The organism is Flexivirga caeni, assembly GCF_003724155.1.
Taxonomy (GTDB): domain Bacteria; phylum Actinomycetota; class Actinomycetes; order Actinomycetales; family Dermatophilaceae; genus Flexivirga; species Flexivirga caeni.
In genome coordinates, this window is sequence record NZ_RJJQ01000003.1 from 1 (window position 1) to 57170 (window position 57170).

At 66.5% G+C, this 57170-nt stretch carries 55 protein-coding genes and 1 pseudogene (1 of these 56 running past the window's edge); 28 read left to right on the forward strand and 28 right to left on the reverse strand.

Annotation, left to right across the window (positions count from 1 at the left end; translation table 11 throughout):
* A partial coding sequence (locus EFY87_RS04320; RefSeq protein WP_148043250.1) for an HNH endonuclease occupies positions 1–279 on the forward strand: 279 nt, incomplete at its 5' end.
* A gap of 16 nt (positions 280–295) precedes the next feature.
* Here the strand turns inward: EFY87_RS04320 and EFY87_RS04325 are convergent.
* A complete protein-coding gene (locus EFY87_RS04325; RefSeq protein ID WP_123270254.1) occupies positions 296–934 on the reverse strand; it encodes a helix-turn-helix domain-containing protein in 639 nt (212 codons plus the stop codon).
* A 33-nt stretch (positions 935–967) separates the two neighbouring features.
* Between EFY87_RS04325 and EFY87_RS04330 the strand changes: the two genes are divergently transcribed.
* A complete protein-coding gene (locus tag EFY87_RS04330) occupies positions 968–1600 on the forward strand; it encodes a LuxR C-terminal-related transcriptional regulator (protein ID WP_123270255.1) in 633 nt (210 codons plus the stop codon).
* 208 nt (positions 1601–1808) lie between these two features.
* Positions 1809–2312, forward strand: coding sequence for a hypothetical protein (locus tag EFY87_RS04335; protein ID WP_148043251.1), 504 nt, complete (start codon positions 1809–1811; stop codon positions 2310–2312).
* A 29-nt stretch (positions 2313–2341) separates the two neighbouring features.
* On the opposite strand, the gene EFY87_RS04340 is transcribed toward EFY87_RS04335, so the two are convergent.
* Entirely contained in the window at positions 2342–3346 is a 1005-nt protein-coding gene (locus EFY87_RS04340) for a TlpA family protein disulfide reductase (protein ID WP_123270256.1), read from the reverse strand.
* A 328-nt stretch (positions 3347–3674) separates the two neighbouring features.
* On the opposite strand from EFY87_RS04340, the gene ftsZ reads away from it, so the two are divergent.
* From ftsZ to EFY87_RS04410, 14 genes are all read left to right on the forward strand, one after another.
* A complete protein-coding gene (ftsZ, locus tag EFY87_RS04345; RefSeq protein WP_123270257.1) occupies positions 3675–4907 on the forward strand; it encodes a cell division protein FtsZ in 1233 nt (410 codons plus the stop codon).
* Positions 4908–4925: 18 nt separating this feature from the next.
* On the forward strand, positions 4926–5666 hold the full coding sequence (gene pgeF, locus EFY87_RS04350; RefSeq protein WP_123270258.1) for a peptidoglycan editing factor PgeF: 741 nt from the start codon (positions 4926–4928) through the stop codon (positions 5664–5666).
* A complete protein-coding gene (locus EFY87_RS04355) occupies positions 5659–6369 on the forward strand; it encodes a YggS family pyridoxal phosphate-dependent enzyme (protein ID WP_123270259.1) in 711 nt (236 codons plus the stop codon). The genes pgeF and EFY87_RS04355 overlap by 8 nt, the downstream gene beginning before the upstream one ends.
* Positions 6370–6436: 67 nt before the next feature.
* Positions 6437–6940 (forward strand): cell division protein SepF, encoded by a 504-nt coding sequence (locus EFY87_RS04360; protein WP_123270484.1) that lies wholly within the window; start codon positions 6437–6439, stop codon positions 6938–6940.
* A gap of 72 nt (positions 6941–7012) precedes the next feature.
* Positions 7013–7291, forward strand: coding sequence for a YggT family protein (locus EFY87_RS04365; protein WP_123270260.1), 279 nt, complete (start codon positions 7013–7015; stop codon positions 7289–7291).
* An 82-nt stretch (positions 7292–7373) separates the two neighbouring features.
* A complete protein-coding gene (locus EFY87_RS04370; RefSeq protein WP_123270261.1) occupies positions 7374–8552 on the forward strand; it encodes a DivIVA domain-containing protein in 1179 nt (392 codons plus the stop codon).
* 225 nt (positions 8553–8777) lie between these two features.
* Complete coding sequence (locus EFY87_RS04375) at positions 8778–9668, forward strand: TraR/DksA family transcriptional regulator (RefSeq protein WP_123270485.1); 891 nt, start codon at positions 8778–8780, stop codon at positions 9666–9668.
* On the forward strand, positions 9632–10243 hold the full coding sequence (gene lspA / locus EFY87_RS04380) for a signal peptidase II (protein WP_245988423.1): 612 nt from the start codon (positions 9632–9634) through the stop codon (positions 10241–10243). Before EFY87_RS04375 ends, lspA begins: the two co-directional genes overlap by 37 nt.
* On the forward strand, positions 10236–11168 hold the full coding sequence (locus EFY87_RS04385; protein WP_123270262.1) for an RluA family pseudouridine synthase: 933 nt from the start codon (positions 10236–10238) through the stop codon (positions 11166–11168). Before lspA ends, EFY87_RS04385 begins: the two co-directional genes overlap by 8 nt.
* 337 nt (positions 11169–11505) lie before the next feature.
* Positions 11506–15069 carry a DNA polymerase III subunit alpha gene (gene dnaE / locus EFY87_RS04390; protein ID WP_123270263.1) on the forward strand — a complete coding sequence of 1188 codons (3564 nt, stop codon included), beginning with the start codon at positions 11506–11508 and terminating at the stop codon, positions 15067–15069.
* 106 nt (positions 15070–15175) lie between these two features.
* Complete coding sequence (locus EFY87_RS04395; protein WP_123270264.1) at positions 15176–16483, forward strand: ABC transporter substrate-binding protein; 1308 nt, start codon at positions 15176–15178, stop codon at positions 16481–16483.
* The gene (locus EFY87_RS04400) at positions 16476–17432 is read left to right on the forward strand and encodes a carbohydrate ABC transporter permease (RefSeq protein WP_123270265.1); all 957 of its coding nucleotides are present in this window, start codon (positions 16476–16478) and stop codon (positions 17430–17432) included. Before EFY87_RS04395 ends, EFY87_RS04400 begins: the two co-directional genes overlap by 8 nt.
* Complete coding sequence (locus EFY87_RS04405) at positions 17429–18262, forward strand: carbohydrate ABC transporter permease (protein WP_123270266.1); 834 nt, start codon at positions 17429–17431, stop codon at positions 18260–18262. The genes EFY87_RS04400 and EFY87_RS04405 overlap by 4 nt, the downstream gene beginning before the upstream one ends.
* Positions 18263–18318: 56 nt before the next feature.
* The gene (locus EFY87_RS04410; protein ID WP_123270267.1) at positions 18319–20421 is read left to right on the forward strand and encodes a S9 family peptidase; all 2103 of its coding nucleotides are present in this window, start codon (positions 18319–18321) and stop codon (positions 20419–20421) included.
* 88 nt (positions 20422–20509) lie between these two features.
* On the opposite strand, the gene EFY87_RS04415 is transcribed toward EFY87_RS04410, so the two are convergent.
* The 5 genes from EFY87_RS04415 to EFY87_RS04435 form a co-directional block, all read right to left on the reverse strand.
* Complete coding sequence (locus EFY87_RS04415; protein ID WP_158607504.1) at positions 20510–21370, reverse strand: universal stress protein; 861 nt, start codon at positions 21368–21370, stop codon at positions 20510–20512.
* A 131-nt stretch (positions 21371–21501) separates the two neighbouring features.
* Positions 21502–21918 carry an HIT family protein gene (locus tag EFY87_RS04420; RefSeq protein WP_123270487.1) on the reverse strand — a complete coding sequence of 139 codons (417 nt, stop codon included), beginning with the start codon at positions 21916–21918 and terminating at the stop codon, positions 21502–21504.
* Positions 21919–21935: 17 nt separating this feature from the next.
* Positions 21936–22406 carry an SRPBCC family protein gene (locus EFY87_RS04425; RefSeq protein WP_220093504.1) on the reverse strand — a complete coding sequence of 157 codons (471 nt, stop codon included), beginning with the start codon at positions 22404–22406 and terminating at the stop codon, positions 21936–21938.
* 54 nt (positions 22407–22460) lie between these two features.
* Entirely contained in the window at positions 22461–22727 is a 267-nt protein-coding gene (locus EFY87_RS04430; RefSeq protein WP_123270269.1) for a DUF4031 domain-containing protein, read from the reverse strand.
* Entirely contained in the window at positions 22724–23335 is a 612-nt protein-coding gene (locus tag EFY87_RS04435) for a TetR/AcrR family transcriptional regulator (RefSeq protein WP_220093505.1), read from the reverse strand. The genes EFY87_RS04430 and EFY87_RS04435 overlap by 4 nt, the downstream gene beginning before the upstream one ends.
* A 35-nt stretch (positions 23336–23370) precedes the next feature.
* Between EFY87_RS04435 and EFY87_RS04440 the strand changes: the two genes are divergently transcribed.
* From EFY87_RS04440 to EFY87_RS04470, 7 genes are all read left to right on the forward strand, one after another.
* Entirely contained in the window at positions 23371–24828 is a 1458-nt protein-coding gene (locus tag EFY87_RS04440; RefSeq protein WP_123270270.1) for an MDR family MFS transporter, read from the forward strand.
* Positions 24829–24921: 93 nt separating this feature from the next.
* Entirely contained in the window at positions 24922–27705 is a 2784-nt protein-coding gene (gene ppc / locus EFY87_RS04445) for a phosphoenolpyruvate carboxylase (RefSeq protein ID WP_245988425.1), read from the forward strand.
* Positions 27706–28114: 409 nt separating this feature from the next.
* Positions 28115–28756 (forward strand): ABC transporter permease, encoded by a 642-nt coding sequence (locus EFY87_RS04450; RefSeq protein WP_123270272.1) that lies wholly within the window; start codon positions 28115–28117, stop codon positions 28754–28756.
* Positions 28756–30018 carry an ABC transporter ATP-binding protein gene (locus EFY87_RS04455; RefSeq protein WP_220093506.1) on the forward strand — a complete coding sequence of 421 codons (1263 nt, stop codon included), beginning with the start codon at positions 28756–28758 and terminating at the stop codon, positions 30016–30018. The genes EFY87_RS04450 and EFY87_RS04455 overlap by 1 nt, the downstream gene beginning before the upstream one ends.
* Positions 30015–30821, forward strand: a complete 807-nt coding sequence (locus EFY87_RS04460; RefSeq protein ID WP_425459350.1) for an ABC transporter permease — start codon at positions 30015–30017, stop codon at positions 30819–30821. Before EFY87_RS04455 ends, EFY87_RS04460 begins: the two co-directional genes overlap by 4 nt.
* Positions 30821–31828 carry a glycine betaine ABC transporter substrate-binding protein gene (locus tag EFY87_RS04465; protein ID WP_123270273.1) on the forward strand — a complete coding sequence of 336 codons (1008 nt, stop codon included), beginning with the start codon at positions 30821–30823 and terminating at the stop codon, positions 31826–31828. The genes EFY87_RS04460 and EFY87_RS04465 overlap by 1 nt, the downstream gene beginning before the upstream one ends.
* 34 nt (positions 31829–31862) lie before the next feature.
* On the forward strand, positions 31863–32270 hold the full coding sequence (locus EFY87_RS04470) for a type II toxin-antitoxin system VapC family toxin (RefSeq protein ID WP_123270274.1): 408 nt from the start codon (positions 31863–31865) through the stop codon (positions 32268–32270).
* 125 nt (positions 32271–32395) lie between these two features.
* Here the strand turns inward: EFY87_RS04470 and gad are convergent, their stop codons facing one another.
* A complete protein-coding gene (gene gad / locus EFY87_RS04475) occupies positions 32396–33766 on the reverse strand; it encodes a glutamate decarboxylase (protein WP_123270275.1) in 1371 nt (456 codons plus the stop codon).
* A gap of 63 nt (positions 33767–33829) precedes the next feature.
* Here gad and EFY87_RS04480 point away from each other — a divergent pair, with 63 nt between their 5' ends.
* The gene (locus EFY87_RS04480) at positions 33830–35539 is read left to right on the forward strand and encodes a hypothetical protein (protein ID WP_148043252.1); all 1710 of its coding nucleotides are present in this window, start codon (positions 33830–33832) and stop codon (positions 35537–35539) included.
* 21 nt (positions 35540–35560) lie between these two features.
* Here the strand turns inward: EFY87_RS04480 and EFY87_RS04485 are convergent, their stop codons facing one another.
* From EFY87_RS04485 to EFY87_RS04495, 3 genes are all read right to left on the reverse strand, one after another.
* Positions 35561–36541 carry an NYN domain-containing protein gene (locus EFY87_RS04485; RefSeq protein ID WP_123270277.1) on the reverse strand — a complete coding sequence of 327 codons (981 nt, stop codon included), beginning with the start codon at positions 36539–36541 and terminating at the stop codon, positions 35561–35563.
* A gap of 445 nt (positions 36542–36986) precedes the next feature.
* Positions 36987–38045: a phosphotriesterase family protein gene (locus EFY87_RS04490; RefSeq protein ID WP_123270278.1), complete on the reverse strand. Its 1059-nt coding sequence runs from the start codon at positions 38043–38045 to the stop codon at positions 36987–36989.
* Positions 38046–38054: 9 nt separating this feature from the next.
* Entirely contained in the window at positions 38055–38732 is a 678-nt protein-coding gene (locus EFY87_RS04495) for a thiaminase II/PqqC family protein (protein WP_123270279.1), read from the reverse strand.
* Positions 38733–38788: 56 nt separating this feature from the next.
* On the opposite strand from EFY87_RS04495, the gene EFY87_RS04500 reads away from it, so the two are divergent.
* The gene (locus EFY87_RS04500) at positions 38789–39934 is read left to right on the forward strand and encodes a M20 family metallopeptidase (protein WP_281276166.1); all 1146 of its coding nucleotides are present in this window, start codon (positions 38789–38791) and stop codon (positions 39932–39934) included.
* Positions 39935–39945: 11 nt separating this feature from the next.
* Here the strand turns inward: EFY87_RS04500 and EFY87_RS04505 are convergent, their stop codons facing one another.
* The 16 genes and pseudogenes from EFY87_RS04505 to EFY87_RS04580 form a co-directional block, all read right to left on the reverse strand.
* Positions 39946–40845: a ribokinase gene (locus EFY87_RS04505; RefSeq protein ID WP_123270281.1), complete on the reverse strand. Its 900-nt coding sequence runs from the start codon at positions 40843–40845 to the stop codon at positions 39946–39948.
* A 12-nt stretch (positions 40846–40857) separates the two neighbouring features.
* Entirely contained in the window at positions 40858–41613 is a 756-nt protein-coding gene (locus tag EFY87_RS04510; RefSeq protein WP_123270282.1) for a glutamine amidotransferase, read from the reverse strand.
* A 64-nt stretch (positions 41614–41677) separates the two neighbouring features.
* Positions 41678–42739, reverse strand: coding sequence for an ABC transporter permease (locus tag EFY87_RS04515; RefSeq protein WP_123270283.1), 1062 nt, complete (start codon positions 42737–42739; stop codon positions 41678–41680).
* A gap of 3 nt (positions 42740–42742) precedes the next feature.
* Positions 42743–43498 (reverse strand): ATP-binding cassette domain-containing protein, encoded by a 756-nt coding sequence (locus EFY87_RS04520; protein ID WP_123270284.1) that lies wholly within the window; start codon positions 43496–43498, stop codon positions 42743–42745.
* 33 nt (positions 43499–43531) lie between these two features.
* The gene (locus EFY87_RS04525) at positions 43532–44545 is read right to left on the reverse strand and encodes a substrate-binding domain-containing protein (protein ID WP_123270285.1); all 1014 of its coding nucleotides are present in this window, start codon (positions 44543–44545) and stop codon (positions 43532–43534) included.
* Positions 44538–45686: a M28 family metallopeptidase gene (locus EFY87_RS04530; RefSeq protein WP_148043253.1), complete on the reverse strand. Its 1149-nt coding sequence runs from the start codon at positions 45684–45686 to the stop codon at positions 44538–44540. Before EFY87_RS04530 ends, EFY87_RS04525 begins: the two co-directional genes overlap by 8 nt.
* Complete coding sequence (locus EFY87_RS04535; RefSeq protein ID WP_123270287.1) at positions 45686–46747, reverse strand: LacI family DNA-binding transcriptional regulator; 1062 nt, start codon at positions 46745–46747, stop codon at positions 45686–45688. Before EFY87_RS04535 ends, EFY87_RS04530 begins: the two co-directional genes overlap by 1 nt.
* A 456-nt stretch (positions 46748–47203) precedes the next feature.
* Entirely contained in the window at positions 47204–48352 is a 1149-nt protein-coding gene (locus EFY87_RS20790) for a hypothetical protein (protein ID WP_123270288.1), read from the reverse strand.
* 529 nt (positions 48353–48881) lie between these two features.
* Positions 48882–49535 (reverse strand): annotated as a pseudogene (locus EFY87_RS21290) (2OG-Fe(II) oxygenase family protein); the annotation flags it as partial.
* Positions 49477–51057, reverse strand: a complete 1581-nt coding sequence (locus EFY87_RS04550; protein ID WP_123270289.1) for a plasmid pRiA4b ORF-3 family protein — start codon at positions 51055–51057, stop codon at positions 49477–49479. The pseudogene EFY87_RS21290 and the gene EFY87_RS04550, both read right to left, overlap by 59 nt.
* A gap of 99 nt (positions 51058–51156) precedes the next feature.
* Entirely contained in the window at positions 51157–51579 is a 423-nt protein-coding gene (locus tag EFY87_RS04555; protein WP_123270290.1) for a PIN domain nuclease, read from the reverse strand.
* Entirely contained in the window at positions 51579–51803 is a 225-nt protein-coding gene (vapB, locus tag EFY87_RS04560) for a type II toxin-antitoxin system VapB family antitoxin (RefSeq protein ID WP_123270291.1), read from the reverse strand. Before vapB ends, EFY87_RS04555 begins: the two co-directional genes overlap by 1 nt.
* A gap of 79 nt (positions 51804–51882) precedes the next feature.
* Positions 51883–52341: a hypothetical protein gene (locus EFY87_RS04565; protein WP_220093508.1), complete on the reverse strand. Its 459-nt coding sequence runs from the start codon at positions 52339–52341 to the stop codon at positions 51883–51885.
* 141 nt (positions 52342–52482) lie between these two features.
* Entirely contained in the window at positions 52483–52839 is a 357-nt protein-coding gene (locus EFY87_RS04570; RefSeq protein ID WP_425459353.1) for a T3SS (YopN, CesT) and YbjN peptide-binding chaperone 1, read from the reverse strand.
* 252 nt (positions 52840–53091) lie between these two features.
* Positions 53092–53349: a protein-tyrosine phosphatase family protein gene (locus EFY87_RS20800; protein ID WP_123270294.1), complete on the reverse strand. Its 258-nt coding sequence runs from the start codon at positions 53347–53349 to the stop codon at positions 53092–53094.
* A 78-nt stretch (positions 53350–53427) separates the two neighbouring features.
* The gene (locus EFY87_RS04580; protein WP_123270295.1) at positions 53428–54657 is read right to left on the reverse strand and encodes an ADP-ribosylglycohydrolase family protein; all 1230 of its coding nucleotides are present in this window, start codon (positions 54655–54657) and stop codon (positions 53428–53430) included.
* Between the two features lie 81 nt (positions 54658–54738).
* Here EFY87_RS04580 and EFY87_RS04585 point away from each other — a divergent pair, with 81 nt between their 5' ends.
* A complete protein-coding gene (locus EFY87_RS04585; RefSeq protein ID WP_123270296.1) occupies positions 54739–55425 on the forward strand; it encodes an NUDIX hydrolase in 687 nt (228 codons plus the stop codon).
* A gap of 374 nt (positions 55426–55799) precedes the next feature.
* On the opposite strand, the gene EFY87_RS04590 is transcribed toward EFY87_RS04585, so the two are convergent.
* Positions 55800–56995 (reverse strand): IS3 family transposase gene (locus EFY87_RS04590; RefSeq protein ID WP_123270492.1). Its coding sequence is split into 2 segments (ribosomal slippage): positions 55800–56740 and positions 56740–56995, totalling 1197 coding nucleotides; the frame shifts between segments, so codons are not numbered across the junction.
* 161 nt (positions 56996–57156) lie between these two features.
* On the opposite strand from EFY87_RS04590, the gene EFY87_RS04595 reads away from it, so the two are divergent.
* Positions 57157–57170 carry the beginning of a hypothetical protein gene (locus EFY87_RS04595; RefSeq protein WP_123270297.1) on the forward strand. The gene runs 199 nt beyond the window's last position, so only the first 14 of its 213 coding nucleotides appear in the window; it begins with the start codon at positions 57157–57159; the stop codon falls past the right edge of the window.

Consider the following 57170-nt stretch of genomic DNA (forward strand, 5'->3'; position numbering starts at 1 on the left):
ACGATCCGGCACATCGACCACATCCGCCCCCACGCCACCGGCGGCGCCACCACCGAACGCGACGGCCAAGGACTCTGCGAACGCTGCAACTACGTCAAAGAACACCCCGACTACACGGTCACCGGCCACGCCGGACAAACCACCACCACGACCGGCAGCCTCGTCGCGACCAGCCACCCGCCCAGTCCGCCCGGGTTACCACCACCGACCCCGTCATACTCCGAACGCACGCTTATGGACTTCATCTGGTTCAAGGACCCCCACCGACGGGCCAGCTGACCGTCAACGGCGGAGATCACCAGCGGGCGAGCGCCGACCATCGGTCGATGTCGACGATGTATCCGTCGGCGATCATGGCCTGCTGCAGCCGTGCTCGCGAGCCGACGTCAATCCCGGCGTTCTCATACTTGCGTCGCCCCGAACGCAGGTGGCTGCGCGCGGTGTCGATGCTGATGCCGAAACTCCGGGCGAGCGACTTCGCGGTCGGGGCGCGCCTGCTGGTGTATGCGGCCATGATCTGCAGCTCGCGGTCGGTCAGGTGCGGTTCGGCGCGTTCCGGCCTCGCGGCGCGCTCACCACTGGCGACGGCCACGATCTCGGCGGCGACGGCGTCCGGTTCGCTTGCCGGGGTCAGCCAGCGCTGGCCCCCCTCGATCATGGTGCGACGCCACAAGCGCTCGTCGAGTTCACCGATGACGACCGCCGAGCTGCCCACGTCATACAAGGCCCGCACCTTCAGCGACAGGGGCACGTGGTCGTCCAGGTAGGCGTCGAAAACGACCACGGCGGCCGAGAAGTCCCACCGGCTGACGAACTGGACCCAGGAATATGCGATATGGCTGACCGACCGCCCCGCAGCGCGCAGGGAATCCTCGATGGCATGCGCGACGACCGGGCTACTGTGCACGATGTAGATCTCGCGTCCTCGCGCCATGCTGTGATGTCCCGTTCGTGAAGGAGGTTCGCGGTGAATGATCGCAAAGCTCCTGTCCTGGCGAAAGGACCCGGTACGCCGCGGCCCGCCTTCCGCGCGGACATCGTCGGGCCGCTCGCGTTGCACCGCCGCGCGCTTGCCCGGGCCCTGGTGCGATCCGGAGCGTTCGCCACGGTCGAGGAACACGTGGCTGTCGAATCCGGGTCGGCCGGGACGGGGTATGACGTGACGGTGGTCGACCTTCCTGCGCTGGGGGTGGCCGCAGTGCAGCAGATCTGTGCGGGCCGAGCGACGCTTGCGTGGGGTGGCTACCTGCATTCCGGCGCCGTGGCTGCGCTCGTGGAGACGGGGTTGCGCGGCTACGTCTCGGTCATTGCCTTGGAGCGCGAGCTCGCGCTGGCCGCAATGCGAGTCGCGGCGGGCGTGGCCGCATTGCCGAGCCTGGACACGACGTCAGTGCGGCTCACTCCCGCGGAGCTGCGCGCCTGCCAGGCGTATCTGGTGGACGGCGCCGACGCCCCCCGCGCGTTGGTTGCGGCGGAGCTCGGCATCAGCGAACGCACTCTCAAAGTGCACCTGGCGAACGTTCGTGCAAAGGTCGGCAGCACGGCCGCGAACCGGGTGGAGCTCGCCCGGGAGCTGCGCGCTCGCGGCATCTTGCGGTGAACGCGTCGGACCAGGGCAGAGATTGCACGACCCGACTCCGGCACGCCGCGGGATCTAGCTGTCTCTAGTCCTTTCTGATTAGTCCGGACAGGGGATGACGCTTCTGCCCCTAGTGTCGTGCTCCGTAAGGGAGGAGTTGCCGCACGTCGATGTGGTGACCGACTCGAAGTTTCACCAGATTGACCAGATGCGCGAAAGGCACTCACACATGACCAATCAGCAGACGCCCGGCTCCAAGATTTCCCGTCGAACAGTGGCCAAGGGTGCCGCCTGGTCGGTCCCGGTCATCGCCACCGCGGCCGCCGCCCCGTCGGCATCGGCGAGCACGACCGATCTCGGAGCGTTACAACTCGACGGAACGTGCGGCACACTCGGCGTGCTCGGTCCCGGCTTCACCTTGACCGCGAGTTCGAAAGCGGCGATCCCGGCCGGCACGGTCATCAACATCACCGGATCCGGCGTGGCGAACATCGGCGTCTTCTCGATCACCGGTGGTACCGCAAGTGTCAGTGTCCTGAGCTCCACCAGCCGCTCGATCACCCTCGCGGCCGCACTACCTGCGGGAGCGACCTTGGCGGCGCGCACCACACTGTCCATCTCGGTGGCGTTCACGCTCAGCGCGAGTCTGACGCTGCCCGACGACTACACGGCGACCGGCGGCAAGCAGTCAGGCTCCGTCAATTCCACACTCGTGCTCTGCAGCGCGACCTGAGATCTGCTTGAGCGGAGAGTCGAGCGCGCTCAACTGAATTCGCGATCGTTATCGGCGGGCGAGGACTTGTCCTCGTCCGCCGATACTGCTGCTTGTGCCAGGAGCGTCCATCCGTCGCACAGGACGAGGTCGCGGACGGCGAAGTGCCCCGCGGCCTTTTCGCCACCCAGGGGGTGTTCGGCGTCGATCAGAACGGCACCGGGCAGTCCGGTGAGCTGCATTGCCGAGGCGACCTCCGAGCCGGCATACCAGGCGTACGGGACCAATGGCGCGAAAACCTCCTCACGGCCGAATTGCTCCGGGGTGCCGAGCAGAACCGGTTGCAGGTCGTATCCCTCCCGCAGCAGGTTGGGCCACCAGCGGAATTGCTCCACGAGGCTCTGGCACCCACCGCAACCGGATGAGAAGAACACCAGGAACGTCGGCGGATCCTGGAACTCGGTGATCGGAAGCTCGTTGCCGCCGACATCCCGAACAGTCAGCGTGCGGATCAGGCGGGCGGTCCGGCGGCGTTGCCGCACTGCGCGCCAGAGCACGAGCAGTCCGGCGCCGGCGATCGCGCACGCCGCGGGCAGCGGGTAGGCCCAGCCACCGGTCCGGTCCGCTGCGACCGATGCGGGGCAGCGCTCCGTGGCGACGGCCAGCACGCCGATGACGACGAGCGCGACGTTGCGCACGATCGTCGACCGGCCGACGGTGTCGTCGCCAAGGCCACCGAAACAGTTGCAGGTTACGGTTCCAGGAACTCTGAAGATGCGAACCACGAGCACCAGAAGCGCCAGCAACAGCGCGAGTGCGCCGTACGCGAACGCCCTGCCCCACGGGTCCGGCGCGGCCACGACGCCAAGCCCGAGCAGCATCTCGATCCAGGGAAAGAGCCGCGCGAATCCTGTGCCGGCCCACGTCCAGGTCGGCAGCCGGAACTGCGTGAGCGTCGACTGAAACTGTATGGCGGTGCCGAGTTTGAGCACTCCGCTGGCTACCAGCACGGCACCCACTACCCAGCTGAACAACGCGCCGATCCAGTCGGTCATCGTCGGGCTCCTCGTGCACGCATGACCCAACTCCTAGTGAGCCGGTCACTACAGTAGCCGCGATAGGCGCGGCGCGGCCGGTTGGGCCGCCAGCTGCCTCACCGTCAACTACAGGTCGATACTCGCGAGGGCGGGCCGGCGCCGCGTAGCATGCCGTAGATGCCGCTGGTGTGAGGTGCCCACCCGGCGCGGCACGGTGTGTCGGCTAGGGGAGCGTCGCCATCAACGTCATGATCATGGTGACTGTCGTGGTGCCCGCGTTCGGCGCGGCATGGCCCGGTCGGCATACTGCTTGTTCACAACGTCTAGCGCTGGAAGGCCCTCCCTCGTGGCAACTCCGCAGAACTACCTGGCCGTCATCAAGGTCGTCGGCATCGGCGGCGGCGGTGTGAACGCCATCAACCGGATGATCGAGGTCGGTCTGAAGGGAGTGGAGTTCATCGCCATCAACACCGACGCGCAGGCGCTGTTGATGTGTGACGCTGACGTGAAACTTGAGGTCGGCCGCGAGCTGACCCGTGGGCTCGGCGCCGGCGCCGACCCCGAGGTCGGCAAGAAGGCCGCCGAGGACCACGCAGAAGATATCGAGGAAGTCCTCAAGGGCGCCGACATGGTGTTCGTGACCGCCGGCGAGGGCGGCGGCACCGGCACCGGTGGCGCGCCCGTCGTCGCCAAGATCGCCAAGAGCCTCGGTGCGCTGACGATCGGTGTCGTGACCCGGCCGTTCACCTTCGAGGGCCGTCGCCGCGCCGGCCAGGCCGACCTCGGCATCAACGCGCTGCGCGAAGAGGTCGACACCCTCATCGTCATCCCCAACGACCGGCTGCTGTCGATCAGCGACCGCAACGTCTCCATGCTCGACGCCTTCCACAGCGCCGACCAGGTGCTCCTCTCCGGTGTCCAGGGCATCACCGACCTGATCACCACCCCCGGCTTGATCAACCTGGACTTCGCCGACGTCAAGTCCGTCATGCAGGGTGCGGGCTCCGCACTGATGGGCATCGGCTCCGCGCGCGGCGAGGACCGGGCCGTGCAGGCCGCCGAGTTCGCCATCTCCTCACCGCTGCTCGAAGCCAGCATCGACGGCGCGCAGGGCGTGCTGCTGTCCGTGCAAGGCGGCAGCGACCTCGGCCTCTTCGAGATCAACGAGGCGGCCCGCCTCGTCCAGGAGGCCGCGCACCCCGAGGCCAACATCATCTTCGGTGCCGTCATTGACGACGCCCTCGGTGACGAGGTGCGGGTCACCGTCATCGCCGCCGGGTTCGAGGGGGGATCGCCCAACAAGCGCACCGACGAGCGTGCCCTCGGCCAGATCCAGGGTGCACCCACCCCCCGTCAGCAGCCGGTCGCGCCCCCGGCCGCCGCTCCCCAGCAGCAGCCCGCGCAGCAGGCTGCGCCGCAAGGTGCCCCCCAACAGCCTGCACAGCAGCAGCCGCCCGCCGAAGCGCCGGCTCAGCCGACCAACCCTGGCGCCGTCCAGCAGACCCCTGCGCCCCGCCCGCCGCGTGAGGTCACCTTCGACGACGGCCAGGACCTCGACGTCCCTGACTTCCTCAAGTGACCGCGTAGCGGCACCGCGATGTGGTGGTGGCGTGACACGCTGACCGGCCCCGGCGGACGCACCGTCGACGTCGGCTTCACCGATACCGAGGGTGGCGTCAGCGGCGGTGCGCTCGCGTCGCTCAACCTCGGCGGCCGGGTCGGCGACGATCCGAGCAATGTGGCACGCAACCGCGCCACCGTCGCGGCTGCCGTCGGAGTCGGCGCGAACGACTTGGTCTTCATGCGCCAGACGCACAGCGCCGACGTGCTCTCGATCGAGGCAGCCGGCGACCGCGAACCCGCCTCCGACGGTGTCGTCACCGCCGACAACGGCTTGGCGCTCGCTGTGCTCGTCGCCGACTGCACCCCGGTGCTGCTCGCCGACCTCGCGGCCGGCGTCATCGGCGCCGTACACGCCGGTCGGCCCGGCATGATGGCCCGCATCGTCGACAACGCCCTCGATCGCATGCGCGACCTCGGAGCCGCCAATCCCGTTGCCATCGTGGGCCCTTCGGTGTGCGGACGCTGCTACGAGGTTCCCCTGGCGATGCGCGAAGAGGCCGCCGCCGTGACCCCCGAGAGCCGCACGGTCAGCTGGACCGGCACGCCCGCGATCGACGTCGCGGCCGGCGTCGTGGCGCAGCTGCACGCCCGCGGCATACCGACCACCTGGGTGCCCGGCTGCACGCGCGAGAACGACCGGCTCTTCTCCTATCGCCGCGACCACGCCACCGGCCGCTTCGCCGGAGTCATCGTCCAGCGAGCCGCCCATGTATGACGCAGCCCGCCGCGCCGGGCTCGCCGCCAATCTCGACGCGGTCCACCAGCGCATCGAGCGCGCGTGCGCTCTCGTCGGACGCGACCCTTCCGCGGTGACGCTGATCGCAGTCACGAAATACTTCCCCGGCTCCGACGTGGAGCACCTGGCCGCGCTCGGGGTGCGGCACATCGGGGAGAACCGTGACCAGGAAGCGGGGGAGAAGGTCGCTGCGCTTCCACCCGACGTGCGTGACCGGCTGACGGTGCACTTCATCGGCCAGTTGCAGTCCAACAAGGCGGGTCACGCCGCGACATACGTCGACGTCGTGCAATCGGTCGACCGGCCAAAGATCGCGACGGTGCTGGACCGCGCCGCACACGCCCGAAACCGCACGCTCGACGTGCTGGTCCAGGTCGACCTCGCCGGCACCGCAGGCAGGGGCGGCATCGCCCCCGACGACGCGCCCGCGCTCGCCGGCCGCGTGGCGCAATGTGCCGCCCTGCGGTTGCGCGGCGTGATGGCCGTGGCACCGCTCGGCGCGGACCCGGCGGCAGCGTTCGCGCGGCTCGCGGAGGTGGCGGGCGCCATACGAGCCGATCACCCGGACGCCGATTGGCTGTCCGCAGGCATGAGCGGAGATCTGGAGCAAGCGGTCGCCGCGGGCGCGACACACCTGCGTGTCGGCAGCGCAATCCTGGGATCCCGTCCTCTCGCCCGGTAGCGTCGATCGCGACCGACCGACCGACCCTCGGGACAGCCAGATTCCGTGGGAATAAGGAGTGCAATTCATGGCTGGGAAGCTGCGCGCCACAATGGAATACCTCGGTTTGGCCGAGGCCGACCCGCGCTACCGCGACGGCGACTATGCCGGCGAGTGGTCCGAGGACCAGTACGACGAGGCGCAGGACAGCGGCTACCCCGTCGAAGAGCCGCACCGTGAGCCGGCACCCGTCACCCATCTGCACAGTGCACCGGCTGTCCCGGCACCCCATCAGGAGGTCGGCGAGATGAGCCGCATCAACACCATCCACCCGCGCACCTACAACGAGGCCAAGGAGATCGGGGAGAGCTTCCGCAGCGGAGTGCCGGTCATCATGAACCTCTCCGACATGGACGACACCGACGCCAAGCGGCTCGTCGACTTCGCCGCCGGTCTGGTCTTCGGGCTGCACGGCACCATCGAGCGCGTCACCAGCAAGGTCTTCCTGCTCTCACCGCACGGCATCGAGGTGTCGACGAGCGGCCCGGAGGCCGGCCGCCCTGCCGGGCGCGGTCTGTTCAACCAGAGCTGAGCCCCGTCCCGGGCGGACGCACGCGGTGGGCTGATGGTCGGTCGCAGCCCGCTGATAGCGCAGAATGGAAGCATGTCAGCAGTCCTCGCAGTCGTCTCCCTGCTGCTCTATATCTTCTTCATCCTGCTGCTCGGGCGACTCGTCTTCGACTGGGTGCAGGTCTTTGCCCGCAACTGGCGCCCGCGCGGGCCGATTCTGGTGGTCGCGGAGGGCGTCTACACCACGACGGATCCGCCGCTGAAGGCGCTGCGTAAGATCGTTCCGCCGCTGCGGCTGGGCCAGGTGAGCGTGGACCTTGCGTTCCTGATCCTGATCCTGGGTGTCTCTTTGCTGCTCGGTGTCCTACAGTGAGCACGATATTTATCCGATCGACAGCAGTGGTTTGCGCGCGCGGGGGCGTGATGCGACCGCTGCCGAATATTGAGGTGGACTAATGGCGTTGACGCCAGAAGACGTGGTGAAGAAGGAGTTCACCAAGCCGAAGGGCTTCGGTCGTAGCGGTTACGACGAGATCCAGGTGGATGACTTCCTTGACGAGATCGTCGTCGAGCTGCGCCGGCTGAACGCCGAGAACGAAGACCTGACAGGCAAACTCGAGGATTGCCGTCGGTCCAAGGGCGTTCCCGGTCGCAGTGACTCCGATGCTGACAAAGCTGCCGGCTCCCCGGCGGCCGCCGTGCCGGCACTGACCCCGGTCGGTGGCAACGACCCCGACAAGACTCAGGCCGTCCCGAGCCTGAAGGACGTCGAGGTCGCCAAGGCCGCCTCGGTCAACCTGCAGAAGGCGCAAGGCGACCTGGCCTCCACCCAGGACCAGCTGCGCGCCGCCCAGGGCGAGCTCCGCTCGACCCAGGAGCAGGTGAAGGCTGCCCAGGGCGAGCTGAAGAGCACCCAGGAGCAGCTGACGCGGGTCAAGGCCGAGCTCGACCAGGCGCAGAGCGCGCTCGCGGCTGCCCAGCAGGACAAGGCCCGGCTGCAGAGCCAGGCGGCCGCGAACGGTGTGGCCGACCCGGCGCAGAACACCAAGTCGGCGGCAGCGCCGGCCGACGTGGCGACGATCGCGTCCACCGAGGGAGCAGCCGGTGTCATCGCGCTGGCGCAGCGCGTGCACGACGAGCACGTGCGTGACGGCGAGATCAAACGCGACAGCCTGATCAGCGAGGCGCAGGCACACCACGACCGGGTCATCCGCGAGGCGAACACCAAGCGCGACGAACTTGTCGGGGCCGCTCACCTCAAGCACGACGAACTCATCAGCGCCGCGCAGGCACGGCACGACGAGCTCATCCAGACCGCGCAGAGCCGGCACGACGAACTGCTCTCCACTGGCCAGAGCAAGTATGACGAGCTGCTGTCAACCGGCCAGGCCAAGCACGACGAGCTGGTCCGCAGCGGCACCGACCAGTCCGCACAGATGGTTCGGGAGGCCGAGGAGCGCCGCAACGCGGTCATCGCCGACCTCAACAGCCAGCGCGACCAGATCAGCGGCCGCATCGACCAGCTGCGTTCCTTCGAGGGCGACTACCGCACGAAGCTGCGCGGCTACATCGAGGACCACCTCAGCCGTCTCGACCAGGCGCCGTCCGCAGGCGACGACGCAAAGTCCGACTGACCAGAGGCTGAAACGCCGGCCGACAGGCCGCCGGGCACGGCGCCGATCCGTTAAGGTGAGGCGCTCGCGCCCGGCGGCCAACGTCTGTCGGGCGCCATACGGCGGCAACGTCGCTGCCCGTCGTTGTATGGCGTGAGCGAGTCGCTTATCCTGCCCGCAGCCAGATCGGGGGCAGTCCGCCCGTGCGCGCATGCGTGCGGACCGCTGCGAAAAGGAAGGGATCCGATGCCAGCAAAGAAGACGGCCACCGGCACCTCCACGGCGAGTCGCTCGCGGGTGACGACGGCACTGCGCAAGGCAACCGACGTGGTCGCCAAGACAACGGGCGCGAAGAAGGCACCGGCGAAACCCGCCGCGAAACCGGCTGCCAAACCCGCGAAGAACGGCACTGCGCCGGCGAAGAAGACCGCGGCGAAGAAGACGGCGGTAGTCAAGAAGACGGCTGCTGCGAAGAAGACGACGGCGACCAAGGCTGCGGCTGCGAAGAAGACAGCCCCTGCGAAGAAGACGATGGCGACCAAGGCTACGGCCGCCACGAAGTCGGCTGCGAAGCGACCACCGGCCAAGGCCGCTCCGGCCAAGGCCACTCCGGCCAAGAAGACCGCTCCCACCAAGAAGACGGCGTCCGCCAAGAAGGCTGCGCCGGGCACCAAGACCACGACGACGAAGAAAGCAGCGACCACCAAGGTGACCACCACGACCCGGCCGGAACAGCAGCAGGCTCGCACGCTCAAGGTACGCGAGGACGAATCCCCGTGGACCGCAAAGGAACTCGCCGATGTTCGAGCTGAGCTGACCGCCGACGTAGAGCGCCTCACCGCGGAGATCAACGGCTTCGAGGACGACATCGCTGGCTTGATCAAGGACAGCGGCGACGGGGCCGGCGACGACCAGGCGGACACCGGCGCCAAGACCTTCGAGCGGGAGCACGAGGCCTCCCTCGCGCAGAACTCCCGGGACCTGCTGGAACAATCGGTCCATGCGCTGGAACGCATTGACGACGGCACCTACGGAGTTTGCGAAAATTGTGGCAACGCGATCGGCAAGCTCCGGCTCCAGGCATTCCCGCGGGCGACGCTGTGCCTGAGCTGCAAGGCGAAGCAGGAGCGGCGCTGACCCCCGAAGAACCCCCCGCCACGGCGCCCAAGGAACGCAGCCGGCCATCCGGTCGACTGCTCGCCTTGCTGGTCGTGGTGGCGGTGTGCTGCTACACGCTTGATCAGGTCACCAAGGCACTCGCGTCGGCCAAACTCGACCCGATGCGGCCGAAGCATGTCATCGGCAGCCTGCTGCAGTTGCACCTCACGAACAACCCAGGTGCCGCGTTCTCGATCGCGACCAACGCCACCTGGGTGCTGACGATCATCGCCTCCGTTGTCATCCTCGCGACGATCTTCATCGCGCGTCGCTTGCGCAGCAAGCCGTGGGCGTGTGCGCTCGGCCTGCTCATCGGAGGAGCCCTCGGCAACCTCACCGACCGCTTCGTGCGGCCGCCGGGCGGTGGCCGCGGGCACGTGGTCGACTTCCTGGAGCTGCCGCACTGGCCGATCTTCAACGTCGCCGACTGCTGCGTCGTGACCGCCGCCTGCCTGATCGCGCTGCTGGCCTTCCTCGGCATCGGCATCGACGGCCGTCGCGCCGCCGACAGGACCGGCTCCGGCACACCCACGGCCGGTGGCGACAGTGAGTGAGGTGAAGGCCCTCGGCATACCGGACGGGCTGGAAGGTGAGCGTGTCGACGCCGCGCTCGCCCGGCTCCTCGGTTTCTCGCGGACACAGGCGGCGCAGCTCGCCGCCGACGGCGAGGTGACGCTCGACGGCAAAGTCGTCGGCAAGTCCGACCGAGTCAGTGCGGAGCAGTGGCTCGAAGTCCGTATGCCGGAGCGCGTCGGCCCGCGTGTCGCCGAGGTCCGGCCGCAACTCGTCGAGGGCCTGCGGATCGTGCACGACGACAGCGAGATCGTCGTGGTCGACAAGCCTGCGGGAGTCGCGGCACACCCCAGCGTCGGGTGGGACGGCCCGGATGTCGTGAGCGGTCTCGCCGCGGCGGGATACCGCATCTCCACGTCGGGCGCGCCCGAGCGGCAGGGCATCGTGCAACGGTTGGACGTCGGCACCAGCGGACTGATGGTCGTGGCGAAGAGCGAGCGGGCCTATACGGTGCTCAAGCAGGCGTTCCGCGATCGCGCGGTGGACAAGACCTATCACGCGCTCGTGCAGGGTCTGCCCGACCCCGTCGTCGGCACCATCGAGGCGCCGATCGGCCGGCATCCCGGGCACGACTACAAGTTCGCGGTCATGCAGTCCGGCCGGCCGAGCGTGACGCACTACGAGCTGCTCGAGGCGTTCCGGTCGATGAGCCTGCTGACCATTCACCTGGAGACCGGCCGCACCCACCAGATCCGGGTCCACTTTGCCGCGCTGCACCGACCGCTCGTGGGCGACCCGCTCTACGGTTCGGACCCGACCGTCGCGAAACGGCTCGGCCTCGACCGCCAGTGGCTGCACGCCACCGAGCTCGGCTTCACGCACCCCGGATCGGGGGAGTGGGTGACGTTCGAGAGCCCCTACCCGGCAGACCTCGCGCGCGCCCTGGAGATTGCCCGCGCCGGCTGAGCTCGCGGGAGCGGGGTTGGCGTCCCGAAGTCGCGACGGTCGCGAGAACGGGACGCGGGAGCCCAGGAATCCTGTCCCGAAGTCTCGACGGTCGAGGTTTCGGGACGCGACGCGCCGGCGACCCCCGTCCCGAAGTCTCGACGGTCGCGAGAACGGGACGCGGGAGCCGGAGAACCCTGTCCCGAAGTCTCGACGGTCGAGGTTTCGGGACGCGACGCGCCGCGACCCCCGCCCCCGCGCCGGTATGACGAGACCCACCGCCATACCACCCGCCTCATCCGTCACACATCCGCGTGCCCCGACGCGGCTGTCGGACCCCGGATCTACACTCATCGCGATGTCAGATCCAGCCGCCTCCGCCGACTTCGTGCACCTGCATGTGCACACCGAATACTCCATGCTCGACGGGGCCGCCAAGGTCAAACCGATGTTTGCGGAGGTGGCGCGGCTCGGCATGCCGGCGATCGCGATGAGCGACCACGGCAACATGTTCGGCGCCTACGAATTCTTCGCTGCCGCAAAGGGTTCCGGCATCAAGCCGATCATCGGCATCGAGGCCTACGTCGCGCCGAGCAGCCGGTTCTCCCGCAAGCAGGAGTTCTGGGCGCCGGGTGGCAAGCGCGACACCAACACCGACGGCGAGGGCGGCAAGGACGTCTCCGGCGGCGGCCGTTACACCCACATGACGATGTGGGCCAAGGACGCCCAGGGCGTGCGCAACCTGTTCCGGCTCAGCTCGCTGGCCAGCTTCGAGGGCTACTACATGAAGCCCCGCATGGACCGCGAGCTGATCGCCGAGCACTCCGCCGGCATCATCGCGACCACCGGTTGCCCGTCCGGTGAGGTGCAGACCCGGCTGCGGCTCGGACAGTTCGACGAGGCGCTCGCGGCGGCGGCGGCATACCAGGACATCTTCGGCAAGGAAAACTACTTCCTGGAGCTGATGGACCACGGCCTCGACATCGAGCGTTCGGTCCGCTCGGGCCTGCTCGACATCGCGAAGCGTCTCGACATACCGCTGCTGGCGACCAACGACAGCCACTACGTCACTGCCGACCAGGCCGACAGCCACGACGACCTGCTCTGCGTCGGCGTCGGCAAGAACAAGGACGACCCGGGCCGGTTCAAGTTCAACGGCGACGGCTACTACCTGAAGTCGGCGCAGGAGATGCGCCAGTTGTTCCGCGAGCTGCCGCAGGCGTGCGACAACACGCTGACGGTCGCGGAGATGGTGGGCGACTACAGCGAGGTCTTCGCCGAGGTCGACCGGATGCCGAAGTTCGACGTGCCCGAGGGGCACACCCCGGAGAGCTTCCTGCGCGCCAAGATCGAGGAGGGCCTGCAGCTGCGCTACGACGGCGAGCCGAGCCCGGAAGTCATGCAGCGCATCGAGACCGAGATGGCGGTCATCGAGCCGATGGGCTTCTCGTCATACTTCCTCGTCGTCGCCGACATCTGCCAGCACGCCCGCGACATCGGCGTGCCCGTCGGCCCCGGCCGAGGCTCGGCCACCGGGTCGATCGTCGCCTACCTCACCCGCATCACCGAGCTCGACCCGATCGAGCATCAGCTGCTCTTCGAGCGCTTCCTCAACCCCGAGCGAATCAGCCCGCCCGACATCGACCTCGACTTCGATGACCGCCAGCGCGACAAGATCATCGACTACGTCACCGACAAGTACGGCGAGGCCTACACCTCGCAGGTCAACACGTTCGGCACCATCAAGGCCAAGGCGGCGGTGAAGGACGCCAACCGCATCCTCGGCTTCCCGTTCAGCCTCGGCGACAAGATCAGCAAGGCGATGCCGCCGGACGTGCAGGGCAAGGGCGTGCCGCTGAAGGACCTGTTCAACCCCGAGCACGAGCGCTACAGCGAGGGAGCCGACTTCCGCGCCCTCTACGAGCAGGATCCCGAGGTCAAGAAGGTCGTCGACACCGGCCGCGGCCTGGAGGGCATGATCCGCGGCACCGGCGTGCACGCGTGCGCCTTCATCCTGTCATCCGAGCCGCTGCTCGACGTGCTGCCGATGCACCGTCGCGACAAGGACGGCATGATCATCGCCGGCTTCGCCTACCCGCAGTGCGAGGCGATGGGCCTGATCAAGATGGACTTCCTGGGGCTGCGCAACCTGGGCATCCTCGATCACGCGATCAAGATCATCAAGGCCAACCGCGGCATCGACATCTCCACCGAGACGATCCCGCTGGACGATCCGAAGACCTACGAGCTGATGGCGCGCGGCGACACGCTCGGTGTCTTCCAGCTCGACGGCGGCGCGATGCGCAACCTGCTGAAGCTGATGCGGCCGACCCGCTTCGAGGACGTCGCCGCCGTGCTCGCGCTCTACCGGCCCGGTCCGATGGCGGCCAATGCGCACACCGACTACGCCGAGCGCAAGAACGGCCGGCAGCCGATCACGCCCATCCACCCAGAACTGAAGGAAGCCCTCGACCCGATCCTAGGGGAGACCTACCACCTGCTGGTCTACCAGGAGCAGACGATGGCGATCGCCCGCCAGCTGGCGGGCTTCACCCTTGGGGGCGCGGACACCCTGCGCAAGGCCATGGGCAAGAAGAAGAAGGAGATCCTGGACGAGCTGGAGCCGGCCTTCAAGGAGGGTATGGCGAAGAACGGCTTCTCCCAGGGTGCTGCCGACAAGATGTGGGAGACGATGCTCCCCTTCGGCCAGTACGCCTTCAACAAGTCGCACACCGCCGGCTACGGCCTGGTGTCGGTCTGGACGGCATACCTCAAGGCCAACTTTCCGGCGGAGTATGCCGCGGCGCTGCTCACCTCGGTGCAGGACTCCAAGGACAAGATGGCGATCTACCTCGCCGACACCCGCAAGCTCGGGGTCCGGGTGCTGCCACCGGACGTGAACGAGTCCGTGGCCGAGTTCAGCGCCGTCGGCGAGGACATCCGCTTCGGGCTGACCGCGATCCGCAACGTCGGGTCCAACGTGGTCGACGACATCGTGCGAGCGCGCGAGGAGAAGGGCAAGTTCAGCTCGTTCGAAGACTTCCTGCGCAAGTGCGGCTCCGCGGTCTGCAACAAGCGCACCATCGAATCCCTCATCAAGGCAGGGGCTTTCGACGAGCTGGGGCATCCGCGGCAGGGTCTGGTGCAGGTGCACGAGCCCTATGTCGACGCCATGTCCGAGGAGGCCAAGAAGCGCGAGCAGGGTCAGGAGTCGCTCTTCGGCGGGTTCGGCGACGAGCCGGCCATCGAGCTCGCGGCACTGCCGGTGATCCCCGACATCGAGTGGGACAAGCAGACCAAACTCGCCTTCGAGCGGGACATGCTCGGCCTCTACGTCTCTGACCATCCGCTCTTCGGCATCGAGCACATGCTCGCGCAGCACGCCGACATCTCGATCGCGAAACTGCACGGTGACGACGGCCCCAAGGAGGGCTCGATGGTCACCGTCGCCGGGCTGATCACCGGGCTGCAGCTCAAGCGCAACAAGCGCGGCGAGCTGTGGGCGATCGCCACCGTCGAAGACCTCGAAGGCAGCGTCGAGGTGCTGTTCTTCGCCAAGCAGTACATGACGGTGTCCACCATGCTCAGCCCCGACACGGTGTGCGTCATCAAGGGCCGGGTGCTCGACCGCGACGACACGGTTTCGCTGTCCGCGCAGGAGCTGACGCTGCCCGAGCTCAAGGGCGACGTGCGCGGCCCGGTCGTGCTCACCATGCCGCTGGTGCGGGCCAACAACGGCCTGGCGCACCGGCTCAAGGGCGTGCTCGGCGAGCATCCCGGCGCCACCGAGGTGCACCTGAAGCTCACCCAGCCGGGTCGTTCGGTCACGGTCAAACTCTCCGACGGGTTGCGGGTGACCGCCTCGCCGGCGCTGTTCGGCGACCTGAAGGCCCTGCTCGGGCCGGCGTGTCTGGTCGGCTGATCTCGCGGGTGATCCGAACGCTCGGCTGTCATCGGCCATTCGGGAGCACAGTGACAGTAGGCTCAAGTGGCCAGCATCATTGCGTCAGAAAGTTATACTTCCGATTATGAGTAGTTATCTGTCTGGGTCTGCGCCGTCACGGCGTCAACTGCTGGCCGCCGGTGGCGGGGTGCTTGCTGCGGGGGCGCTCGCCGCGTGCGGCGGCAACACCGGTCGCTCCTCGGGCGGCGGCGGGGGAGGCACCAGCGGCGGTTCCGGCGGTGGCGGCACGATCTCGCAGTGGTACCACCAGTACGGCGAGGCCGGCACCGAGCAGGCGGTCAAGAGGTATGCCGCGGCATACACGAAGGCCAAGGTCCAGGTGCAGTGGATCCCCGGCAATTACGACCAGAAGTCGGCGGCGGCGCTGCTGACCAGCTCCGGGCCCGACGTCTTCGAATACGGCAACGGCCCCACGATCGACATGATCACCGGCAACCAGGTGGTCGACCTGACCGACGTGTATGGCGCGGCCAAGTCCGATTTCACGCCGTCGCTGCTGGATCGGATGACCTGGAAGGGCAAGATCTACGGCGTCCCGCAGGTCGTCGACATGCAGCTGTTCGTCTACCGCAAGTCGATGCTGCGCAAGGCCGGTGTGCAGCCACCGACCACGCTCGACGAATTGATCAGCGCTGCAGCGAAACTCACCACCGGCAAGGTGAAGGGCCTCTTCCTCGGCAACGACGGCGGCGCCGGCATCCTCGCCGGCCCGGTGCTGTGGAGCAGCGGCCACGACTACCTCACCGCGGACAACAAGCCCGACTTCGCGAACGCCGACGTGGCGAACGCACTGGGCCAGTTCCACGACCTGTTCACCTCCGGACATCTGCTGCTGGGCGCCCCGACCGACTGGTCCGACCCGGGCGCGATCAGTGACGGCCTCACCGCGATCCAGTGGACCGGCCTGTGGAACTTCCCGATGCTCAAGGACAAGCTGGGCGACGACTTCGGCGTGCTGCCATTCCCGGCGATCGGCACGTCCGGCAAACAGTCGGTGCCGGTCGGCGCCTACGCGTCCTGCGTCAGCGCGAAGGCCAAGGACGTCGAGGCCGCGAAGGCGTTCGTCAAGTGGCTGTGGGTCGACCAGACCGCCGACCAGCTCGACTTCGCGCAGAGCTACGGCTTCCACATCCCGTCCCGCGCGAGCCTGATCGCCAAGGCCACGAAACTGCAGACGGGAGAAGCGAAGACAGCCGCCGGCTACCTCAAGACCTTCGGCCACCCGCAGACGCCGCTGCTCTGGTCTCCGAAGTCGGCGACCGCGATGACCGACGCCGTCGACAAGATCGTGCGGTCCGGCGCGAACCCGACGTCGAGCCTGGCATCCGTGCAGCAGGTGGTCAACGCGGAGCTGAAGCGAATCGGTGTCTGAACAGGCGCTGGAGCGCGCCACGGCAGCGGGACCGGCGAGCCCGCGGCGCAAGTGGACCGACAGCCCGCACCTGTGGTTCTGGATCTTCGTCGGACCGTTCGTCGCGGGGCTGCTGGTCTTTGTCGTCATACCCATCCTGTGGAGCGTATGGCTGAGTTTCTACGACGCCCGGAACACCGTCACCCCCACGCATTTCGTCGGTTTCGCGAACTACAGCAGGATGCTGGAGGACCCCAGCTTCCGGTCCAGCCTGGTCACCTTCGTGCTCTTCGCGGCGTTCATCGTGCCGACGACGTTCGTGCTGTCGCTCGCCCTGGCGGTGCTGGTGGGTGGCGCACGGCACGCCCAGGCCTTCTTCCGGTCGGTCTTCTTCCTGCCCACGGCGTGCAGTTATGTCGTCGCGGCGATGATCTGGCGGCACTCGCTCTTCGGCGGCACGGCAGCCGGCATGCTCAACACGGTGATCGGCTGGTTCGGTGCGGCACCGATCGCGTGGCTGTCCATCGTGCACCCGCCGTGGTACTGGCTGGTGCTCGTCACCGTGCGGCTCTGGCTGCAGGTCGGCTTCTTCATGGTGCTCTTCCTTGCCGCGCTGCAGCGGGTGCCGAAGCACCTCTACGAAGCGGCCGCGCTCGATGGCGCGACCGGGTGGAAGGCGTTCCGCTACATCACCTTGCCGCAGCTGCGAGCCACGTCCACGGCGGTGCTGATGTTGTTGCTGGTCAACGCGTTTCAGGCCTTCGACGAGTTCTACAACGTGCTCTCGACAACGGGCGGCTACCCGCCCTACGCCCGGCCGCCGCTCGTCTATCTCTTCAACATCGCGCTCGGCAATGGCCAGGACTTCGGCGACGGCAGCGCCGGCGCCGTCATCCTCACCCTGATCATCGCGATCTTCGCGGTGCTGCAGGGCCGCCTCACCGGCATCGGGCGACGAGGTGACACATGAGGGCGGCTGTCGGCGTGCGCACCGCGCGCTACCTCGTGCTGTCCGTTGCGGCACTGATCTTTCTGGTGCCGTTCTACCTGCTGCTGCGCGGCGCTCTGTCCACCGAGCAGCAACTGGTCGGCATCGACCACTGGACCTGGTTCCCGTCCCATCCGCAGTGGTCGAATTTTGCTGACACCTTTCGCAATTCGACGGTGCCGCTCGGTCGCAGCATGATCAACTCGCTGGTCATCGCGGTCACCCAGACCGTGCTGGTGCTGGTGATCTCCGGTATGGCGGGCTACGGTCTGGCGCGCTCGACCGTGCGCTATGCCAACGCGGTGTTCTACCTGATCGTGGCAACGCTGCTGATCCCGGCGGCGGTGACGTTCGTGCCGTCCTTCGTGATGGTGTCGTCGCTCGGCTGGGTGTCGACGCTGCGCGGGCTGATCATTCCCGGGCTCTTCCAGTCGCTGGCAACCTTCCTCTTCCGGCAATACTTCCTCGGCTTTCCCAAGGAGCTGGAGGAAGCGGCGCGGATCGACGGCGCGGGCCCACTGCGCACGTTCCTATTCATCGTCATACCCAACTCGTGGGGCTTCACCGCGGCGATCGCGACCATCACCTTCATCGGCAGCTGGAACGCCTTCCTCTGGCCGCTCGTCATCGGGCAGGACCAGTCGGCGTGGACCGTGCAGGTGTCGCTGTCGACCTACATCACCGCCCAATCGGTCGACCTGAGTGGAATGTTCAGCGCCGCGCTCGTCTCGATGGTGCCGCTGCTGCTGATGTTCCTCTTCCTGCAGCGCTGGATCGTGGCCGGTGTCGAGCAGACCGGCATCAACGAGTAGCACTGGGGCGGCGGGGTCGCCGCGGGGCGGCAGCCGCTCGCTCGTAGGGTGAGCGGGTGACTGCACCGACACCGCCCCGGGCCCGCCGCGAGCCGACTGAACGCACCTTCCACGGCGACACCGTCATCGACGACTACGAGTGGCTGCGCGACCGGGAGTCGCCGGAGGTGATCGCGCACCTGGAAGCGGAGAACGCCTACACCGATGCGATGACCGGGCAGCTGAAACCGTTGGCAGACACCATTTTCGGCGAAATCAAGGCGCACACGAAAGAGACCGACCTGTCCGTGCCGGTCCGCATGGGTGCCTGGTGGTATTTCACCCGCACCATCGAAGGCGAGCAGTATGCCGTGCACGCCCGCTCGCCATACCGGCACGGCGACGTGCGGCCCGACCCGCAGCCGGGTGCCGAGCTGCCCGGTGAGCAGGTGCTGCTCGACGGCAACGCGGAATCCGCCGGGCACGACTTCTTCGAGCTCGGCGACCTGTCGGTCAGTCACGATGGCGCCATGCTCGCCGTGTCGCTGGACCTCGCCGGCGACGAGATCTACGACGTGTCGATCCGAGAGGCCGCAACCGGGCAGGTGATCGACGCAGCGGTCCGCGAAGTCGGCGCCGGCATCGTCTGGTCGGCCGACGGACGGTACGTCTTCTACACCCGGCGCGACGACGCCTGGCGTCCGCACGAGGTATGGCGCCACGAAGTCGGCACGCCGGCCGAGCAGGACGTGCTGATCGTCCGCGAGGACGACGAGGAGTTCGCGCTCGGCATCGGCGAATCCCGCGACGAACGCTGGCTGCTCGTCATGATCGGGTCCAGCACCACGACCGAAGCGCACCTGCTCGACCTCACCGACCCGACCGGCGCGCTGCGCGTGGTGCAGCCGCGCATCGCAGGTCTCGACTACGACGTCGAAGTCGACGGTGACCGGATCCTGGTGGTGCACAACGCATCTCGCGTGGACTTCGACCTGGCGCAGGCGCCGCTGGCGACTCCGGGTCGAGAGCACTGGACACCGGTGATGAGCGGCGCGGACGGCGACCGGATCCTCGGCGCCGACGCTTTCGCGGACTTCGTCGTCGTCACGATGCGCCACGCAGGTCTGCGCACGTTGCGGTGGCTGCCCAAGGCCAATGACGGCGCGCTCGGGGAGCCTCGCGACATACCCGTCGAGCCGGAGCTGCACACCCTCGCGCTTGGTGCCAACCCTGAATATGACCTGGACACAGTGCAATTGGTGCTCACCTCGTGGCTGACGCCGAGCAGCGTCTACGATTTCACCCCGGCGACGGGCGAGCTCACGCTGCTGAAGCAGCGGGAGGTGCCGGGCTACGACCAGGCGGCATACGTCGAGGAACGGCTCTGGGTCACCGCGGACGACGGCACGCAGGTCCCGGTCTCTTTCCTCCACCGGCGTGACGTCACCGCCGACGGCAGCAACCCCGGCCTGATCTACGGCTACGGCTCCTACGAGATCTCGATGGATCCGTCGTTCGCCGTCTCGCGACTGTCACTGCTCGACCGCGGCGTCGTCTACGCGATCGCCCACGTGCGCGGTGGTGGCGAGCTCGGCCGCCGCTGGTATGACGAGGGCAAACTCCTCGCCAAGCGCAACACGTTCACCGACTTTGTCGCGGCGTCCCGCGCCATGATCGACCTGGGCTGGGTGCGCCCTGATCGCCTTGCCGCACAGGGAGGTTCGGCCGGCGGATTGCTGATGGGTGCGATCACCAACCTCGCGCCGGAGCTGTATGCCGCGATCCACGCGGACGTGCCCTTCGTGGATGCGCTGACGACCATCCTCGACCCGTCGCTGCCGCTCACCGCGGGGGAGTGGCAGGAGTGGGGCAATCCGATCGCGGACCCAGACGTCTACGCCTACATGAAGAGCTACACGCCCTACGAGAACATCCGCGCGACCCGCTACCCGGCGATTCTGGCGACCACGAGCCTGCACGACACGCGGGTCTTCTACGTCGAGCCGGCCAAGTGGGTGCAGCGGCTGCGGGCGACCGTCGCGGCCGACGATGCGCGGCCGGTCCTGTTGCGCACCGAGATCGCCGCTGGGCACGGCGGGCGCAGCGGACGGTATGACGGCTGGCGGCAGACGGCGTTCGAGCTGGCGTTCGTGCTGGACTGCATCGGGGCCGCGGAGTAGCCCTGAGTAGCGGGCGAGCGATGCCCTGAGTAGCGGAGGAGCGCAGCGGGGGAGCGTATCGAAGGGCGCAGCGAGCGCGAGCCTGGGCTCAGTGCACGGCGACGACGGACGACGGCGCGTGCCCGAGCACCTCGCCGGCGACCCGGCCGAGAGCGAGGCTCTCGAATCCTCCGTGTCCTCGGGCGCCGACGACCACCAGGTCGCTGCTGTGAGCCAGTTCGATCAGGCGACGGACCGGCTTGCCGTCCGCGATCTCGGTCAGCACCTTCACCGATGGGTGCCTCGACTGCTGGTCGGCGACCGAGGCCCCGATGTCCGAACGACACTGGGTGGTGTATTCCTCCCAGCTGGCGACGCCTAGCGCTGGGTCCTCCGCGTCACGCGGCTGCCACGCGTGCAGCACGAGCAACTCGCGACCGGTCTGCTCTGCCCGGGTGAACGCCCAGTCGAGCGCCTTGTGGCTGCCATCGGAACGATCCACGCCCACGGTGATCCGGCCGTAGTCGCTGCCGGAACTCGGCCGGATCACCGCGACTGGGCACTGGCTGTGCGCGGCGACCTGGTGGGCCGTCTCACCGAGCGGCGACAGGCGCGACAGGCTGTCACCGAGGGCGCCGACGACGACGATGCGGGCGTTCCGGCTGGCACGCACCAGCGCAGCAGCTGGGTAACCGCCGGATCGCGCAATGGTGATGTGAATATCGTTGTCTTGCAGGCGGATCCGGTCGATCGCGTGCTCGATCACCTCGTCGCCGACGGCGCGCAGATCTTCCGCGCCGGTCCCCATGTTGAAGGCGAGGTCCGGATGGTCATGACTGAACGCGTGCACCAGGTGGATCGCAGACTGCGTCTCGTGGGCGAAAGCGATTGCCCAATCGAGGGCGGTCAGTGAGGAGGTCGAAGTGTCAACTCCGACCACAACGCTTTCGGGCTGGACGGAGCCTTCCATGGTGACCTCCATATGTACCTGTGCGATCGGGCGCTGAGTGCGCCCCGATGTCGCGGGTTGTCCCCGCGTCTTCAAGCTAAGCATCGAGTCTGAGCGGCCGCTGACAATTTGCCGGGACTGGTCCCGCCGTCTCAGGATGCGTCCAGTGCCTGCCGCAATCGCCGCGCGTAGTCGTCCTGCTCGCCCGCGGCATACCGAACGCGCGGCCAGAAGAAGCCGCGCAGCCCGTCGCCCTTGGTCCGCGGCACCACGTGACAGTGCAGGTGCGGAACGCTCTGCGAGACTTCGTTATTCATCGCAACGAAGGTGCCCTGTGCACCCAGCGCCGACGGTATGACGCCCGCGACGCGCTGCACCTGCGCGAAAAACGGTGTGATCCGCTCGGCCGGCAGGTCGGGCAGCGTCACGACATGCTCGGTGGGGATCACCAGCACGTGGCCCTTGAACACCGGCCGGTTGTCCAGGAATGCCGTCGTGTGCTCGGTGCGCGCCACCACGTGCGCCTCGGCAGCGCCGGCGGCGATCGCGCAGAAGACGCAGTCGCTCATCGGCGGATCACCCTGCGTCACGAGGCGGATTCGGCGGCGCGCCGGATCCGCTGGAGGGTCTGGCGCATGCCGATGGCGAGGTCCTGCTCGAAAGCGGTCTCGCCGCTCATGAACTTGTCGATGAGGGTCTTCGAGAGCTTGGTGGTGTCGCCGGAGACGTCTCGGCGTTCGATGAGTTTGGTGCGCGTGCCGTCGTCCATCGACTCCAGCTCGAAGCTCCAGATCGCGTGATTCTCCCTGATTTTCCACGCGATTCGCTGCTCCGGCTCGAACGCCACCACCTTGCTTCGGGTGGGCCAGACCTTGATGCCGGAGCGATTGAGGTTGATCATCAGGCTGCCTTCGCCGATCGGGCCGCCGCGAATGATCGTCTTGCGGGTCTGCGGGCTCCATTCCGGCATCCGTGTCAGGTCGGACGCGATCGCCCACACGGCAGCGGGCGAGGCATCGATCTCGATGAACTCTTCAAGGTTCTTGGGCACGAACACGCCGATCTGTGAGGAGATCCCCCGAATCTACCAATACTCGCGGGTCGGGCGCGGTTAGGGACGATCGCGTTCGGGCACGCGCAGACCGCTGGCGATGAGCCGCCGGATGAGCGTCCGGCCGGCCACCTCGGTAGCTCCGGCGGCGACGGCGTCGGCATACCGTTCCTGCGGCAGGTCGTAGTGATCATGATCGAACAGACGTGGTGGTATGCCGAGACGCGTTGCAAAATCGTGCAGTTCGTCATACGACACATCACTGACGACGTGCGACCACAGGGTGCCGTGCGCGGGCCAGGATGGCGGATCGATGAGCACGGTCATGACGTCGAGTCTCGCTGCGGGGCGACGAGGGGGAGGAAGACCTGGTCGACGATCGCCTCGACATACGCGCGGGACACCGGCTGCAGGGTCAGCATCAACCGTTGCCGGACGAGGTCGCCGGGGACGGAGAGCACTAGGTCCGTGACCCGGTCCGGGTCGGCCTCGCCACGTGCGATCGCGCGGTCCATCACGGTGCGCATGCGTTGCGGCTGTTCGCCGAGAAACAGGTCACGCACCTCGGCGGGCGTCAGGTGCTCGGGTGAATCCGCGATCTCCAGATGTGCGGTGATCAGTCGCGCGAACTGCGTCATGCTCTGATTCATGCCGGTCAGGATGTGCACCAGGTCCGCCCGCAGTGAGCCGGTGTCAGGCGTGGTGCGCCGCACCTTGGTGCCGCCGTGCGCGATGGCGGCCTTGAGCAACTGCCCACGCTGCGGCCAGCGGCGGTAGATGACCGGCCGGCTGGTGTTGGCGCGCGCGGCGACCGCCTCATAGGTGAAATCGCTTGCGCCCCCTGCCATCAACTGGTCCCAGGCGGCATCGAGGATCGCCGCCTCCAGCGCGGCGCCGCGCCGGCGGGTCGGCTTCGAGTGCTCGGTAAGACTCACTTGCGCATCTTATCGCATTGGCTCATATTAGATACATGACTGAATCTAAGATCTCCCTTGCGACTGACCGGGCTCCCGCCGGCCAGCCGTCCGCGACGCCCGCCGCGAGCCCACCTGGTGGCGAACGGCTCGACCGGCAGACCCGGCTCACGCTGGCCGTGCTCGTCATCGGCGGCCTGGCCGCCGTGCTGGACACGACGATCGTGACCATCGCGCTGCACGACCTGGTGATCGATCTGCACAGCACTGTCGTGACCATGCAGTGGGTGACCACGGCATACCTGCTGGCACTCACCGCTGTCATCCCCGTGGTCGGCTGGGCCGAGGCGCGGCTCGGCGGCAAGCGGCTCTGGATCACGGCGCTGGCCACGTTCCTGGTCGGCTCGACGCTCTGTGCGCTGGCGTGGAATCCGCTCAGTCTCATCGTGTTCCGCGTGCTCCAGGGGTGCGGAGCCGGCGTGCTGATGACGTTGATGATGACGCTTGCCATGCGGGCAGCGCACGGCCGGGCAACTGCCCGCATCACCGCCTCGATCAGCCTGCCGATTGCGCTCGGTCCCATCGTCGGCCCGGTGCTGGGCGGCGTCCTGCTGCACTGGGCGGACTGGCGCTCGATCTTCCTGATCAACGTGCCGCTCTGCCTGATCGGCATTGCCGCCGCGTGGCGAGTACTGCCGGCTGATGGACCGGGCGCCGGAAGCCGGGTGCCGCACCTGGACGTCGTCGGTCTCGGGCTGTTGGCCCCCGGCCTGGCCGTGACGATCTACGGGCTGTCGCGCTGCGGCGATGCACACGTCGTGGGCGGGGCTGCCGGCACCGCGGGACTGCTGGCGGTGGGGCTCCTGCTGATCGTGGCCTTCGTCACCTGGGCGCTCCGGCGCGGCGGCCGCGCCCTGATCGACGTGCGCCTGTTCACCCGTCGCTCGGTCGGCTCCGCGTCGCTGATGATGTTCCTGGTCGGCATCACGCTCTACGGCAGCATGTTCCTGCTCCCTCTCTACTGGCAGGTCGCCCGCGGCCGCAGCGCGCTCGGCGCGGCAATGCTGCTCATCCCCATGGGCATCGGCTCGTTGCTCACCCGGTTCTTCATCGCGCACCTGGTGGAACGTTTCGGCGCCCCCGTCGTGTGCTTCGTGGCGTTCCTGGTGACGGCGCTGGGCGTCATACCGTTCGCGTTCGCCGACGCGCGGACCAACGTCATCTGGCTCAGCGCGATCCTCTTCGTGCGCGGGCTCGGGCTCGGTGCGCTGATGGTCCCGATCATCGCCAGTGCGTATGTCGGGCTCGAGCCGGGCGAAGTCGCGCACGCGTCGATGCAGACCCGGAGCCTGCAGCAACTGGGCGGGGCGGTCGGCGTGGCCATCGGCGCCGTCCTGCTGCAGGCACTGTCCGGCCGTGGGGTGATCGGGGCGTTCCAGGGCGCGTTCTGGGTCTTTGCCGGGCTCGCCCTGCTGGCGTCGTTCGCGAGTTTTGCCATGCCGAAGCGTGCGTGAACATCGGGCTCTGGGCGGGCCGGCGGTGCGACTTTGCTCACTTTGCGAGACGCAAGCCCACATGGTGGTCACGCAGGCATCATGCTGGGACACATGCTTGATCACATGCTGGCGCTCGACGTCACCGCCCAGGGCCGTGCTGCGAGTGAGCCGCTGCGCGAGGACATCCGGTTTCTCGGCGGGATCCTCGGCGAGGTGATCCGCGAGCAGGAGGGCGCGGAGGTGCTCGACCTGGTCGAGGAGGCACGCACTCGTGCGTTCGCGGTGCGGCGCCGCGAGGAGGACCGCGAGGCGTTCGCGGCCATCTTCGACGGGCTGCCCACCGACCAGAACATGAAGGTGGTGCGGGCGTTCAGTCTCTTCGCATTACTGGCCAACCTCGCCGAGGACCTGCACCGGGAGCGGCGTCGCGCGCTACACGTCAACGCCGGGGAGCCGCCGACCGACGGGTCGCTGGCTGCGACCTTCCGCAAACTGGACGAGGCGCAGCTGACCGACGCGACGATCCACGACGCGCTCAGCGGCGCCACCGTCGTCCCGGTGATCACGGCGCACCCGACCGAGACGCGGCGGCGCACGGTCTTCCAGACCCAGTCCCGCATCAAGGAGGCGATGCGCCGGCGGGGAGGCGGAGGGCTGAGCTTGGCGGACGAGGACGCGACCGAACGGGTGATCCGCCTGCAGATCCAGACGCTCTGGCAGACCGCGCTCGTGCGGCTGCGGCGGGTGGACATCACCGACGAGATCGAGGTCGGGCTGCGCTGGTTCGACGCCTCACTGCTGGAGGTGATGCCGCAGCTCAACGCCAGGCTGCGCGAAGAGCTGAACAGTCGCTACCCATCCGCCGGAGTCGCGAAAGACCCTGTGCTGCGGGCCGGTTCGTGGATCGGCGGCGATCGTGACGGCAACCCGAACGTGACGGGGGCCGTCGTGTCGACCGCGAGCGGGCGTGCCGCGCAGACGGCGCTGCAGCACTACCTGCGTGAGCTCGCCGCGCTCGAGGACGAGTTCTCCTTCTCCATCCGGATGTCGCCGGCTTCGGGGCCGCTGCTGGAGCTCGCGGCGCGCAACGTGTCCGACGATCGCTCCGACGAGCCCTACCGGCAGGCGATCCGGTGGATCCGCGGGCGCCTGTCGGCGACGCACCAGAAGTTCTTCGGCGACTGGGCGGAGACTGCGGTCGAGGTGGACGGCGCCGCGCCATACCGGGCCCCGGGCGAGCTGACCGCCGACCTCGACGTGATGGACGCCGCGTTGCGAGGGGGCGCCAGCGGGCTGATCGCGGACGACCGCCTGCTCCGATTGCGTGAAGCGGTGCGGACTTTCGGCTTCCACCTCTACGGCCTCGACCTGCGGCAAGACTCCGCGATCAACGAGGAGACGATTGCGGAGGTGTTCGCGTGGGCGGGCGTGCACCCGGACTACCGCTCCCTGGACGAGACTGCCAGGGTCGAGCTGCTCACCCAGGAGCTGGCCTGCCGCCGGCCGCTCGTGGGGGCGGGCGCGGAGTTCAGCGAGCAGACGGCCAAGGAGCTGGCGATCACCGCGGCGGCGGCGGACGCGGTGCGCACCTTCGGGCCGGAAGCGATCCCCAACCACGTGATCAGCATGTGCACCTCGGTGTCCGACATGCTGGAGACGGCGGTGCTGCTGAAGGAGGCCGGGCTGCTCGACCCGGGCACCGAGGGCGCAGGAGCGACGTGTTCGGTGAACATCGTGCCGCTCCTCGAAACCATTGAGGATCTTCAGGTTTCGGCCACCACGATGCGCGCTGCACTGTCCGTCCGGGCATACCGGCAGCTGGTGGACAGCAAGGGCGGGCTGCAGGAGGTGATGCTCGGCTACAGCGACTCCAACAAGGACGGGGGCTATTTGGCGGCCAACTGGGCGCTCTACCGCGCCGAGCTGGACCTCGTCGAGGTTGCGCAGGAGGCAGGCATCCGGCTGCGGCTCTTCCACGGCCGGGGTGGCACTGTCGGGCGCGGCGGCGGCCCGAGCTACGAGGCGATCCTGGCGCAGCCACCGGGTGCGGTGCAGGGTTCGCTGCGGCTGACCGAGCAGGGCGAGATCATCGCGGCGAAGTATGCCGAGCCGCAGCTGGCGACTCGCAACCTGGAGACGCTGCTGGCCGCCACGCTCGAAGCGTCGCTGCTGGACGTCGAGGGCCTGGGGGACGACACCGACGGGGCGTATGCCGCGCTCGACGAGATCGCTGCATTCGCAAGGGGTTCCTACTCCGACCTGGTGCACCGCACGGACGGTTTCGTCGAATACTTCACCACGTCGACCCCGGTTGCCGAGATCGGCGCGATGAACATCGGGTCGCGTCCGGCGTCCCGGCGGCAGACCACCAAGATCAGTGACCTGCGCGCCATCCCGTGGGTGATGTCGTGGTCGCTGTCGCGGGTGATGCTGCCGGGGTGGTACGGCACCGGCAGCGCGCTCGAGCAATGGGTCGGCGAGGACGAGTCGCGGTTGCAGCGGCTGCGCGGCTACTACGAGCGGTGGCCGTTCTTCCAGACCGTGATGTCCAACCTGGCGCAGGTGATGGCGAAGTCGGATCTCGGCATCGCGGAACGCTATTCGCGTCTGGTGGACGACGAGGAACTGCGCGCGCGGGTGTTCGGCAAGATCGTCGACGAGCACGAGCGCACGCTGCGCATGTTCGCGCGTGTCACCGGTCACGAGGACCTGCTGTGGGACAACGCGAACCTGAAGCGTTCCGTCTTCAACCGCTTCCCCTACCTGGAGCCGCTCAACCACCTCCAGGTGGAGTTCCTGCGCCGCTATCGGGCCGGTGACGAGGACCCGCAGGTGCAGCGCGGCATCCTGCTCACGATGAACGGTCTCGCCACCGCGCTGCGCAACTCCGGCTGAGCGCGCTCGCCGGCAGCGCGCGCCTCCCTCTGATCGAGAGGACCCTTTCCGCATCGAGAGGACCCCAAAACCACCCCGGTCTTGGGGTCCTCTCGTGCGCGATGGGGTCCTCTCGATCCGGGACGGGCCGCGGGCGACACGCGCGAGCGCGGGTTGAGGTTTGACGGCATCGGATCGGATGGTGTTCTGGCGGCTCCGCATTCGAGCGGAGCGCGAGTAAACACATTGAAATACAACGTTTTTCGACGAGTTGGTTGCCGAAGTCCTGCCCCGATGGCGGCGGTGGCAAAGATGAAAACTGCTGATGGTGAATGGTTTTCATTCTTGGACCTGGCGCGGTGAGTGTGTTTGAGTGTTGGGGAACCCGTCAAATGCACACCGTCACTCAACATCCTCGGGGAGGAATGCCGTGTGGGACTTCGTCGTCGACCGGCGCGAGCAACTCCTGATCAACGCCTGGAATCACGCCTACCTGGTGATCCTCGCGGTGCTCTTCGCGACCGTGATCGCGGTGGTGCTCGCGGTCGTCGTCACCCGGCTGCCGAAGGTCGAGCCGGTCGCCAATGCTGTGAGCGCAGCCGGCCTGACGATCCCGTCGTTCGCGCTGATCGGACTGTTGCTGCCCGTGACTGGCCTCGGTGATGTCACGGCGCTGGTCGCGGTCACCTTCTACGCCGTGCTGCCGATCCTGCGCAACGCGATCGTCGGGTTGCAGGGCGTCGAGCCCGGCTTGGTCGAGTCCGCGCGGGGCATGGGCATGAGCGAGCCGATGACGCTGCTGCGGATCAAGCTACCGCTGGCGTGGCCGGTGATCCTCTCCGGTATCCGCGTGTCGCTGCAGATGTCGATGGGCGTTGCGGCCATTGCGGCATACGTGCTCGGACCGGGTCTCGGCGCCTGGATCTTCCAGGGTCTGACCCAGGTCGGCGGCAAGAACGCTGTCAACTACGCGCTCTCGGCGACGATCGGCATCGTCCTGCTGGCGCTCATCCTCGATCTCGCGCTGCTCCTCGTCGGGCGGCTCACCACCTCCAAGGGAGTGCGTGTCTGATGACCACGATGGAGTCCACCGATAAGCAGCAGCACACCGTCAGCGGCGCCGAGATCACCCTCGACGGCGTGTCCAAGATCTACCGCGGCCAGCAGGCTCCGGCTGTCGACAACATCAGCCTGACGGTGCCGGCCGGGGAGATCGTGATGTTCGTCGGGCCGTCCGGATGCGGTAAGACCACCACCTTGAAGATGATCAACCGGCTGATCGAGCCGACGTCGGGCACGATCAGCATCGGCGGCGAAAACATCCGCGCCAAGAAGGTCGACGAGCTGCGCCGGACCATTGGCTACGTGATCCAGGGCGGCAGCCTCTTCCCGCACATGTCGGTCGCCAAGAACATCTCCATCGTCCCGAAATTGTTGGGGTGGAACACTTCTCGGGTCAAGGACCGAGTTGACGAATTGCTCGACCTGGTAGGTCTTGACGCTGCGAAGTATCGCGACCGCTACCCGCGCGAACTCTCCGGAGGGCAGCAGCAACGGGTCGGCGTCGCGCGCGGTCTGGCCGCGGACCCGCCGGTGATCCTGATGGACGAGCCGTTCGGTGCGGTCGACCCGATTACCCGCCAGCGGCTGCAGGACGAGTTGCTGTCGATTCAGCGCGAATTGCACAAGACCATCGTGTGCGTCACCCACGACATCGACGAGGCGATCAAGCTCGGTGACCGGGTGCTGATCCTGCAGGAGGGGGCGCACGTGGCGCAGTACGACACCCCGGAGGTGGTGCTGAGCAGTCCCGCCAACGACTTCGCGCAGGACTTCGTCGGAGCCGGCTCCTCGCTGAAACGCCTGAGCCTGGCGCGGATTGCCGACCTTGAGCTGAAGACCCCGACAACTGCGAAGGTCGGCGACAGCACCGCCCAGGTCAGGTCGCGAGCCGAAGCCAACGGCGACGGCTCAGTGATCGTGCTGGACGACCGCAACCGGCCGCTCGGCTGGCCGTGGCTTCGGCAGCTCACCGGCGAGAAGATCGTGCAGCCGAGCGGTGACCTGATCAACCTGGACTCGCGGGCGACCTTGAACGACGCCCTCGACACCATGCTGGTGAGCGGGCACGGCGGTGCCGTCGTGACCGGTGACCGCGACGCCTACCTCGGCGTCATCGACTTCAAGACCGTCACCGACTTCATCGAAGAGATGCAGCGCGAGGCCGAGACCGAGACGAAGGCCGCTCCTGCGGCCGGGAGCGACGAGCATCCCGCTTCGCGCATCTCGATCGCGCCGACCGACGAGGAGCTGGACGGGGGTCGTGAAGGGTGAGCATCCACATCGACGCGCCGATCGAGCAGCCTGCTGTCGGCGCCGGCCCGGCACCCCGGCGCGGCCGGCTGAGCGGTGGCAGCGCGATCGAGTTGTTCGGCATACCGATCCTCGTCGTCGTCGGTTTTCTGCTGTACGTCTGGTGGCGGCAGACCGCGACCCTGGACTCCATCGAGGCAAGCTCGCTGGACTGGTCCGAGGTGCGCCTCGAGGTCTGGCAGCACCTGAAACTCACCGTGGTGGCGTCGCTCGTGGTCGTCGCGATCGCCGTGCCGCTCGGGGTGCTGCTCACCCGGCCGCGGCTGCGCTTCCTCGCTCCTGCGGTGGTCGGCGTGGCGAACGCCGGTCAAGCCGCGCCCTCCATCGGGTTGATCGTGCTGCTGTTCATGTGGCTGTCTGGCTGGTCCGGCTTCTGGGTGGCGATCCTGGCGCTCGCGCTCTACGGCATCCTGCCGGTGCTGCGCAACACGATCACCGGGCTGCAGGGCGTCGACCCGACCCTCGTGGAGGCCGGCCGCGGGCTCGGCTATTCGGGTGGTTCGGTGCTGCTGCGTGTCGAGTTGCCGCTCGCGTTGCCGGTCATCATGGCCGGCATCCGCACCTCTCTCGTGCTCGTCGTCGGCACCGCCGCGCTGGCGACCTTCATCAACGCCGGCGGGATGGGCGGCATGATCACGGCCGGCATCACGCTCTACCGCTACCCGGTGATGGTTGCCGGAGCCGTGCTGATCGCGCTGCTGGCGCTGCTGGTCGAGTGGGTCGGCCGGGTGCTGGAGCTGCTGGTCCGGCCGAAGGGGATCTGATGCGAAACACCTCTCGTCATACGACACCGAGCCGGCGGGCCTTCGCGGCGGTTGCCGGAGCAGCTGCAATCGCGCTCACCACGTCGGGATGTCTCGGGCTGGGCACAGCCGGCGGCTACGTGCCGTCGGGCAAGCTCGCCGGTCCCCTGGCGAAGACGAAATCCCTTGACGGAGCATCCCTTTCGATCGGCTCGAAGAACTTCACCGAGAACATCCTGCTCGGCAAGATGGCGATCATCCTGCTGCGGTCGGCGGGTGCGAGTGTGAAGGATCTGACCAACATCCCCGGGTCGGCATCCGCACGAGAGGCGATGCTCGACGGTCAGATCGACGGCATGTGGGAATACACCGGCACCGGGTGGATCACCTACCTCGGACACGAGAAGGCGATCCCCGACGAGCACAAGCAGTATGTCGCGGTGCGCGACGAGGATCAGCGCAAGAACCACCTCGACTGGCTGCCGCCCGCGCCGATGAACAACACCTACGGCTTCGCCGTCACCCAGCAGGTGGCGGAGAAATACCACATCAGCAAACTTTCGCAACTGGCGAAAGTGCCCAAGGCACAACGGACTTTCTGCGTCGAGTCGGAGCTGATCAACCGGCCGGACGGGCTCAAAGGCATGCTGCAGAAGTATGACGTGCCACTGGGCAGCGGTGTCCCGCGCAGCAACCTGCGGATCTACCAGACCGGTGCGATCTACGACGCGACCGCGCACGGCAAGTGCAACTTTGGGGAGGTCTTCACCACGGACGGCCGCATCGTCGCGCTGCACCTGAAGGTGCTGCAGGACGACCGGTCGTTCTTCCCGAAGTACAACGTGTCATTCGTGGTGCGGGACAAGGTCATCAAGAAGTACCCGCAGATCGCGGATCTCGTTGCGCCCGTGACCAAGAAGCTCACCAATGACGTCCTGCTGCACCTCAACGCGCAGGTCGACGTCGACGGCAAGGAACCGGCCGACGTCGCCTACGACTGGCTCCGGAAGGAAGGCTTCGTCAAGTAGTCGAGGTGTTGCGGATGGTTCTAGGTTGGACGGTATGAGCCGCTACGTGATCGACGCGCCGACGCTGTTGAGACTGATCGACGCCGAGCAACCGGTCGATGCGGACCACCAGCTCGTCGCGCCAGGCCGGATCCGTTCGGACGCACTCGAATTGCTGCTGCGTGCAGTCCGGTCCGCCGAGCTGACCGAGCGGGAGGCACTGGCCCGCCATACGAAGGTCACCGAGTTGAAAATGCGCCTGCTCAACGATCGCGGATCCCGCGGCTTGGCCTGGGCCATCGCTCGTGAGCACGACTGGGACTCGATCCACGACGCCGAATACCTGGCGCTCACCAGGTTGCAGGGCGACGCACTGGTCACCGTCGATCCGTGCCTCGCGGCGAAGGCAGCAGGCATCGTGCCGCTGTCTCCGTTCGACGCGTTGACGGCGCCTGATCGGTGAGGGCTGTGGCCGTGCGGTTGGCGCCCCTCTAATCGAGCGGCCCACTTATGCATTGAGCGGACCACAAAATCACCCCGATTTTGTGGTCCGCTCGTGCGTTTTCTGTGCCGCTCAATCAGGCGCGGTCAGTGGTGGAAGCCGTGCGGTCCGCTGATCTCGTGTCCGGGGTGCGCGGCGTGCTCGAGGTTGGCGACAGTGGTCGCCAGGTCGCGCAGCAGCCAGTCGGCCAGGTCGGTGGTGAGGCCTGACCGGCATACGATCCGCAGCACTGCCAGGTCTTCTCGGCCCTTCGGCATGGTGTATGCCGGGACCTGCCATCCGCGTTCGCGAAGTCCGCGGGACACCGCGAACACGTCCCAGCCGTCGACATCGTCGGCGGTGGTGAAGGTGACCACCGGCAGTTCGTCGCCGTTGCTGAGCATGCGGAACTGCGGCATTGCCCCGACCTTCCCGGCGATCCGGCCGGCTACGTCGCGGCTTGCCTGCTGCACCGCGCGATAGCCCTCGAAACCCAGCCGGGTGAACATGAAGTACTGCCCGACGACCTCCATGCCGGGCCGGGAGAAGTTCAGCGCGAAGGTCGGCATATCGCCGCCCAGGTAGTTGACGTGGAAGACCAGGTCGTCGGGCAGCGCGTCGGCGTCGCGCCAGATCGCCCAGCCCACACCGGGATACACCAGTCCGTACTTGTGGCCGGACGCGTTGATCGATGCGACGCGGGGGAGCCGGAAGTCCCACGGCAGGTCGGGGTCGAGGAACGGAGCGACGAATCCGCCCGATGCCGCATCCACGTGAATGGGTATGTCGGGACCGCCCTCGGCCGCGAGCTTGTCCAGCGCAGCGGCAATTTCGGCGACCGGCTCGTAGCTGCCGTCCATCGTCGAGCCGAGGATCGCGACGACGCCGATGGTGTTCTCATCGACATACTCCAGGGCGCTTTGCGCGTCGAGATGCAACCGGTCACCTTCGAGCGGCACCAGGCGAGGCTCGACCTCGAAGTAGCGGCAGAACTTGTCCCAGCAGATCTGTGCGTTGGCGCCGAGCACCAGGTTGGGCCGCCGGGTGAGGTCGTCGCCGACCCGTGCCCGCCAGCGGTGCTTGAGGGCGAGGCCGCCGAGCATGCAGGCCTCACTGGACCCGACGGTGGAGCAGCCCGTCGGGTTCGCCGGGTCGTCGGCGTGCCACAGGTCGGCGAGGATCTTGACGCAGCGCTGCTCGATGTCGGCGGTCTGCGGATATTCGTCCTTGTCGACCATGTTCTTGTCCATGCACTGTGCCATCAGGGCTTTCGCCTGCGGCTCCATGCTGGTGGTGACGAAGGTCGCCAGGTTGAGCCGGGCACTGCCGTCCAGCTCGAGGTCGGCGTGGATCGCCTCGTAGGCCGCGTTCGCGGGCAGCGGGTTGTCGGCGAGGCGTTCGCGGGGGAGCACGTCCCATCCGCCCATCACCAGGTCGTTGCGCAGTTGTTCGAGATCGGATCTGTTGTCTGCGGTCATGCGGCCACTATGTCGCCGCCGCCTTGCCGCAGGCTGAGTCTTCGCGGCTGGCACCATAACCGTGTGCACACTTCACGGCCCGTGTCTGCCCTCGGCTCAGCCCCGGATTCGGAGGTGTCGTCTCTGCGGCAGCACTACTTCCAGTTGCTCGGCGATCCGCTGGCGTTCATTGCCGAGGCGAGCGCGCTGCTCGCGGTGGTGGACCCGCGGTCGATCCCCTCGCAGGAGCCCGGGCCACCGGACCTGGACGCGTTGCTCGACTTGATCATCGCGGACGCATGCGTCGAGACCACCGCGCTGTTGCGGGTGGTCGCGCAACTCGCGCCGGCGCCATACGCAGCACGGGCGGCGGAAGCTGCGGCGCAGCGGGACGATCCGGTGCTGCCGTGGGTGGCGGCCCTGAACGCAGCACAGGTCACCGGATCAGCAACGATGCGAGACGTTTTCGGTGATGGGATCACCTACGTCTTCGAGGTGCAAGCGCCGCAGCTGCCGGTCATGTCGATGCTGGTGTATGTCGATCGGCGCCGGGGCGGCGCCGTCGGCGACGCATTCATCGTCGGACAGTCGCTCGAGGCCGTGCACCGGGAGATCGCGCATGACCCGGACCTGACGGACGTGGTCTGGAGCAGTGTGGACCAGGCAGCTGCACGCGGACTGGTTGAAGCCGGCATCGAGTTGTCGGCGAGCCTCGAAACGCCGATGGAGACCGAGTCCTGGCCGGCCTTGCGTGCGCTGACCGACTGGGTGCTGCGCATGCTGCCGCCGGCGCAGGCGCCGCAGCAACCGGCGTTGACTGCGGCGGACCGGCACCGGCTGATCAGTGAGTTCGTCGCCAGCGAGGAGTGGGCGGTCACCGGGCTCGACGTGCGAGACGTCACCGAGATGCTCATCGACTTCTCGATCAACTACGGGACTGGCGACCCGCTGGAGTGGAGTCCCCGAGGCGTCGACGACTTCCTCGGCTGGTGGTCCGAGCACACCCTCACCGACGACCTGGACGACGCGATGCCTGAAGTTGTCTTGATGTGGGTGCAATTCGCCTGGGAACGAAAGGAGCTCGGCCGCAGGTTAACCGGTGACGCGCTCGCCGAGGTCGAAGACCTGGTGTACGCATTCGCGTTCGGGCCGGAGGAGGACGACTACGAGGAGGTTGACTACGAGGACGACGAGGACGAACCGGAGGGCGGCACGGCCGGATGGGCGAACGAGTTCTGGTTCGACCCATACGACCTGGGCTTCCGAGCTCCGCGCATCGAACTCGACCGGGACGAGCTTGCCGTGGCGGTCGGCGGCGACGACGCGCTGGCGGCGCTGACCGACGAACCCCTTCCCGCCGATGAGAAGTTCGACCTGTCGAAGGTGCCCGAGCCGATGTACGACCTGGTGACGAAGATCCTGGACCACATCGACCGCGGCTCCGACGCCTATGAGGTGATCGACACGGAGATCTGCACGGCACAGCGGCGGTTGCTGGCGCGCGCCGTCCGGGAGGCGCCCGAGTGGTTTGCACCGACGTCGAAGGCGCCTGCGGCGGCGCACGCGATCTGCTGGCTGATCGGCCGCGGCAACGATCTGCTGGGACCGGACCGGCTGCTGACCGCCAGCGCTCTGGAGAAGGCTGTGGGTTCCGGGTCGGGTCGCCAGCGAGCGGCTCGCTTGCAGGAACTGCTCAGGATGCCGACCGGCCGCGGCGGCATCCTGCTGGGCGACCCCCGGTTGCTCGTCAGAGAGGTGCGCACGCAGCTGATCGAGCTACGCGACCTGCGGTGACGGCTTCCGGCATACGGCCGATTACGTCTCGTCCACGATCTCCCAGAAGCGACTGCGCAGCTGGTAGCGGGTGGTGTCGTCGAGGAAGAAGTTGCCGAGTCGCGCCGACAGGTCGAGCAGGAGCGCGCGGTCGAGCTCGCTGGGCACCGACGGCTTGCTGCGCCGCATGCTGGCCACGTCCTCGTCGGTGGCCGTGCTCCGCCAGGACTCCACGACCTTGTGGCAGACGATGTCGATGTCCTCGGGGCTCGCTTCGCCCTGGTCGGTGACGAATCGGTCTGCGCCGGTTGGGATTCCACCGGTTTCGGTCGAATAGACCAGGCCCGAGGAAGCCACGGCAGCAGGGGTATGGCGCTCGGGCGCTCGCGGTGTCGCGGCTGCCACGCGGGCCACCATCGCGGCGGGCGTCGGGACTCCGGGCTCGGCCGTGAGGCTCGGCACGACCGCGGGGCGCTCGCGGCGGCGCACGGCGGCATCCAGCGCGGCGGCGTCGATGAGCTGGACGTCGTCGGCGACCTGGCGCAAGTGCGCGGAGACGCCGTGCGGCAGCCCGTCGGCGTTGGGGACGGCGAGGACGATGACCTGCGCGCCGAGGTTCTGCGCCTCGTCCACGGCTTCGGTGAGGTCGTCGTCGCCGGAGACCAGGTAGAGCCGGTCGACGCGACCGTGCCGCGCGTGGTTGACGATGTCCAGGCCGAGGCGCAGGTCGACACCCTTCTGGGTGCCGTCGTTCGCGGTGCGGCCGAGGCGCAGCTTGACCATCGGGAGTGCCCCGATCAGCCGTTGTTCCGGAGAAGTCGTGTGCGGCCACGCGGCGTCATACCACTGGGTGCGCAGCAACGGCATGCCGCTGTCCGCACTTGCCTGGCGGGCCAGGCTGTCGATCAGCTGGGCGTGCGCGACGTCGATGCCGCCGCGCAACGAGGTGCCGGTGGTGCGGGTCGCCGCGGCTGCCAGCAGGTAGCCCGCATCGACATACAGCGAACAGTAGGACTGGCCCATTCCGCTTCTCCCTCATCGGCATTGCGTATGGCGAACCTAACGCACCCGCGCCTCGCCCCGGCGGTTCGGGTTTGCTGGGTGGCCGAGTAGGGCGGGGGAGCGAAGCGGAGGAGTCCGTATCGAGGTCTCCGTCGCCCACGGTCGGTCTGCAGTTGTTCGAGGTCGGATCCGTCGTCTGTGGTCTCGTATCCACCTTGCATGTGGGCACTGGCGAGCATCTGGAGGCACAGTAGGTGAAGTGGCACGCGGCTCTTGGCCGCGAGCGAATGTCGTGTGCAGAGCGTGCACGGCCGCGGACGTCACAGCCGGTTTGGGTGGCGGCGTTTGATGTGAGTCCTCAGCTCACTGACGTTGCGACGATGAGGTGGTGGTCGAGCCGATGACTTGGCGCCAGGGGATGTGATCCGTGAGACGCAGGCATTGACAGCCAACGGAAACGGTGACGTCAACCGCGGCCAGCCCGTGTGAAGAGGCTCTCGGGATTCGCTGTTAATAGCCTGGCGACGACCCGGGCATCAACTCCTTCGGCCTTCAGCATCCTGGTGAATATCGTTGGCACAAACGAATATCCGTTGCCACCAAATCGTGTCAGCATGCTCTTGAGGAAGACATCATGTGAGAGGAGCAGCTGGGAGTCCAAGCCCTCCTCGATGAGCCGGGCAACAACCTGCGCTGTGTCGACAGCACTCGGTGCTCGGCCTTCGCCCGGAAAGTTACATTGCATGCCAATCATGTCGAACTCGAGCCAGACACCTCGTGCGGCAAGCTCGGTCTGGTAGCTGTGATCGACTCCGGACGGGTCCATGTGACACAGGACCACAGCTGCGGGATCGACTCCCTCAGCGATCACGGTATCGACAATCTCATGGCCGCGTCGCTGCCATCCGGGCAGATGGATGAGCAAAGGGAGGCCGCTTTCGCACTGCGCTCGGCACGCTGCGATCAGCGTGACGTGCTCGGACACGGTGAAGCTCGGACCGACCCCGATCTCGCCGATGATGCCAGGGCGGACACGAGTCCCGTCGGCTAGAGGAACTCCACCGATGATCTCTCGGACGAGCTCTTGTGCGAGATGGTCCGGATTGCGGTCCTTGTAGGAGTCGTCGTTGCCGTGCGCGAGCGACCAGCCGCTTCCCATAATGACGTTCACACCGGTGCGCTGGGCGACCCGGACTAGCGCAGCCGGATTCCGTGCGACACCGGTCGTGTTCTCGACCAAAGTCATTCCCCCGGTCGCGCCAAACAGCACGAGCTCATCACACGCGGCGTCCTCGTCGTCCAACTGGCAGTTGTCCATGCTGCAGTAGGCATCCTCACGGAGCAGCCATGCATTGCTCGCGCTGACCGGTTCGTTGGCAATTGCGGCGGCGAGAGGGGTGGCGGCGGGGTGCCACGCTTCCCGGAGGTCGGTGAAGAGGTGCTCGTGGGTCAGCGTCATACCGAGCTCGGACACCGGAATTGGTCCATGGACCGTTTGAGCTGTTGGTTGGATGGGAGAGTTCATGGTCGGCGATCAACTCTTCGTAAGGATGTAGGCGCTGTCGTGGAAGATGACTTCGAGATCGAGCACTCGTGCGGCGCAGGCTCCGAGCTCGGCGATAGCCGAGTCCGGCAGATCCAAGGCTTCGAGTCCGGAGGTCAATTCTGCGATCTCATCGGTGAACGGAGGTGACACGTGCAACTCGATCCAATCCGTCAACACGGGATTCCGCGTTGCAGCAACTCGCGCCGCGACGGCGCACCACGTTGCGTAAAGCTCCTCGGCCGTGAGGATCACTGTCAGGATCTGTGCATAGTCACCGGCCTGCGCGACGCTGAGGACATGACGTGACAGTTGTCTGGCCAGATCCCATGCGGGCGCCGACACTTCTGGCTTTGCTTCGAGATGCTCAATCGCGTCACGCAGACGAGGGCCCTGGGAGTCCAGCAGGGAATTCAGCGCTCGCCGATGGACATCCAGCGCGCGTGTGGTCGGCGAAGTGGCGGCCGCAGCAGCCCGCAGGCGCGCGGACGTCTCCACGAAGTCACGTTCGATCTGCAGGTAACGTCCGAGCACATCGTCGCTGACCCCACCGTGTGTAGCTTCGCGAATGAAACGAGCATTGGTGGAGCGCGCCCAGGAAGGCCCGGCCGCACGCAGCACTCTGAGTAAGGTTTCGCTGGTTGTGTGCGGGGCGTACGAAGCGCTCATGACTCGAAAGGGTGACGAAGGTGAGTGACGCGAGTGTCTGTATCGATGTCAACGAGGTGGTCGATCTCACGAGCCGTCTGGTCCAGGTGGCCAGCGAGAATCCTCCCGGGAATGAGGGCGCAGCTGCTGAGGCGTTCGCCGCGACAGCGCGCTCCTGGGGGCTGGAGGCTCGACTGGACCGGGTTGGGAAGGATCGTGCGAACGTCCTCGTGACCTCTGAGCGACGGGCTGGGGAGGAAGCGAGCGTCGGACCGTTGTTGTATTGCGGTCACCTCGACACGGTGCCAGCCGGTGACTCCGGATGGGACCATGACCCGTTCGGTGGGTCGGTGTCCGACGGACGGGTGTTCGGCCGCGGCACGGTGGACATGAAGGGCGGGCTCGCGGCGATGCTCGGTGGACTTGCTGCGCTGCAGACTGCCGATCCGGAGTTGGCCTCGCAGGTCACGCTGGGCGCCGTGGTGGGCGAGGAGGTCGACTGCGCAGGTTCGACGGCGTTCGTTGCGGCTCATGATCTGTCGGCATGCCGCTGGCTGGTAATCGCCGAGCCCACCAATCTGGACTTGGTTGTCGCGCAGAAAGGTGCGTTGCATCTGAAAGTGACCTTCACCGGCCGGTCCGCGCACGGAGCTCACCCGGAGAATGGCGTGAACGCCGTTCAGCACTTGGCGCAGTTGGTTGTCGATCTGCAGGTTTTGCAGTTCAACGTGGCGGACGATCCGTGGCTGGGCAGACCGACCCTGAGCGCGAACGTCATAACCGGTGGTGCCGCCACGAACGTCGTCCCCGGCATTTGCTCGGTGGTGCTTGACCTGCGCACGGTGCCCAGCCAGGATCACTTGATCACGCTGGCACTCATCGAGGAGGCTTGCGCGCGCCTCACTCGGGACGTGGACGGTCTGACACACCAAGTTGAGGTGCTCAACAACCGGCCCTCTACGGCCACCGAGCCGGACGATGCGCTTATCACCGCGGCACAGCGGACCGTTCGGAGAGTGCTCGGCACCGACCGAACTGTCCGGGGGGTCTCGTTCTACAGCGACGCGTCGGTGCTCCAGCCCGCGATGGAAGGCATTCCCACCCTTCTCTTCGGTCCCGGTGAGACGGCAGCGATGCATCAGGTGAACGAGAGCGTGGCGATTACCGACCTCGCCGCGGCGACCCGTTTCTTCGCAACGTTGCCATCGGAGCTGATCAGGTAGGCGCCTTTCGGTCATCGGGCACCTCTCCGGGTCACCGACAGACTGGCTGCTTCACTCGCGGAGACGATAGAACACGTCATGTCGTAGCCTCGCGCGCGGGCGGCTGCGAAGGTGCCACAGAAAACGTCTCCGGCTCCTGTGGTGTCCACCACGGCAACTTTCGATGCGGCGAACCGGTGCGTCTCTCCATCCAGTATGGCGAGGGTGCCTTCGCCGCCAAGCGTAATGATCACGTCCCGGTCTGTGAGGCTCGCCAGGTGCCGGGCCGCGTGCTCGGCGTCGACGATTCCGGCTATTTGCGTTGCCTCGTGACGGTTGCACACCACAATTGGCTGTAACTGCAGGATTTCGCGAGCGAACCCCTCGACGGGAGATGGGTTGAGGATCAACTCCGACCCCGCTCGGCGACCGCGACTCAGAGCTGTCATGCTGCCGCTGATGGGAATCTCGAAGCCGGTTACGACCACATCAGCCGTACTGGGAGCCAGCGCATCCAGGCGAGCCTGCACGAAAGGCCCGTCAACCAAGTCGTTCGCCCCCGGCGAGATGACGATGTGATTCTCACCAAGAGAATCGACAGTCACGACGGCCGTGCCTGGCTGAGCTCCGGCGATTACGGCTAGCGCCGAGATGTCCACGCCTTCGCGAGCCAGGTCGTTCTGCATTCGCCTGCTGATCGGATCACCTCCTACTGCACCGACGAAACAGGTGTCCGCGCCATAGCGCCGCGCGGCAATGGCTTGGTTGCCGCCCTTTCCGCCGCTTGTCCTGAGGCCCTCGGACGCGCGGATCGTTTCGCCGGCACCGGGTAGAGCCGGTGTGCGGAGCACAAGATCGTCGTTCAGGGAGCCGACGACGACGACTCGGCCCATTTCACGACGTCCGGTCGAAGGACGCCAGTTGGCCGCCATCAATGGACGCCATCAGTTGCTCCGGCTGAGCCACGTCACTGCTCCACGCCATAGGTTCCGGAAGCCCGCCCAGCTGGTGAATGTGTCCGGGCACCAGTGCGGCCCCATATCCGAGGCCCACGCCAGGCTCCGTCCTTGTCCTGCTTCCATGACGGTCAACAACGGGTCGCCGTTCAGAGTACACACAATGTCAGCGCCCGGCCGTGGCCGAAACCTGTTGTAGCCCAGGAGGATCGGCCAGTCTGGCGGCATACCATCCACGATTTCGTGCCCCGCCTCGACTACCGGGGTCGCCCCGGCCGGCACCTCGACGCAATCATCCCGCTCCTGCAGCACGGCGGGCAACACGTCGGCGAGCGCACTAGTCCCGTAGCGGGCCGCGCCGTCGAGGCCCTGGAAACTCAGGTAGCCACCGACCATGGCGAACCCTCCGCCGCCCTTCACCCAGTCCCGCAGGAGCTCCAGTCGATCAACCGTGGGTTTGCCGGAGAGCCAGGTGTCCGGGTGGAGTAGAAAGCTCCTGCTGCCGATGTCGGACAGGACGATAACATCGTACGCCGACAACGCGTCAGCGGACGCCGGGAAATCCTTTGGTACGTCGTGTCCCATCAGGTGATCGACAGTGCAGAAGCCGTCGTCGGTGAGAACCTTGATGAACGCTTCGGCACCCGACTCGAGGGAACTTGTCGTGAACGAGTCCACGCCCTTGATATGAGTTGCCTGTGTGATCCAAGTTTCGCCGGCGAGAAGTACCTTAGGATTGTTCACAAATATCGCCTCTATCGACAGGAGATCAGGGTTTTTATGGTGGTGTAGGTGGATATTGAGAGCGCTATCTGGTGGCGAGCGTCCCAAGCTTGAGCCGGCCGAAGACCCTGCTGTTGAGTAGGACCGCGCCGAGGACGATTGCGCCCTCTACGATCGGCACCCAATACGAGTTTACGTGGACCAGGATGAGGCCGTTTTCGATGACTTCCAGGGTGCAGACACCGAAAACGGTCCCGGTGATCGTGGCCCTTCCGCCAAAGAGGCTGGTGCCGCCGAGCACGACGCCTGCGATGACGAGAAGCTCGAAGTTTTGCACCAATTCCGCCGATCCGGCTCCGATACGTGCCGTCTCCAGCAGCCCCGCCGCGGCGGCGCTCAATCCCGAGATCAGATATACGCACAGGATGACCTGTCGAGTATTGACGCCTGACCGTCGGACCGCTTCCTCGTTCGAGCCGATTCCGAGCATGTGTTTGCCGAACCGTAGTCGGTTGAGTGTGTACCACCCTGCCCAGATTGCCGCTATCTCAACGAAAACCTGATACGGGATCGGACCTGCGCTCCCTTGTCCGAGATTGATAAGCCATTCGGGTCTGGTCACCTGATAAGACTCACCCTGGGCCACTAGATTGGCGAGACCGGTCAGTGCGACGAGACCTGCAAGCGTGACTATGAAGGCCGGGAGTTTTTGGTAGGCCGTGAAGTAACCGTTCATTGCACCGATAGCGGCGCCGATCAGTAGCACGGCGATGATGGCGCCGGTGCCGCCGAGGCCATGATCCATCAGGGGCACCAGGGCGGCACTGGCCAAGGTGAGTACCGATCCGATGGACAAATCGATACCGGCAACGGCTAGCACCATAGTCATACCGACGCCAGCGACGAGCGACGCGGCCATCTGCCGAGCCATGTTCACGATGTTGTCGCTCGTGAGGAACTGCGGGGCAGCAATGCTGAAGATGGTAAATATAACCACGAAAAGCACGATGACGGCTGCGACATTGATGTTCTGTCTTATGATTCGCTGTGCTATTGCCACGGGGGTTTCGCGCAATACTCTGGATATATTTTTGGACGAAGGATCTTGTGCTGCATGTGCGTTTTCGGGCCGTTTAGCGTCGTTCATTTTTCAGTCCTCTGTGATTGCGCTGGCGATCTTCTCCAGAGTGGCCTCTGCTGCTGTAATCACCCGCCGGACGGAGCCCTCGTACATGACCACGATCCGGTCGCACACAAGCAGTAGATCCTGGAGGCGATGTGTAACGAGAATGACGCCGACACCGTTTGCGGCGACGTCCTTGATTAGCTTGAGGACCATGTTGACCTCGCGCACGGCGAGAGCCGCTGTCGGCTCGTCGAGGAGCAGTAGCCGTGGCTCAAAAGTAATCGCCCGGGCGATTGCAACGACCTGCCGTTGTCCGCCGGACAACGAGCCCACGGGCTCGTCCAGCGATGGCACCTTGACACCTAATTCCTTCAGATGCCGCTCTGTCTCCCTGCGGAGTTTGCTGCGATCTATCCGCCCGAGCGGGCCTCGGGTCGGCTCGCGTCCGAGGAAGAGGTTAGAGGGGACATCCAGGTCGTTGCAGAGCGCGAGATCCTGATAGACCGTCTCGATGCCCGCAACTCGAGCGTCGCCTGGACTACGGAAGTCGACCAGTTCGCCATCCACCCGAGTGCTGCCGGAGTCGGGTAGAACTGCTCCCGCGATCACCTTGGTGAGGGTCGACTTGCCGGCACCATTGTCGCCTACGAGTCCGATCACCTCGCCCTTGCCCACTTCGAGCGATACCCCTTTAAGAGAGCGGATGGCGCCGAACGACTTTGCAATGTCATTCAGTTCGAGGATGTTCTGCCGCGCGTCGCGCGCTTGTGTCTCAGACATGTGGTGCTCACTCCCACGGTATGTTCGGGGATGTCAGTAGGGGGTGACCGATCCGACGTTCCTTTTGGTGATGACTGTGGCCGGTGCCGTGACATTCTTCGGAGCCTGCTGGCCCTCGATCAACTTCACGGCGGCTTCGACGGCCTCAACCCCCTCCTGGTAGGGGTTTTGTTGTATGGCGGCAACCTCCGCTCCGCTCTTGATCGCAGCGATTCCTGCCGGATCGAGGTCCCAGCCGAAGAGCGCTGCTTTGCTCTTCGCCTGTTTGAGTGCGGAGATTGCGCCGATGTTGGCCGGTTCGCCGGTGTCGTACACGACCGTCATGCTCGGTTGTGCGGTGACAAGGTTCTGGGCCGCAGTCTGGGCGGTCGACTCGACGTTCTGGCCGTCGACCGTCTGCACGATAGAGCCGCCACACGCCTTCGCCGTATTCACGAAACCCTTTTGCCGCTGGATCTGGATTGGTGAATTGAGAGCGGCGACTACACCGATCTTTCCCTTACCCTGCGGCAGGTTCGTCTTGGCCCATGTGCAGTAGTAGTCGCCGAGCTGTTTGCCAGCCGCCTCGTTGTCGACGCCAATCTGAGTGTCGACAGCAGGTGAATCCAGGATGGAGTCGACTGCGACGATATGTGTGCCTTTTCCGTGAGCATATTTGATGGCGGAATAGACGCTCGGGCCGTTGATGGAGTCGACGATCTCCGCTTTGATGCCCTGGTTCGCGTAATCTTCTACGGCGGTATTCTGCTTGGAGACTGCGTTGTCAGGGTTGTTGATGATGAGGCTGACCCCGAGCTTCTTCGCTTCGGCTTGGGCGCCCTTGTTCATCTGAGTAAAGAACGCGGCAGTCTCATTGATGGTGACCAGCGCTACAGTCGTCTTCGATGACTTCTTGCCGCCGCCGGAGGTCGTACTTCCGGACGAGCCACCACTGGAGCATGCCGCGACAGCCAGCGATGCCACGGAGGCGAGCGCGATGCTTGCTGTGGCACGCTTGATCATAGTGGCTCGAACGCGACGTGTGGGGGTGGGAATGCTGTCATTCATGGCTCTGGACCTTCCGTTGTTCAGAGTGATTCGACGATAGGAAAGTGCCGGGGAATGAGAGGAACTCCTCGGCTAGTTCGGCGAGCAGGCGGCTCCCGAGCAACTTGGACTCCTCGTAGGTGTCCTGACTGGTATGCAGAATGTCAAGGTCATTGACCGTGAACATCACTGCAGAGACTCCGGCCTCGATGAAGGCCGCATGGTCACTGGCGGGCGGGGCCGGTTGCCGGAACTCCGCCTGGTAGTTGCGCGCGTCGGTGATAGCGCGGACGTGATGCCTGACGATCTTTTCGTCAAGATTGCTGGAGAGCCACGCCTCGGCGATCCTGCCGCGTCCGCCGCCATCCAGAACTATTGCCGCTGAAAGTCTTCCGAGGCGGGAAATGCCGCCGAGCCGCCGTACGAATGCCCGTGCGCCAGCAAGCCCTTCTTCCTCGCCGCTGGTGATGAGGATTTCGTATCCGGGGCTGGTGTTGGTGGCCGCCACCGATAGGGCTGCTGCGACGCCGGCCGCGTTGTCATACACGCCAGGTGTTTCCGGAACTGTGTCAATGTGGGCAACCACGATGGGGTGAATCTCGGAGCGCTCATCGCCGAGTGGATCGGCGTCTCCCCAGAAGGCACGCAGACAGCGACTTTGCGCCTCGAGCAGCGGCGTCGCGATCGTGACGCGGGCGGACGTGCCGGTGTCGATCCCGCGGTCCGTCGCATCGGAGCGTGACATCAAGACACTCGGTACGCCGTCGAACTCCGGCGGCAGATGCTGCTGTACTGCCGTTGGAAAGGGAGGCACGGCGATGATCGCGGTATCTCCATTCCTGGCCCGCACTCGCCAAACCTCGGTGTCATGCATGCCCCAGATGAGGCAGTTCGGTGCCTTCCGAAGCTGTCCGTCCACGCAGCCAGGTGCCGACTCGAGGAATGGCACGCAGTCGGTCGCAACGCCATCGATCAGCAATTCGGTGTCGGCACGCAGTTGAGGCGCAGGTGCGGAGAACGGCTCGCTCACGACGGTCATCCCGAGCGATGTCAACTCGTCTTCGATGTAGGAGAGTGCGGCGACATTTGCTTGACTGCCATGGGGTCGAGGACCTATGGCAGCCAAGCCTTTCAGGGTCGACTCCAGCAGCTCGCGGTCCATCACCGGCCTCCCCGACTGGACTTCTCCCAGGCAGAATTCGGGCCGTCTGCGACCGCGGGGCCGATGCGCTGTGACGAACCACGGACGATCAGCTCGACAGGTAGAGTGCGCGCCTCGGGCGCTGCTGCGGGGTTGTTCATCCGGCTCACCAGCATCTCGACGGCCGTGTGGGAGATTTCTTGTACGGGTTGGCGCACCGAGGTCAGACCGGGTGTTGTGTACTTCGCGAGTTGGATGTCGTCGAAGCCGACCACCGACAAGTCGTCGGGAATCTGCACTCCGTGGACATGTGCGGCGGACATCAGCCCGAGCGCCATATGGTCGCTTGCACAGAACACCGCGGTCGCCTGCACCTTGCCGGTCAAGATGTGCGGGAGTGCGGACACACCGAACGTCTCTGTGTAGGAGCCGGACAGCGCAAGATCTGCGCTGGTATCGATCCCTGCGCGCGTGAGTGCTTCGGAGTAACCTCGTCGCCGCTCATGTTCGGTTCCGAGTTTCGCTGGGCCACCGAGATAGAAGATTCTGCGGTGGCCGAGATCCAGCAAATGGCTTGTCGCCTGAAATCCGCCGGTGAAGTTGTCAACCGTCAGCGTCGTTACGGGGGGGAGTTGCTCCTGCGGTTCGTCGACGACGACGACCGGTAGACCGCGTTTGATGACTCGACCGAGTCGGCGGTTGGACGGATGGGCTCCCAGGTAGAGCATTCCGTCGACGGCCTGCCCTTCGAGCAGATTGGTGTAGTCCTCTTCGCGCTGCCGTACGTCCCGGGTGGTGCACAGCAGGAGGGAGAGGTCGTGTCGGGCGACTTCGTCGGCGATGCTGTCGGCTAGCGCTGCGAAGAAGGGATTCGACAAGCCAGGGAGCACGAGCCCGACGACGCCGCTGCGCTGTGCAGCCAACGACCTCGCACTGGCGTTACCGACGTATCCGAGGGCCGCGACGGCGTCTTGGATACGCTGCTCGGTCTCCTCACGCAGCGCCAGTTTGCCTCGGAGGTAACGGGACACCGTCGAGGGTGAGACTCCAGACTGACGGGCCACTTCGTCGAGCGTCGTCACGTGCCGCTCACCTCCAGCTTGCGTAATGTTGCGTAACTTGCGTGCGCGCTTGCTAGGTCATGAGTACGTCAAAGGCGCTGCAGTGCCCACTCTCGACCACCGAGGTTGGATCTTCTGTGATGCTTGTTCCAGCACGCGCGCAAAGTTTGCGCAAACGTTTGTGTTATCTCATGAAAGCGCCGAGCGGAGGGTCGTGTCAAGAGAGTTCGCGAATTTCCTGCCGGCCGCGTCGGGAAGTGACGCCGTCCCTCTGCGCTCGGTCAGCCGGGAAACAGGCCGCGAGTCTAGGTTTCAGCAGCGGCTGCGGTTCGGGTCCACGTGCGGTCGGAACGATGCTCTCGGCGCTGCAGGGTGGGCCCAGGCATCTTCGGCGAGATGGGCGGCACGCTGTGGGGGTTGGCATTATGGAATCGGCCTCCGAACCCAGCTATCGGTCCGTCGCGACGATGTCTCCGGTCAGCCGAAGGCCGAAACCACCCACATGAGAGCAGCTTCGGCCTCGTGCCGGTCGCTGGCCTCACGGGCGAAGAGCTCGTCGGTCTCGGTGAGCACGAGGACGTAGGGGCTGCCCTTGCGGCGCGTCACATGGGTCACCGGCAGGCCGGCACGGTCGATCAGCTGGTGGATGTGTTGTCGCCGTCGCTGGGCGAGCGGCCAGTCCAGGGTCCGCTCGGTGGGGGATCCGAGGAATCCGGCGAATCGCTGGCAGTCGGCACAGCCGCACCCGGACCAGCTGATCGACCAGTCGTCTGCTCGCTCCGGCTGCGCCAGCTGGCGGACGAGGCGCTCCCAGCAATCCTGAGATATGGCGGAAACCGTTGATGTTGCACGCAATCGGCTCGCGCGCAGAACAGCGACGAGCAGCGGAGTGATGGTGTCGTCGGCGTCGCGCAGCTGCGCCACGATGGTCTCGCCGAGTTCGGGCGGGGAGCACTGCACGAGGCTGGCCAGTGCCGGGCCGAGCTTGGTCAGGCCGGCAGCGCGATGGCCGGGGTGTTGCGAGTTCAGCGCGGCCCGCGCTTGCCGCCATACCTGTTGCCACATACGACCCGCGAGAATGTCTGCAGCAGTAGGCGAACCGTGGTCGATGAGCGCCCGGCATACCTGCGGGAGCGTGGTGCCGCACCAGTCGTCGCGGCCCTGGCCGCCGTAGTACCCCGCCTTGTCCCACTGGTCGAGCAGCGCGGTCCACCAGGCATCGCCGTATGCCGTCACGGCGGCCGCGAGGGGCTCCGCGTCCTCTCCGGTCACGGTCTCCAGCTGGTATGGCGCGAGCACGACCGACGCGGCGGTGGGATCGGCAAGGCCGCCGGCGACGCACAGCGCCGAACCGATGCTCGCAGGGTCGACCTGCCGCCAGAACCGTTGCAGTGAAACGGCATCGGCTCGCGCCTGGGCGAGGTCGCCGGTGTCGATCGAGCGTTGTATGGCGTCCAGCGCCCACGCTGGGTTTGCCTCGGCGCGATTGCTGAACGCCTGGTTGGCCGGCCACAGCACCACCGCGGACCGGTGATACCAGCGGTCGATCGTGTTGCCGTAATTGCCCATGTAGCCCTCGTACTCGGACTCGTAGGGTGCAAGGGCGGTGGTCGGGGGTTGCGGCACACACTTCGTCCCCGGTCAGTTGCAGGCTGACCTCTTCGCCGCGGGACATCCCCGGGGCGGTCCACCAGGTGAGGGAGATCTCGCCGTCGATGAGCTCGCCCCCCTCGACGTCGTCGCCGAGGTCGTCCCACTCGTCATCGAATTCGTCCTCGTACCAGCCATATTGGCCACCGCCATCCGCTACCGCGTCACGGGTTTCGTGCACGTCGACCAGCGCGAAGACAGCCTCGCAACCCGCGGCCGCCGCTGCAGCGCGCAACTGTTCGACCCGCTCGCCGTCGGCTCCCTTGAAGCGGCCCGCCGCCAGGCCGCGCTGGGTGTATTCGTGGTCGAGCAGGAATGCCAGCCGAGCGGGAGCACTGTCGTCATACCCACTGCGAAGGGTGTTGGTGAAATACTCGGTGAGGAGCGCCGCAGCGCGCGGGATCGTCTCTGTCGGAGCGGGTTTCGGCGGTGCGGTGAGCAGCAGGTTGAAGGTGAGGGTGACTCGGTAACCGGAGCGCACCGGCCGCACCTCGTGCCGGCGATCGGCGTAGAAGGCAACGAGGATCAGTTCGTCGCGGGACCCTCGGAAGATCCGTTCAGTGCCGCCGTCGTCGATCACCAGCTCGCCACCGGTGTGGATCGACGGCAGGGAGACCACGAGAGTGGCGACCATCTCGTCGTGCTTCTCGGAATCCTGGTGCGGCAGGAAGAACTGGCCCTTGCCGTAGACGAGCATCGAGTGGAGTTCGGCCCGCAGGGTGGCGTCCGGCGGCAGACCGAGTGTCTCGCGGAAGCCATCGAGCACCGTCTCGAGCTGCAGCTGCCACTGGTCGCCACTGAGGGTCACCTGGTCGGGCGTCAGCTCCCAGGTGTCGCGCACCGATGTGTCGTGGAGTGTTTCCCCACCGCTGCCGTATGCCGCCGGGCGGGCGACCGCGATCAGCTTCTTCGCCTGGGCGGCGCGGATCGGCAGGGTGCACGTCCCCGACGCCGGTGACGTGCACCTGCAGCGTGCCGGGGCCCAGTCGGCGTGGCTGGCCTCGTCCCCGGCGAGCAGGTGTGCCAGGCTCGTGCGGGCAGGCGTGGGCATGGTGGCCTTTCGGTCGGTCGGCAGCGAATCTGCTTGGGGGAGAACGCGTTCAGGCGAACAGCGCGAGCCGAGCGAGCCGGCGGGCGGCGGGGGAATCCGGCACGCCATACCGCTCGCCGCGGCCGGCGCCGAGCAAACCGAGAATCTCGCCGCTGGCGGGTCCGAGGTCGTCGCGGTGGAGTGGTGATCCGTCGGTCAGCGTCCAGCCGATCTCCGTCAGCAGGTGGGCTACGTCGTCCGTGAAGGCGAGTTGGTGCTCGATGGGGTTCATGGCGACCCCGCGGGCGGCGGCGTCTGCTGCCCAGCGCGAGTTCGGACCGACCTGCCAGCGCGCGGCGATGAACAGCAGGGTGGCGACCCGGATGTCCTGCTCGACATCTTCGGCCGCTCCGACGAGTGAGCGCGTGACGGCCTCGGTGAGTGCGGTGCGGTCGGTGGAAGCGAGTCGGCCGAGTTTGGTGAGCTGGAGCCGTCCCTTGTACTTGCGGATCAGGCCGGCGCGCGCGCACTCCTCGCGCAGCTGTGCGACCTCGGGCGTGACGTTCTCCCGGTTGCCCTTGCCGCCTTCCCATGCGACTCCGCTGGTCTGCCAGATCTGCTGCACGGCGCTGGGTGGCATCCACCCGGCCGCGCTGAGCTGGACGCCGTCGTCGCCGATCGCGTCGAGCACTGCCTGCCAAGGACGCAGGGTGAGTTGCCAGTCTTCTTCGGTGGGGTCCTCGGCCAATGTCATTGCGCGCGTGGTGATTCCGGCGAGGTCACGGACAAGCTCCGGCCGGCAGCGATTGAGCAAGGCGGTGAGCTCCGGGCCAGGCTCGGGCAACGACGGCCCGAGGTCGGCTTCCTCGAAACGCTGCAGCACTTCGTCGGGGGACGCGCCGACCCGCGAGATCGCCAGGTTCGCGTCGTCGAGCGAGAACTTGCCGGGGTCACAGTCGGCGGGCAGCCAACCGGCGTAGTCGCGCAGGTCGCCCGACAGGTGGGCCGGGTCGGGGTCGGCACGCAGCGCAGCGGCGAGTTCGTTCCATTGCCAGATGCCGCCGACGTCCTCGGGCGGGCACGCATTGCGGCCACCGGTGCACTGGGCCGGTGGGTCGTCGTCGGTCGCCGGGCGCACGGCTTCGACACACAGGATGTGCTCCCAGTTGTCGCCGAAATCGTAGGTGTAGCAGAGTTTCTCGCCCTCCGCGCGGAGCACCTGATCGAACCTGGCGCCTCGCTCATGAGTGCCGGTCTCGCCGTCGGCGGCGTCGAAGTCGGTGATGAAGTATGGCGGCTGACCCTCGCCCGTGTCCGGCCCGTCGAAGCGATGCAGGTGGCTGTCGAGCCAGCCGAACGCGGCTTGTAGGTGCTGGTGGACGACGTCGAGCCGGAGGTCGCCGCGCAACTCCAGACGGCGCCAGATCGGCGGGCGCGCACCGTCGATGTCCACGCGGACGGTGATCAGCAGCGGGTGCAACGGCGGATCCGGCAACTCGATCTCCGGATTGGCGCCGAAGTCGAAGTCGGTGAGCCCACCCTGGACCTGACGTGCCAACGCGCTGATCAACGCTGACGGGTCACCGCTGCGTGCCACCTGGTCGGGCAAGGCCTGCAGTTGCGGGTCGGTCGTGTTCTTCTTCTTCGGCATGCCTCAGTCTTGCAGGAGTGGCCAGTGCCGCCTCGCCGGTGGGGGCAGGACGGTCGAACCCGCCGTCCTGCTGTCAGGTCATCGGTGACGTGCTGACCCTCAGAACTCCCCAGCAAGTCGCTCGATCGGTTGGCCGGTCACTTCGGCGATGAGTTCGAAGTCGCGGTCGACATGCAGGAGGGTCAGCCCTTGTTCCTCTGCGATCGCCGCGAGGATGAGGTCTGAAACGCCGGGGCCGCGATGATGTCCCCGCGCAGCAAGTAGCCCCTGTACCTCGATTGCGCGTGATTCGGTGAATGCTGACATGAACACCGGAGGCATCAGCGACAGCGGTGGCCGACGACGGAATTGGTCCCAATCTCTCGCCCCTCGCGCTGAGTAGCCAAGTTCGAGGACGGTGACAGCTGCCACTCGTAACAGCCCACGTTGCAGCCGCGCCAGCCAGACGTCGACCTCCGTGGAGTCGGCGAGCCGCTGATATGCCGACTTGTCGACCAACCACTGCTCCGCGCGGCTCGCCACTACTCCCAGGCTCCGCGCATGATGTCTTCGTTGAGAACATCCGAGGTCAGCGACAACGACACACGCAGATCTGCGACGGTGATCGACTCGCCGTCATGGCGGCGCACCATCTGATGTGTCTCGCGGCGCAGGAACTCGTTCCGGGACATCCCTTGCCGGGCGGCGATCGTGTCGATCGCGTGCAGGTCGTCGTCGTCAACATTGCGGATGAGCACATCGGCCATTGCTATCACTCCTTTCGTTGATGATATCACCTGGGATTCGTTGGCGGAACCGAGAGCTACGGCGCTCAACGGGGAGGCGTTACCACGTGCCGCAATAGATGAACGCCGTCGACGCCACCCCGAGCCACTGCACGACGCGCATCGCCAGGTCGATGTTGGTGGCGTATCGGGCTGTGCGCAAACCGCTCAATTGTCCCGGCTGGCAACCGATGTGCCGGGCAAGCCCCGGCCAGGTCAGGTCGTCTTCGCGCCGCCGGTCGTCGAGCGTGGCGCCCATGCCGCGGACGTCCCAGCGCAGGCGATGCGCGGCGTCGGCCGCGGGAAGGCGTATGTCGGTAACCTCCCGGCCGTCCCCGAGGAAAGCCTCTGGCGGCAGGTCGAGCCAGCGCAGCATGAAGAGTACGTGCTGGCACGACGTACGGCCCTTGTCCCGCAGGCTGGTGATGGCCGAGGTGCTGATCGGGTGATCGCGAGGACGCCGCGCGTTGAGTTCGCCGGACGTCTCCCACAACGCCCGCGCCACGGCGGCCCACGTCATACCTTCGCTCGCGCGCTTGTCGTCGAGCGCTGCGTAGAGGCAGCCGGGTGTTGAACGACTGTATGGCGGGACGGTCAGCCATCCGCAGCCTCCTTCGCTGTGGCGTCAGCAGAGATGCTGCCACCTCCGTCTCGGCCGCACCTAGGCGAACGCCGCTGTCCCATCAAGCCGATCGGCCAGGTCCTCGGTGACCGCGCGGTGGTCTGCGACGAATGTCCGCAGCATCTCGTCGAAGAGTGTGGTCGAGAAGGCTGTCGGGCAGATGTGCAGTTGCTGCCAGATCTTCGAGCGGCGGTAGGTCCACCGCGACCAGCGGTGCCGGCGGTTGACGACGACCAGCTCCCGGGCGGCGTGCCCGGCGGAGGTGATGTTGTTGACGGCGAGAGTGAACAGTTCGATCGCCGGCTCGCCGGCGCTGACCCGCACCCAGAGCCGGACACCGTCGACGTGGAGAGGTATGTCGCCGTCCGAGCGCCATCCGCAGCCGCCAGGCCAGATCCTGGAAGCTGTCGACGCTGTTGCCGGCGTCGTCCCACGAGTAGGAGATCAGGATCCCTTGCCCCGCATCCACCGTCCTGGCCACGATCGTCCAGGCGTCGCCACCGTGCAGGTTGGGTGCGTGCAGGGTGAGCGTGTCGGTGTCATCCGGGTCGAACATGGTCGAAAAGTAGGCGGCGGCGCGCCGTTCGAACATGTCCCAGGGTCGCAAGGTGGTGCCGTGGATCTGCACCGGCCCGACCGTCTCGCTGCTCATCGTGACTCCGGCACAGTCCAGTGCCCGGGCTGCGCGACGACGGCTTCCGCCTCGGCCATCGCGGTCTCCCACAGGTTCCCGTCGATTGTGTTTCGGCCCAGTGCTTTTCGTATGCCGCGTGCGGCGTCTTCCGGGGTCTTGTGGCGGTGTTTAACGGCGTAGAGCAAGGCGACGGCGGGCGTGCGGTGCTCGGCCCGCACGCAGTGCAGAAGCACCCGGTGCTGGTCGCCGCTGAAGGAGTAGTGGTCGCGCATCTCGTTGGCGGCGTCGGCGGCGTCGTGCAGCGCCCAGGCGAGGTTGCCGTTGGCTGCCGGGTCGTCGCTGTCGACCAGCTACTGCTCGAGGTGCCGGGCGACGCCCCACGGCGCCAGGTCACCCTTGCCAAGCCGGCACAGCGAAACAACCGCGTCGCAACGGAGTTCGGCGGCGCGGGGCAGGTCGGCTTCGGTGCCGAGGACGACGTCGGGGTCGGCCGGCAGCGGCACGGCCAGGGTGCGCGTCTCGTGCAGCATCGACGCGACCCGTGGCCAGTTGCCGGCCTGGATCTGCCGCCCGATCCCGGCCGCTGCGGTCAGCAGGCCCAGCTGGATGAGGTCGTGTGCGGTGAGGCCCGGCCAGCCGTGCACCCGTCGTCGCCAGTCGTGCCGCAGACCGCTCACGCCATACCGGGCGCCGAGCAGGGCACCTGCGATCGCGGGCACGGTGTCGGTGTCGTGCCCGATCGAGATCGCCAGTTGGAGTGCGTCGTCGACGTGGTCGGGAGTGGGGTGCTCAGGCATCGTGTGATGGATCGCCGACCACGCGGCTTGCAGCGCCGTGACAGTGAAACCGTTCTTGCTGAACGACTTCGGGTCCTGCTGCTCTGCCTGGTCGAGCCACTCACGCCACTGGTCCCGCTCGTCGTCGGCGAGCAGGTCGAGCCCGGATCGTATGTCGAGACGCCCCTCGGTGACCGCGACGCGGATCGCTTCGGCGTGCAGCACGCACGAGGCGGCCACCAGCGGGTCGGCGTGGGTCAGTGCCGCGACGGCGCGCGCTGCGGCGGCGGTCGCGGCGCGGTCGCCGAGCCGGGTGAGGCCGACGACGCCGTTGCGCGTCAGGGCGCCGTTTCCGGCCGAGCGCGGATGGCTGGCCGCGTATTCGGTGGCAGCGGCTTCGAAGGCGTGGAACCACTCGATGCCCAGCTCGAACTTGCTCATCGAAGCATCGATGGCCGCACCGCCGATACACAAGTCGGCCCGGGCGATCACGGCGCTGGTCTGGTTGCCGATGTCGGAGGCGCCGCCGTGCCGCCAGCGATAGAAGGCCAGCGCAATGTCGGCGAGGGCGGTCTCGGTGGTGAGGTCGGCGCCGGTCGCGCTGACTTGGGCAATGCAGACGGTCATCTGGGTGTCGTCGGACCATTCGCCGGGGGAGTAGGGGCCGAGGCCACCGCCGGCCATGAACGCGTCGCCGGCGACGATCGGTGGCGCGAACTCGTAGGGCACGCCGAGTGCGTCGCCGATTGCCTGGCCGAGCAGCACGCCGGCCGCTCGGTCCTGTTGAGCGGGAGTCAGTTTCATCCGCAACCTCCGTTATTTATGTCGATACGACAATAATGAACGTTGGTCGCCATACTTGTCAAACTGACCTAAACTGCCTGTATGACGACTCCGGATCGACTGGTCGCCTGGGTGGCGGCGGACATCGTGGCACTGACGCTGCGCGACGGTGTGTTGCAGGTGGCGCTGGTGAAGCGGAAGGCCCCGGCGGCGCGCGGGCAGTGGGCGCTGCCCGGCGGGTTCCTGTTGGAGGAGGAGTCGGCAGAGCAGGCTGCGGCGCGTGAGCTGGCCGAGGAGGTGGGGCTGGGGATCGGCGCGGTGCGCTTGGAGCAGCTGGGCACCTACTCGGCGCCGAAGCGTGATTTGGAACATTCGCGGCGGGTCATCTCGGTCGCCTATCTCGCGCTGGCCGCGAACCTGCCGGAGACGGTCGCCGGCACCGACGCCGGCGAGGCGTCGTGGGTGCCGGTCGAGCAGGCGGCCACGCGTCGGCTCGCCTTCGACCACCAGACGATCCTGACCGACGGTGTCGAGCGCGCGCGGGCGAAGCTCGAATATTCAACGTTGGCAACGAGTTTCTTGGACAGCGAGTTCACCATCAGCGAATTGCGCGCCGTCTATGAAGCAGTGTGGGGCGTGCGCCTTGACCCGGCCAACTTCCACCGCAAGGTCTCCGGCACCCCCGGCTTCATCGAACCGACCGGCGAGATGCGCCGCGGTCGTGGCCGTCCGGCCGCGCTCTTCACAGCCGGCTCGGCGCAGTCGCTCAACCCGCCGTTGACGAGGTAATGCGTATCAGGCTCCGGAACATGGATGCGAGTGATGTCGATCAAGTCATTTCGCGATGTCCAAGCCGGCTAGGTGCTTCCGCAGCCGCAGGGACATGGGAAGGAAGGTTCCGAAGGTCAACCCCCCCGGACGCGACAGCTCCAAGTACCGGAACGAACTTCGCGACACCGCTCGCGAAGACCTGCTTTGTCATTCGGAACCCGAGAGCGGTGGCGACCTTCTTGACGATCGGATAGACCGCTCCCTGCGTCAGCGCCTTCTGAGGAAGCCTGACGAGCACGCGAGACGAGGCCGGGGTCGCCACTTTGGAGACCCCGGCCTGAGCCGCGTTTACCCCAAACATCACACTGAGCTGCTCGCCGAAATTCGGACAGTTAGTATCCGATGGTTCGTGCAACAGAATTTGTTTCGTACCAGTCCTTTTCGGCTTGATCCGGTGTGCGGTAACCGAGTGCGGAGTGGCGTCTTCTCGTGTTGTATCGTAACTCGATCCAGTGGGTAATGTCAACACGTGCGTGTTCCCTTGTCGGGTAAACTGTGCGGTGCACGAGTTCATTCTTCAGCGTGCCGTTGAATGATTCAGTCCACGCGTTATCGTAGCAAATACCGGTACGCCCGACGGATCGTGTTACCCCGATATTGTTCGTGAATTCGGCGTACACGTGGGACGTGTACTGCACGCCTCTGTCGGTGTGCATAATGGTGATTCCGGCACGGGTGTGCCCGTTATGGTGTGCCATGCCCAACGCGTCGGTGACCAGGGATGTGCGCATATGGTCGGCCATGGCATACCCGACAACCTTCTTCGTGCAGCAGTCCAGGACGGTGGCCAGGTACAGCCAGCCCTCCCATGAACGAATGTAGGTAATGTCGCCCACGAGCTTGGTCGCTGGTTGCTCGGCGGTGAAGTCCCGGTTCACCAGGTCAGGTGTCTGGCCGGCGTCGCAGGAGATCGTCGTGGTCGGCCGCCAGGGCCGCGGCTGGCACGGCATCAGGCCCAGGTCCCGCATGATCTGCCGGACCGTGTCATCGTCCACGTCCCACCCCCAGGCGGCCAGGTCGGCGTGCACCCGCCGGTACCCGTACGTTTCGTCCGAGGCGGTGAAGCTGTGCTCGATCAGCACCGCGAGCTGCTCACGCCGAGCCGCGCGGGCCGAGACCGGCCGGCTCGCCCAGGCGTAGTACCCCGACCGCGACACCCGCGCCCACCGGCACATCGACGCGACCGTCCACGCCCCGCCTTCTTCGCCAGCGATGAACGCGTACTTGACGCTCACCGCTGTTCCTTCGCGAAGAAGGCCGCCGCTTTTTTTAGGAATGCCCGCTCTTCCCGCAGCTCACGATTCTCCCGCTCCAACTGCCGTAACCGGGCACGCTCCGAAACACTCAACTCCGGCTCGGCCACCACTTCATCCGGGTGCGCACGACGATACGCCGAAACCCAATTCCCCAAAGTCTGCTCCACCACACCCTGCTCCCGGGCAACACTCGCGATCGTCCGAGACTTCTCAATCACCTCCCGCACACACTCGTCCTTAAACTCCGGCGAGTAAAACTTCTTCCCAGCCAACTCAACAACCCTTTCAATCAACCCCAAAGAAATCACATCCTTGGGACCAACTGTCCAAGACTCGCCGGGCACCTCATTCCTTAGCGTGTCGGGCAGACATCCTGCTGACCTCCAACGTCAAGGATTTTGTATGGGAGGGCAGCGACGTCTACTACGACACCATGACGCCCGACGA

Coding starts and splice junctions, on each gene's coding strand:
- EFY87_RS04325 (WP_123270254.1), bottom strand. CDS start 934: ATGGCGCGAGGACGCGAGATCTACATCGTGCACAGTAGCCCGGTCGTC.
- EFY87_RS04335 (WP_148043251.1), top strand. CDS start 1,809: ATGACCAATCAGCAGACGCCCGGCTCCAAGATTTCCCGTCGAACAGTG.
- EFY87_RS04340 (WP_123270256.1), bottom strand. CDS start 3,346: ATGACCGACTGGATCGGCGCGTTGTTCAGCTGGGTAGTGGGTGCCGTG.
- pgeF (WP_123270258.1), top strand. CDS start 4,926: ATGTGGTGGTGGCGTGACACGCTGACCGGCCCCGGCGGACGCACCGTC.
- EFY87_RS04355 (WP_123270259.1), top strand. CDS start 5,659: ATGTATGACGCAGCCCGCCGCGCCGGGCTCGCCGCCAATCTCGACGCG.
- EFY87_RS04360 (WP_123270484.1), top strand. CDS start 6,437: ATGGCTGGGAAGCTGCGCGCCACAATGGAATACCTCGGTTTGGCCGAG.
- EFY87_RS04365 (WP_123270260.1), top strand. CDS start 7,013: ATGTCAGCAGTCCTCGCAGTCGTCTCCCTGCTGCTCTATATCTTCTTC.
- EFY87_RS04370 (WP_123270261.1), top strand. CDS start 7,374: ATGGCGTTGACGCCAGAAGACGTGGTGAAGAAGGAGTTCACCAAGCCG.
- EFY87_RS04375 (WP_123270485.1), top strand. CDS start 8,778: ATGCCAGCAAAGAAGACGGCCACCGGCACCTCCACGGCGAGTCGCTCG.
- dnaE (WP_123270263.1), top strand. CDS start 11,506: ATGTCAGATCCAGCCGCCTCCGCCGACTTCGTGCACCTGCATGTGCAC.
- EFY87_RS04395 (WP_123270264.1), top strand. CDS start 15,176: ATGAGTAGTTATCTGTCTGGGTCTGCGCCGTCACGGCGTCAACTGCTG.
- EFY87_RS04405 (WP_123270266.1), top strand. CDS start 17,429: ATGAGGGCGGCTGTCGGCGTGCGCACCGCGCGCTACCTCGTGCTGTCC.
- EFY87_RS04415 (WP_158607504.1), bottom strand. CDS start 21,370: ATGGAAGGCTCCGTCCAGCCCGAAAGCGTTGTGGTCGGAGTTGACACT.
- EFY87_RS04420 (WP_123270487.1), bottom strand. CDS start 21,918: ATGAGCGACTGCGTCTTCTGCGCGATCGCCGCCGGCGCTGCCGAGGCG.
- EFY87_RS04430 (WP_123270269.1), bottom strand. CDS start 22,727: ATGACCGTGCTCATCGATCCGCCATCCTGGCCCGCGCACGGCACCCTG.
- EFY87_RS04440 (WP_123270270.1), top strand. CDS start 23,371: ATGACTGAATCTAAGATCTCCCTTGCGACTGACCGGGCTCCCGCCGGC.
- ppc (WP_245988425.1), top strand. CDS start 24,922: ATGCTTGATCACATGCTGGCGCTCGACGTCACCGCCCAGGGCCGTGCT.
- EFY87_RS04455 (WP_220093506.1), top strand. CDS start 28,756: ATGACCACGATGGAGTCCACCGATAAGCAGCAGCACACCGTCAGCGGC.
- EFY87_RS04465 (WP_123270273.1), top strand. CDS start 30,821: ATGCGAAACACCTCTCGTCATACGACACCGAGCCGGCGGGCCTTCGCG.
- EFY87_RS04470 (WP_123270274.1), top strand. CDS start 31,863: ATGAGCCGCTACGTGATCGACGCGCCGACGCTGTTGAGACTGATCGAC.
- gad (WP_123270275.1), bottom strand. CDS start 33,766: ATGACCGCAGACAACAGATCCGATCTCGAACAACTGCGCAACGACCTG.
- EFY87_RS04485 (WP_123270277.1), bottom strand. CDS start 36,541: ATGGGCCAGTCCTACTGTTCGCTGTATGTCGATGCGGGCTACCTGCTG.
- EFY87_RS04490 (WP_123270278.1), bottom strand. CDS start 38,045: ATGAACTCTCCCATCCAACCAACAGCTCAAACGGTCCATGGACCAATT.
- EFY87_RS04495 (WP_123270279.1), bottom strand. CDS start 38,732: ATGAGCGCTTCGTACGCCCCGCACACAACCAGCGAAACCTTACTCAGA.
- EFY87_RS04505 (WP_123270281.1), bottom strand. CDS start 40,845: ATGGCGGCCAACTGGCGTCCTTCGACCGGACGTCGTGAAATGGGCCGA.
- EFY87_RS04515 (WP_123270283.1), bottom strand. CDS start 42,739: ATGAACGACGCTAAACGGCCCGAAAACGCACATGCAGCACAAGATCCT.
- EFY87_RS04520 (WP_123270284.1), bottom strand. CDS start 43,498: ATGTCTGAGACACAAGCGCGCGACGCGCGGCAGAACATCCTCGAACTG.
- EFY87_RS04525 (WP_123270285.1), bottom strand. CDS start 44,545: ATGAATGACAGCATTCCCACCCCCACACGTCGCGTTCGAGCCACTATG.
- EFY87_RS04530 (WP_148043253.1), bottom strand. CDS start 45,686: ATGGACCGCGAGCTGCTGGAGTCGACCCTGAAAGGCTTGGCTGCCATA.
- EFY87_RS04550 (WP_123270289.1), bottom strand. CDS start 51,057: ATGCCGAAGAAGAAGAACACGACCGACCCGCAACTGCAGGCCTTGCCC.
- vapB (WP_123270291.1), bottom strand. CDS start 51,803: ATGGCCGATGTGCTCATCCGCAATGTTGACGACGACGACCTGCACGCG.
- EFY87_RS04565 (WP_220093508.1), bottom strand. CDS start 52,341: ATGACGTGGGCCGCCGTGGCGCGGGCGTTGTGGGAGACGTCCGGCGAA.
- EFY87_RS20800 (WP_123270294.1), bottom strand. CDS start 53,349: ATGCGCGACCACTACTCCTTCAGCGGCGACCAGCACCGGGTGCTTCTG.
- EFY87_RS04580 (WP_123270295.1), bottom strand. CDS start 54,657: ATGAAACTGACTCCCGCTCAACAGGACCGAGCGGCCGGCGTGCTGCTC.
- EFY87_RS04585 (WP_123270296.1), top strand. CDS start 54,739: ATGACGACTCCGGATCGACTGGTCGCCTGGGTGGCGGCGGACATCGTG.